This window comes from Bacillus sp. FSL R5-0416 (genome assembly GCF_037975425.1).
GTDB lineage: Bacteria > Bacillota > Bacilli > Bacillales > Bacillaceae > Bacillus > Bacillus subtilis.
Map to the genome: position 1 here is coordinate 3102317 of NZ_CP150252.1, position 50184 is coordinate 3152500.

The 50184-nt window shown below is 44.7% G+C and carries 49 protein-coding genes, 7 tRNA genes and 1 riboswitch (2 of these 57 only partly in view); of the genes, 16 read left to right on the forward strand and 40 right to left on the reverse strand.

The features are described 5' to 3' along the window. Both tbcS and ytpA read right to left on the reverse strand, forming a co-directional pair. A protein-coding gene (gene tbcS / locus NYE20_RS16555; protein ID WP_161621754.1) for a tetraprenyl-beta-curcumene synthase crosses the window boundary here: on the reverse strand, positions 1-314 show its start. Its footprint begins 790 nt before the window's first position; 314 of the gene's 1104 nt are visible here — the first part of the coding sequence; the start codon lies at positions 312-314; the stop codon falls past the left edge of the window. A gap of 20 nt (positions 315-334) precedes the next feature. Continuing rightward, positions 335-1114, reverse strand: coding sequence for a phospholipase YtpA (gene ytpA, locus NYE20_RS16560; protein WP_003229109.1), 780 nt, complete (start codon positions 1112-1114; stop codon positions 335-337). Positions 1115-1162: 48 nt separating this feature from the next. Between ytpA and NYE20_RS16565 the strand changes: the two genes are divergently transcribed. After that, positions 1163-1678 carry a gamma carbonic anhydrase family protein gene (locus NYE20_RS16565; RefSeq protein ID WP_161621755.1) on the forward strand — a complete coding sequence of 172 codons (516 nt, stop codon included), beginning with the start codon at positions 1163-1165 and terminating at the stop codon, positions 1676-1678. Between the two features lie 245 nt (positions 1679-1923). Here the strand turns inward: NYE20_RS16565 and alaP are convergent, their stop codons facing one another. From alaP to metK, 3 genes are all read right to left on the reverse strand, one after another. Then, positions 1924-3315 (reverse strand): alanine permease AlaP, encoded by a 1392-nt coding sequence (gene alaP / locus NYE20_RS16570; protein ID WP_003229105.1) that lies wholly within the window; start codon positions 3313-3315, stop codon positions 1924-1926. Between the two features lie 135 nt (positions 3316-3450). Then, a complete protein-coding gene (gene asnB, locus NYE20_RS16575; protein WP_120028507.1) occupies positions 3451-5349 on the reverse strand; it encodes an asparagine synthase (glutamine-hydrolyzing) in 1899 nt (632 codons plus the stop codon). Between the two features lie 149 nt (positions 5350-5498). Then, a complete protein-coding gene (gene metK, locus NYE20_RS16580; RefSeq protein WP_003229102.1) occupies positions 5499-6701 on the reverse strand; it encodes a methionine adenosyltransferase in 1203 nt (400 codons plus the stop codon). A gap of 167 nt (positions 6702-6868) precedes the next feature. After that, a riboswitch (SAM riboswitch) is annotated at positions 6869-7007 on the reverse strand. 196 nt (positions 7008-7203) lie between these two features. Between metK and pckA the strand changes: the two genes are divergently transcribed. Continuing rightward, the gene (gene pckA, locus NYE20_RS16585; RefSeq protein ID WP_014480627.1) at positions 7204-8787 is read left to right on the forward strand and encodes a phosphoenolpyruvate carboxykinase (ATP); all 1584 of its coding nucleotides are present in this window, start codon (positions 7204-7206) and stop codon (positions 8785-8787) included. A 38-nt stretch (positions 8788-8825) separates the two neighbouring features. On the opposite strand, the gene NYE20_RS16590 is transcribed toward pckA, so the two are convergent. Continuing rightward, positions 8826-9068 (reverse strand): DUF2584 domain-containing protein, encoded by a 243-nt coding sequence (locus NYE20_RS16590; RefSeq protein ID WP_004398611.1) that lies wholly within the window; start codon positions 9066-9068, stop codon positions 8826-8828. Positions 9069-9119: 51 nt separating this feature from the next. Further along, positions 9120-9893, reverse strand: coding sequence for a prolyl oligopeptidase family serine peptidase (locus NYE20_RS16595; protein ID WP_021480356.1), 774 nt, complete (start codon positions 9891-9893; stop codon positions 9120-9122). Positions 9894-10044: 151 nt separating this feature from the next. Between NYE20_RS16595 and NYE20_RS16600 the strand changes: the two genes are divergently transcribed. Genes NYE20_RS16600 through NYE20_RS16610 form a run of 3 tightly spaced genes read left to right on the forward strand, consistent with a single transcriptional unit; the run spans position 10045 to position 12631 of the window. Beyond that, positions 10045-11049: an ABC transporter substrate-binding protein gene (locus tag NYE20_RS16600; protein WP_015483593.1), complete on the forward strand. Its 1005-nt coding sequence runs from the start codon at positions 10045-10047 to the stop codon at positions 11047-11049. A 12-nt stretch (positions 11050-11061) separates the two neighbouring features. Beyond that, positions 11062-11844, forward strand: a complete 783-nt coding sequence (locus tag NYE20_RS16605) for an ABC transporter ATP-binding protein (protein WP_042977546.1) — start codon at positions 11062-11064, stop codon at positions 11842-11844. Next, the gene (locus NYE20_RS16610) at positions 11819-12631 is read left to right on the forward strand and encodes an ABC transporter permease (RefSeq protein WP_003229090.1); all 813 of its coding nucleotides are present in this window, start codon (positions 11819-11821) and stop codon (positions 12629-12631) included. The genes NYE20_RS16605 and NYE20_RS16610 overlap by 26 nt, the downstream gene beginning before the upstream one ends. A gap of 26 nt (positions 12632-12657) precedes the next feature. Here the strand turns inward: NYE20_RS16610 and ytkD are convergent, their stop codons facing one another. The 3 genes from ytkD to NYE20_RS16625 all read right to left on the reverse strand — a co-directional run bounded on the left by ytkD (position 12658) and on the right by NYE20_RS16625 (position 14350). Then, the gene (gene ytkD, locus NYE20_RS16615) at positions 12658-13134 is read right to left on the reverse strand and encodes an RNA deprotection pyrophosphohydrolase (protein ID WP_003229087.1); all 477 of its coding nucleotides are present in this window, start codon (positions 13132-13134) and stop codon (positions 12658-12660) included. Positions 13135-13342: 208 nt separating this feature from the next. Then, positions 13343-13747, reverse strand: a complete 405-nt coding sequence (locus NYE20_RS16620; RefSeq protein ID WP_021480358.1) for a holin family protein — start codon at positions 13745-13747, stop codon at positions 13343-13345. A gap of 165 nt (positions 13748-13912) precedes the next feature. Then, positions 13913-14350, reverse strand: coding sequence for a Dps family protein (locus NYE20_RS16625; protein ID WP_003229083.1), 438 nt, complete (start codon positions 14348-14350; stop codon positions 13913-13915). A 128-nt stretch (positions 14351-14478) separates the two neighbouring features. On the opposite strand from NYE20_RS16625, the gene ytzI reads away from it, so the two are divergent. Continuing rightward, positions 14479-14619, forward strand: a complete 141-nt coding sequence (gene ytzI, locus NYE20_RS16630; RefSeq protein WP_003229081.1) for a YtzI protein — start codon at positions 14479-14481, stop codon at positions 14617-14619. Here the strand turns inward: ytzI and NYE20_RS16635 are convergent. Together NYE20_RS16635 and NYE20_RS16640 are read right to left on the reverse strand one after the other, a co-directional pair. Further along, a complete protein-coding gene (locus NYE20_RS16635) occupies positions 14613-15050 on the reverse strand; it encodes a FixH family protein (RefSeq protein WP_014477743.1) in 438 nt (145 codons plus the stop codon). The two genes, ytzI and NYE20_RS16635, sit on opposite strands and share 7 nt — an antisense overlap. Before the next feature lie 119 nt (positions 15051-15169). After that, positions 15170-15643 carry an S-ribosylhomocysteine lyase gene (locus NYE20_RS16640; RefSeq protein WP_003219361.1) on the reverse strand — a complete coding sequence of 158 codons (474 nt, stop codon included), beginning with the start codon at positions 15641-15643 and terminating at the stop codon, positions 15170-15172. A 128-nt stretch (positions 15644-15771) separates the two neighbouring features. Between NYE20_RS16640 and yidD the strand changes: the two genes are divergently transcribed. Then, positions 15772-15999: a membrane protein insertion efficiency factor YidD gene (yidD, locus tag NYE20_RS16645; RefSeq protein WP_003229076.1), complete on the forward strand. Its 228-nt coding sequence runs from the start codon at positions 15772-15774 to the stop codon at positions 15997-15999. On the opposite strand, the gene NYE20_RS16650 is transcribed toward yidD, so the two are convergent. After that, positions 15996-16559, reverse strand: a complete 564-nt coding sequence (locus NYE20_RS16650; RefSeq protein WP_014477744.1) for a carbonic anhydrase — start codon at positions 16557-16559, stop codon at positions 15996-15998. The two genes, yidD and NYE20_RS16650, sit on opposite strands and share 4 nt — an antisense overlap. 93 nt (positions 16560-16652) lie before the next feature. After that, the gene (locus NYE20_RS16655; RefSeq protein ID WP_003219346.1) at positions 16653-16901 is read right to left on the reverse strand and encodes a type B 50S ribosomal protein L31; all 249 of its coding nucleotides are present in this window, start codon (positions 16899-16901) and stop codon (positions 16653-16655) included. Positions 16902-17106: 205 nt separating this feature from the next. On the opposite strand from NYE20_RS16655, the gene NYE20_RS16660 reads away from it, so the two are divergent. From NYE20_RS16660 to NYE20_RS16670, 3 genes are read left to right on the forward strand one after another with little or no spacing between them, the layout of a single operon-like run. Continuing rightward, entirely contained in the window at positions 17107-18438 is a 1332-nt protein-coding gene (locus tag NYE20_RS16660) for a cytochrome ubiquinol oxidase subunit I (RefSeq protein WP_032726463.1), read from the forward strand. A gap of 43 nt (positions 18439-18481) precedes the next feature. Then, complete coding sequence (locus NYE20_RS16665; protein ID WP_014477746.1) at positions 18482-19522, forward strand: cytochrome d ubiquinol oxidase subunit II; 1041 nt, start codon at positions 18482-18484, stop codon at positions 19520-19522. A gap of 53 nt (positions 19523-19575) precedes the next feature. After that, positions 19576-19734, forward strand: a complete 159-nt coding sequence (locus NYE20_RS16670) for a DUF1540 domain-containing protein (protein ID WP_003229069.1) — start codon at positions 19576-19578, stop codon at positions 19732-19734. A gap of 18 nt (positions 19735-19752) precedes the next feature. On the opposite strand, the gene mntD is transcribed toward NYE20_RS16670, so the two are convergent. The 10 genes from mntD to NYE20_RS16720 all read right to left on the reverse strand — a co-directional run bounded on the left by mntD (position 19753) and on the right by NYE20_RS16720 (position 31393). After that, positions 19753-20640: a manganese ABC transporter permease MntD gene (gene mntD / locus NYE20_RS16675; RefSeq protein WP_049140986.1), complete on the reverse strand. Its 888-nt coding sequence runs from the start codon at positions 20638-20640 to the stop codon at positions 19753-19755. Continuing rightward, on the reverse strand, positions 20630-21937 hold the full coding sequence (mntC, locus tag NYE20_RS16680) for a manganese ABC transporter permease MntC (protein ID WP_070547670.1): 1308 nt from the start codon (positions 21935-21937) through the stop codon (positions 20630-20632). The genes mntD and mntC overlap by 11 nt, the downstream gene beginning before the upstream one ends. Positions 21938-21942: 5 nt before the next feature. Then, the gene (mntB, locus tag NYE20_RS16685; RefSeq protein ID WP_046160761.1) at positions 21943-22695 is read right to left on the reverse strand and encodes a manganese ABC transporter ATP-binding protein MntB; all 753 of its coding nucleotides are present in this window, start codon (positions 22693-22695) and stop codon (positions 21943-21945) included. Between the two features lie 18 nt (positions 22696-22713). Further along, positions 22714-23634 (reverse strand): manganese ABC transporter substrate-binding protein/adhesin MntA, encoded by a 921-nt coding sequence (gene mntA / locus NYE20_RS16690; protein ID WP_161621756.1) that lies wholly within the window; start codon positions 23632-23634, stop codon positions 22714-22716. Positions 23635-23913: 279 nt separating this feature from the next. Beyond that, on the reverse strand, positions 23914-25029 hold the full coding sequence (menC, locus tag NYE20_RS16695) for an o-succinylbenzoate synthase (protein WP_163136116.1): 1116 nt from the start codon (positions 25027-25029) through the stop codon (positions 23914-23916). Further along, the gene (locus NYE20_RS16700) at positions 25026-26486 is read right to left on the reverse strand and encodes an o-succinylbenzoate--CoA ligase (RefSeq protein ID WP_163136114.1); all 1461 of its coding nucleotides are present in this window, start codon (positions 26484-26486) and stop codon (positions 25026-25028) included. Before NYE20_RS16700 ends, menC begins: the two co-directional genes overlap by 4 nt. 90 nt (positions 26487-26576) lie before the next feature. Then, positions 26577-27392, reverse strand: a complete 816-nt coding sequence (gene menB, locus NYE20_RS16705) for a 1,4-dihydroxy-2-naphthoyl-CoA synthase (RefSeq protein WP_003229054.1) — start codon at positions 27390-27392, stop codon at positions 26577-26579. Positions 27393-27426: 34 nt separating this feature from the next. Further along, on the reverse strand, positions 27427-28251 hold the full coding sequence (gene menH / locus NYE20_RS16710; protein WP_161621758.1) for a 2-succinyl-6-hydroxy-2,4-cyclohexadiene-1-carboxylate synthase: 825 nt from the start codon (positions 28249-28251) through the stop codon (positions 27427-27429). Next, on the reverse strand, positions 28239-29981 hold the full coding sequence (gene menD, locus NYE20_RS16715) for a 2-succinyl-5-enolpyruvyl-6-hydroxy-3-cyclohexene-1-carboxylic-acid synthase (protein WP_015251379.1): 1743 nt from the start codon (positions 29979-29981) through the stop codon (positions 28239-28241). Before menD ends, menH begins: the two co-directional genes overlap by 13 nt. Further along, entirely contained in the window at positions 29978-31393 is a 1416-nt protein-coding gene (locus NYE20_RS16720) for an isochorismate synthase MenF (protein WP_015483599.1), read from the reverse strand. Before NYE20_RS16720 ends, menD begins: the two co-directional genes overlap by 4 nt. A gap of 289 nt (positions 31394-31682) precedes the next feature. Here NYE20_RS16720 and NYE20_RS16725 point away from each other — a divergent pair, with 289 nt between their 5' ends. Continuing rightward, a complete protein-coding gene (locus tag NYE20_RS16725; RefSeq protein ID WP_003229046.1) occupies positions 31683-32402 on the forward strand; it encodes a yteA family sporulation protein in 720 nt (239 codons plus the stop codon). An 8-nt stretch (positions 32403-32410) separates the two neighbouring features. Here NYE20_RS16725 and NYE20_RS16730 read toward each other — a convergent pair whose 3' ends face one another. Beyond that, complete coding sequence (locus tag NYE20_RS16730; RefSeq protein ID WP_103803292.1) at positions 32411-33229, reverse strand: UTP--glucose-1-phosphate uridylyltransferase; 819 nt, start codon at positions 33227-33229, stop codon at positions 32411-32413. Between the two features lie 171 nt (positions 33230-33400). Here NYE20_RS16730 and NYE20_RS16735 point away from each other — a divergent pair, with 171 nt between their 5' ends. From NYE20_RS16735 to NYE20_RS16745, 3 genes are read left to right on the forward strand one after another with little or no spacing between them, the layout of a single operon-like run. Continuing rightward, entirely contained in the window at positions 33401-34687 is a 1287-nt protein-coding gene (locus tag NYE20_RS16735; protein ID WP_021480371.1) for a UDP-glucose/GDP-mannose dehydrogenase family protein, read from the forward strand. Continuing rightward, positions 34684-35634, forward strand: coding sequence for an NAD-dependent epimerase/dehydratase family protein (locus NYE20_RS16740; protein ID WP_339183504.1), 951 nt, complete (start codon positions 34684-34686; stop codon positions 35632-35634). The genes NYE20_RS16735 and NYE20_RS16740 overlap by 4 nt, the downstream gene beginning before the upstream one ends. A gap of 2 nt (positions 35635-35636) precedes the next feature. Then, the gene (locus NYE20_RS16745; RefSeq protein ID WP_161621759.1) at positions 35637-36860 is read left to right on the forward strand and encodes a glycosyltransferase family 4 protein; all 1224 of its coding nucleotides are present in this window, start codon (positions 35637-35639) and stop codon (positions 36858-36860) included. 73 nt (positions 36861-36933) lie between these two features. On the opposite strand, the gene NYE20_RS16750 is transcribed toward NYE20_RS16745, so the two are convergent. The 3 genes from NYE20_RS16750 to cotSA are packed head-to-tail and all read right to left on the reverse strand — an operon-like array spanning position 36934 to position 39573. Continuing rightward, the gene (locus NYE20_RS16750; protein WP_021480374.1) at positions 36934-37368 is read right to left on the reverse strand and encodes a hypothetical protein; all 435 of its coding nucleotides are present in this window, start codon (positions 37366-37368) and stop codon (positions 36934-36936) included. 1 nt (position 37369) lies between these two features. Continuing rightward, complete coding sequence (cotS, locus tag NYE20_RS16755; protein WP_015714583.1) at positions 37370-38425, reverse strand: spore coat putative kinase CotS; 1056 nt, start codon at positions 38423-38425, stop codon at positions 37370-37372. Positions 38426-38439: 14 nt separating this feature from the next. Beyond that, positions 38440-39573 carry a spore coat protein CotSA gene (cotSA, locus tag NYE20_RS16760; protein ID WP_161621760.1) on the reverse strand — a complete coding sequence of 378 codons (1134 nt, stop codon included), beginning with the start codon at positions 39571-39573 and terminating at the stop codon, positions 38440-38442. 189 nt (positions 39574-39762) lie between these two features. Here cotSA and cotI point away from each other — a divergent pair, with 189 nt between their 5' ends. Next, on the forward strand, positions 39763-40836 hold the full coding sequence (cotI, locus tag NYE20_RS16765) for a spore coat kinase CotI (protein WP_161621761.1): 1074 nt from the start codon (positions 39763-39765) through the stop codon (positions 40834-40836). A gap of 92 nt (positions 40837-40928) precedes the next feature. Beyond that, positions 40929-41396, forward strand: a complete 468-nt coding sequence (locus tag NYE20_RS16770; protein WP_161621762.1) for a TspO/MBR family protein — start codon at positions 40929-40931, stop codon at positions 41394-41396. Positions 41397-41426: 30 nt separating this feature from the next. Here NYE20_RS16770 and glgP read toward each other — a convergent pair whose 3' ends face one another. From glgP to NYE20_RS16830, 12 genes are all read right to left on the reverse strand, one after another. Then, a complete protein-coding gene (gene glgP / locus NYE20_RS16775) occupies positions 41427-43823 on the reverse strand; it encodes a glycogen phosphorylase GlgP (RefSeq protein ID WP_032722378.1) in 2397 nt (798 codons plus the stop codon). Further along, positions 43810-45264: a glycogen synthase GlgA gene (gene glgA, locus NYE20_RS16780; protein WP_021480379.1), complete on the reverse strand. Its 1455-nt coding sequence runs from the start codon at positions 45262-45264 to the stop codon at positions 43810-43812. Before glgA ends, glgP begins: the two co-directional genes overlap by 14 nt. Continuing rightward, positions 45261-46292 carry a glucose-1-phosphate adenylyltransferase subunit GlgD gene (gene glgD, locus NYE20_RS16785; RefSeq protein ID WP_021480380.1) on the reverse strand — a complete coding sequence of 344 codons (1032 nt, stop codon included), beginning with the start codon at positions 46290-46292 and terminating at the stop codon, positions 45261-45263. The genes glgA and glgD overlap by 4 nt, the downstream gene beginning before the upstream one ends. A gap of 23 nt (positions 46293-46315) precedes the next feature. Beyond that, positions 46316-47458, reverse strand: coding sequence for a glucose-1-phosphate adenylyltransferase (locus NYE20_RS16790; protein ID WP_003229018.1), 1143 nt, complete (start codon positions 47456-47458; stop codon positions 46316-46318). After that, positions 47455-49338: a 1,4-alpha-glucan branching enzyme gene (gene glgB / locus NYE20_RS16795; RefSeq protein ID WP_249852254.1), complete on the reverse strand. Its 1884-nt coding sequence runs from the start codon at positions 49336-49338 to the stop codon at positions 47455-47457. Before glgB ends, NYE20_RS16790 begins: the two co-directional genes overlap by 4 nt. A gap of 232 nt (positions 49339-49570) precedes the next feature. Then, positions 49571-49642: transfer RNA gene (locus NYE20_RS16800), tRNA-Glu, on the reverse strand. Positions 49643-49667: 25 nt separating this feature from the next. Then, positions 49668-49758 (reverse strand) — tRNA-Ser (locus NYE20_RS16805). 3 nt (positions 49759-49761) lie between these two features. Further along, positions 49762-49836: transfer RNA gene (locus tag NYE20_RS16810), tRNA-Asn, on the reverse strand. A 10-nt stretch (positions 49837-49846) separates the two neighbouring features. Beyond that, positions 49847-49923, reverse strand: a tRNA-Ile gene (locus tag NYE20_RS16815). 15 nt (positions 49924-49938) lie between these two features. After that, positions 49939-50012, reverse strand: a tRNA-Gly gene (locus NYE20_RS16820). Between the two features lie 10 nt (positions 50013-50022). Then, positions 50023-50098 (reverse strand) — tRNA-His (locus tag NYE20_RS16825). A gap of 17 nt (positions 50099-50115) precedes the next feature. After that, positions 50116-50184: transfer RNA gene (locus tag NYE20_RS16830), tRNA-Phe, on the reverse strand (it continues 7 nt past the right edge of the window).

The following is a 50184-nucleotide window of genomic DNA, read 5'->3' on the forward strand; positions in this document are numbered from 1 at the left end:
AGCATCCGAAAATCCTGCGGGTCCAGCGAGGTGCTGCGGTCACACAGATTGTCCAAATAATCACTAATCGTTTGATACGCGATGATAAACTCGACACACTTCTGCTTTTGGCTGCCTGACAATAAGGCCAGTATGCCGCCGCCTTCACAGTGAAACGTTTTGTCCCGAATACTTGCGGTTGCCTGTGCTTTCAATTCACTGTTACGAATCGATTCTGATTTTTGCTTCCATATGTCCAGCTCTTGATGAACGAGCGGAAAAATATCTCGATATACCTTTGCCATCAATCCAAAAGGATGTTCAGGTACTGTCAACACATGCACCCCCTACTAGTTCAAATATATTGATCAGTAAACGCTCTTGCTGCTTTAAAGACATCTTCTCTCTCGGGTTCATTGAAGATCTCATGGTAAAGCCCTTCCCACTCTCTGTATGCTTTATTATGAGAAGCAACACCATTAAACCACTTGATGACCATCGTTTTGTCAACAAGCTTGTCATCACCGGCTTGCATCACAAGAAGCGGAACTTTCAAAAATGCCTCTGTCGGCACCATTGCCGATTCAATTGTCTTTAAAAGCTCTCTGTACCATCTGACAGAAACTTTCCTGACGTATAACGAATCATTTTGGTCAGCCTCGATGACGTCCTCATTGCGCGTCGCCATATCAATTGATAATCCCGAATCAACCTTAAGTGACGGAGCGATGACATTCAGACCTTTTGATGCAAGATCAAGCGCTTTATTCACTTTAATTTGCAGTCCGAGACACGGTGATGATAAAATAATTCCCGTAATCTTGGGATTTCTTTGCTGTTTAATCCATTCAATCGCGACCAGACCGCCCATGCTGTGACCTAGAAGAAAAACCGGCAGATCAAAAGTTCGCGCTTTATCTATCCAAGCATCTACTTCATCAATGTATTCTTGAAACGAGCGAATATGCCCTCTCGCTCTTGTCGTTGTTCCCTGTCCAGGCAAATCGCCCATGACAACGTGATAACCCGAGGACCGCCACATTTCAATCAGCCATTTATATCGTCCGTGATATTCACTTGCCCCGTGAATAATTACAATCACGGCAACAGGTCTGTCTGCTTTCCAGGTCCACATGCTCTTCACCTCATACGAAATTTAAATAGAGAAAGAAGGATGAATCTTATGATCTACCCTTATAAGGAACACAAGCCAGATATCCACCCAACAGCCTTTATAGCTGATAATGCAACAATTACCGGTGATGTCGTGATCGGAGAACAGTCCAGCATTTGGTTTTCTGTTGTCATAAGGGGAGATGTTGCGCCGACCAGAATCGGAAACAGAGTCAATATCCAAGATTTAAGCTGCCTCCATCAAAGCCCGAACCAGACGCTGCTCATTGAAGATGACGCCACGATAGGCCATCAGGTTACACTTCATAGCGCTGTTATCCGCAAGAACGCCTTAATCGGCATGGGCTCAATCATTTTAGACGGAGCCGAAATTGGCGAAGGCGCTTTTATTGGTGCCGGCAGTCTTGTCCCGCCTGGAAAAACCATTCCGCCTGGCCATCTCGCCTTTGGCCGCCCTGCAAAAGTCATCCGCCCTTTGACGGAAGAAGACCGAAAAGATATGAAAAGAATACGGTCAGAATATGTAGAAAAGGGCCAATATTATAAATTTCTTCAACAAACATAAGACCTGCTTCGTCTTACTTTACCATTTTTCAAATTATATTTGAAAGCAATAACCATCGTTAACCCGGACGTCATCACAGTTCGGGTTTCGATTTTTCCATAAAACGTTCACATATAGCATGAAACGTATGACTTTTATCTTATCACAAAACTATAAACAGCCTCTGCAAACACACATACCTATTCTTTCCTGTTCTCTATTTTCTATGAGCACACACAAAAAGAGCCCACTGGGAGCTCTTTTTGTCAGCTGATATTTCGTTCGCTGGCAGCAGCCGCATTTTTTTTGTGAAACCCTTTTCCATAGTACACAGCCAGCAAGATGAGAAACCATATCGGCCCGATAATCACGGCTACTCTTGTATCAGGGCTGTAAGCCATAAGAATGACGACGAATGCTAGAAATGCCAATGACACATAAGATGTAAACGGAAATAAAGGCATTTTGTACTTTAATTGTTTCTTTTCTTCCGGCTTCAAACTTTTCCTGTATTTTATTTGAGAAAGCAAAATGATTGCCCACGTCCAAATCGCTCCGAACGTCGCAATACTTGTAACCCAAGTAAATACCTTCGCAGGGACAACATAGTTTAACAGCACTCCGACTAATAAAGCGCCCGCTGAAGCCAGAACAGCTTTACCCGGGATGCCGCCTTTCGTCAGCTGACCGTATGCTTGTGGCGCCTCTTTCTGTTCCGCCAAGTTAAACAGCATCCGTCCTGTGCTGAAAATACCGCTGTTGCATGAAGACAGCGCGGCTGTCAACACGACAAAGTTAATGATACCTGCGGCCGATGGAATTCCCACTTTTTGAAATGTGAGAACAAACGGACTTCCTTGAGAGCCAATTTCCTGCCACGGATAAATAGACATAATGACAAATAAAGCGCCTACATAAAAAATCAAAATCCTCCAAAATACTGTATCGATTGCTTTGGCTAACGATTTTTGCGGGTTTTTCACTTCGCCAGCCGTCACCCCGATCATTTCAATCCCTAAATAGGCGAACATGACCATTTGAAGAGACAATAGAACCCCTTTTAAACCATGAGGGAAAAATCCTCCGTTGTTCCACAAATTGCTGATTCCGGTTGCAATGCCCCCATTGCCGACTCCTGCAATAATCATCAATAAACCGACAGCAATCATGGATAAGATCGCAACAATTTTAATCAATGCGAACCAAAATTCCAACTCACCGTAAGCTTTGACAGCCAGGAAATTAACACCCGTCATAATGACCAGCGCCGATAATGCCCAAATCCAGTTTGGCACGTCAGGAAACCAGAACCCCATATAGATGCCGACAGCTGTGATTTCGGCCATACAGGTGACAACCCATAAAAACCAGTAGTTCCACCCTGTTAAATAGCCTGCAAGCGGTCCCAAATAATCACGCGCATACCTGCTGAAGGAGCCTGCGACCGGTTTTTGAATGGCCATTTCCCCAAGCGCTCTCATAATAAAAAACATGACCAGGCCGCTTGCGGCATACGCTACCAAAATACCAGGCCCTGCTAATTGAATAGCTGATGCGGAGCCGAGGAACAACCCTACTCCTATAGCAGCTCCTAAAGACATTAAAGAAATATGCCTTTCTTCGAGTCCGCGGTGCAGCTCTTGTTTTTGTTTTTGCATGCTTCTTCTCCCCTAGAAAAAAATATCATTATATCATTTTTCTGAATATTCCGTACGGATTGGGTAAATCAATGATGATGGAGAAATAAAAGGATAACAACAAGGCTTTCGACTACTCGAAAGCCTTGTTGTCTGTTACACAAAGATGACTTCTTTAGGCTGATGGCTCAGCTCTTCAGGCATATACCGTTTTTCAATATTGATGCTGTGCCAGATCATAAAGATCAGTACAGTCCAGATTTTACGGCTGTTATCAGCCTTGTCCGCACAATGGTCTTCAAGAAGCTGAAGGACATAATCCTTATGGATATAAGCATCCGTTTGGCTTTCCTGAATAATATTCCGCACCCATTCGTTCATTTCGTTTTTCAGCCAATGACGGATCGGTACAGGGAAACCGAGCTTTTTGCGGTTTAATACATGCTCAGGCACAATTCCTTCAGCGGCTTTGCGAAGAAGATACTTCGTCGTGCCGTTCTTCGTTTTCAGCTCATCAGGAATTTTTGAAGCGACGTCGAATACGACTTTATCCAAGAACGGCACACGCAGTTCCAAAGAATTCGCCATCGTCATTTTATCCGCCTTTAACAAAATGTCGCCGCGCATCCAAGTGTGGATATCGACATACTGCATTTTATTGATATCGCTGTACGAGCTGCTTTCCGTAAAGTAAGTCTTCGTCACATCGCGATATGAAAGGTTCGGATTATAATTCTTCAACAGCTGCTTTTTGACAGACTCTTCAAAGATTTTCGCGTTACCGATATAACGATCTTGAAGCGGAGTACAGCCGCGCTCAAGCAGGCTCTTTCCTCTCATACCTTCAGGCATAACGGCAGCAACGTGCAGAAGCATCTTTTTCAAGCCGGACGGAATCCGTTCAAACGGTTTAAGCGAAAGCGGTTCACGGTAAATGTTATATCCGCCGAAGAGCTCATCCGCTCCTTCACCTGATAAAGCAACCGTAACATGTTTTTTCGCTTCTTTTGCAACAAAGTACAACGGAATCGCTGCCGGGTCAGCTAGCGGGTCATCAAAATGCCATACGATCTTCGGAAGCTCATTCATGTATTCCTCAGGCGAAATGACTTTGCTGATATTTTCGATGCCCAGCGCCGCTGCCGTTTCTTTCGCTACATCAACCTCACTGAAGCCCTGCTGTTCAAAGCCGACAGAGAATGTTTTTAAGCTTGGATGAAATTCCTTCGCAACAGACACAATAAAGGAAGAATCAATCCCGCCAGACAGGAACGAACCGACAGGAACGTCACTTCTCATATGAACGTTTACAGAGTCATAGATCGCGTCTCGGACTTCTTTCACAAGCTTGTCTTCTTCAGTCTGAACCGGCTTGAAGTTCGCTTTGAAATACGTTTTGAATGTGATATCGCCGTCCGGGCGGATTGTGAATTGTGAACCCGGCTCTACTTTTTTCACATGGGCATCAAGCGTGCTTGGTTCAGGAACAAATTGGAAAGACATGTACTGCTGCAATGCCTCTTTATCTATTTCAATATCATTCTGAGCAACCATTAAACTTTTTCTCTCTGAGGCAAAATAAACCTGATCATTGATCGTTGTGTAGTACAACGGTTTAATGCCGAATGGATCTCTTGCCCCATAAAGCACATGATCGTTTTTATTCCAAATCAGAAAGGCAAACATACCGCGCAGTTTGGACGCCGCTTCTTCTTTATAGTGACGGTAAGTCGCAAGAAGAACCTCTGTGTCCGAATCCGTGTTGAATGTGTACCCCTTTGCTTCAAGCTCTTCTCTCAGTTCAATATAGTTATAGATTTCTCCGTTAAAGATAATCCAATATGTTTCATCTTCATATGATAAAGGCTGTCCGCCATTTTCTACATCAATAATGCTGAGCCGTCTGAATCCGAAGCCGACGTGCTCATCATGGAAATATCCATCACTGTCAGGACCGCGGTGAACGATCATTTGGTTCATTTGTTTGATTAGTTCTTCTTGATCAGCGGTTTGAGCTAACGGATGCTTGTTAAAAACCCCGACAAATCCACACATAGTATTGCCTCCATAATTAAAATTGTCATCATTGAACCCCTATTTATAGACGCTGTGAATAGTATTTGGTTTCACAGTTATGTAAAAAAATAAACATGAATACAACGATAAAAAAGGGAAAGCCGCTTAACCAGTAAGCGGCTATAAAATTATTCTCCTAACGCTTCTTTACGCAGCTGCTCCGCTTTGTCTGTGCGCTCCCATGGAAGGTCAACATCGTGACGTCCAAAGTGGCCGTACGCAGCAGTTTGTTTGTAGATCGGACGGCGCAAATCAAGCATTTTGATAATGCCGGCAGGTCGTAAATCAAAGTTATTGCGAACAACTTCAATCAGTTTTTCCTCAGAAGCTTTTCCTGAACCGAATGTGTTGATTGAGATTGACACAGGCTGTGCAACACCGATCGCGTAAGCAAGCTGTACTTCGCAAGAATCAGCAAGCTCAGCCGCAACGATGTTTTTCGCAACGTATCTTGCCGCATAAGCTGCAGAACGGTCTACCTTCGTCGCGTCCTTACCTGAGAACGCGCCTCCGCCGTGGCGTGCATAGCCGCCGTACGTATCAACGATGATTTTGCGTCCTGTAAGTCCCGCATCCCCTTGAGGGCCTCCGATTACGAAACGTCCTGTAGGGTTGATGAAATATTTTGTTTCTTCATCAATCAGCTCTTCAGGAACAACCGGATTGATGACATGTTCTTTAATGTTGCGCTGAATTTGCTCAAGTGTAATTTCAGGATGATGCTGAGTTGAAATAACAATCGCGTCAATGCGGACTGGTTTGTTATTTTCATCGTACTCAACCGTTACCTGTGTTTTGCCGTCAGGGCGAAGGTACGGAAGAATATCTTCTTTACGGACTTCACTTAGGCGGCGGGCTAATTTATGGGCAAGTGAAATTGGAAGAGGCATAAGCTCTTTCGTTTCGTTGCACGCATAACCGAACATTAATCCTTGGTCACCCGCACCAATCGCTTCAATTTCTTCGTCGCTCATTGTGCCTTCACGGGCTTCAAGCGCTTGGTCTACGCCCATCGCGATATCAGCAGACTGCTCATCAATTGATGTTAAAACCGCACAAGTTTCCGCATCAAATCCGTATTTTGCACGTGTGTATCCGATTTCTTTAATGGTTTGGCGAACCGTTTTCGGAATGTCAACATACGTAGAAGTTGTGATCTCTCCGCTTACAAGAACCAAACCTGTTGTCACAGATGTTTCACAAGCAACACGCGCGTTAGGGTCTTTCTTTAAAATTTCATCTAAAATGCTGTCAGAAATCTGGTCACAGATTTTATCCGGATGCCCCTCCGTAACAGATTCTGATGTAAATAAACGACGATTTTTACTCATGATTTGCTTCCTCCTGCACAAGGCCTCCCGAAAGACCTTGTATATATGATACGGAACTCGCTCCCTCTTATACAATGTACAGTTATATTAGAGAATGTTAATTGGCATATTTATGAAATAAAAAAACCTTTTCCATCGAGGAAAGGGTTTGGTCTTTGTGCCTTTCACTCTTATCGCTCAAGGAATCATACAACCTTGCAACAGGTTAGCACCTTGGTTGTCTCACTCAGTTGAACATAATAAATAACAGAGAAACCGGTTGCTGGGCTTCATAGGGCCTGTCCCTCCGCCAGCTCGGGATAAGAGTATCCGCTCAATGAAATATCTTATCGTAAAAGGGTTTGCAATGTCAATATGATTCAGAAGAAATAGGCACCTATATTGAGGGAAAACAATGGAAATGCACACACAAAAAATAATAAATAGTATAGACTATTTGAAAATATATGTTATACTAATTCACAATTAGCAAAACACAAAAAACGATAAAGGAAGGTTTCATATGAACTCAGTTGATTTGACCGCTGATTTACAAGCCTTATTAACATGTCCAAATGTGCGTCATAATTTATCAGCAGCACAGCTAACAGAAAAAGTCCTCTCCCGAAACGAAGGCATTTTAACATCCACAGGTGCTGTTCGTGCGACTACAGGCGCTTACACAGGACGCTCACCTAAAGATAAATTCATCGTGGAGGAAGAAAGCACGAAAAATAAGATCGATTGGGGCCCGGTGAATCAGCCGATTTCAGAAGAAGCGTTTGAGCGGCTGTACACGAAAGTTGTCAGCTATTTAAAGGAGCGAGATGAGCTGTTTGTTTTCGAAGGATTTGCCGGAGCAGACGAGAAATACAGACTGCCGATCACTGTCGTAAATGAGTTCGCATGGCACAATTTATTTGCACGGCAGCTGTTTATCCGTCCGGAAGGAAATGATAAGAAAACAGTTGAGCAGCCGTTCACCATTCTTTCTGCTCCGCATTTCAAAGCGGATCCAAAAACAGACGGCACTCATTCCGAAACGTTTATTATTGTCTCTTTCGAAAAGCGGACGATCTTAATCGGCGGAACTGAGTATGCCGGTGAAATGAAGAAGTCCATTTTCTCCATTATGAATTTCCTGCTGCCTGAAAGAGATATTTTATCTATGCACTGCTCCGCCAATGTCGGTGAAAAAGGCGACGTCGCCCTTTTCTTCGGACTGTCAGGAACAGGCAAGACCACCCTGTCGGCAGATGCTGACCGCAAGCTGATCGGTGACGATGAACATGGCTGGTCTGATACAGGCGTCTTTAATATTGAAGGCGGGTGCTACGCTAAGTGCATTCATTTAAGCGAGGAAAAGGAGCCGCAAATCTTTAACGCGATCCGTTTCGGGTCTGTTCTCGAAAATGTCGTTGTTGACGAAGATACACGCGAAGCCAATTATGATGATTCCTTCTATACTGAAAACACGCGGGCAGCTTACCCGATTCATATGATTGACAACATCGTGACTCCAAGCATGGCCGGCCATCCGTCAGCAATTGTATTTTTGACGGCTGATGCATTCGGAGTCCTGCCGCCGATCAGCAAACTAACGAAGGAGCAGGCCATGTACCATTTCTTGAGCGGTTACACGAGTAAGCTTGCCGGAACCGAACGTGGTGTAACGTCTCCTGAAACGACGTTCTCTACATGCTTCGGCTCACCGTTCCTGCCGCTTCCTGCTCACGTCTATGCTGAAATGCTCGGCAAAAAGATCGATGAACACGGCGCAGACGTTTTCTTAGTCAATACCGGCTGGACCGGGGGCGGCTACGGCACAGGCGAACGAATGAAGCTTTCTTACACTAGAGCAATGGTCAAAGCAGCGATTGAAGGTAAATTAGAGGATGCTGAAATGATAACTGACGATATTTTCGGCCTGCACATTCCAGCACATGTTCCTGGCGTTCCTGATCATATCCTTCAGCCTGAAAATACGTGGACCAACAAGGAAGAATACAAAGAAAAAGCAGTCTACCTTGCAAATGAATTCAAAGAGAACTTTAAAAAGTTCGCACATACCGATGCCATCGCCCAGGCAGGCGGCCCTCTCGTATAAAAAACAAAAGCCAAGAGCAATTATGCTCTTGGCTTGTTTTAATTGACGGAATGCAAAGAAGTCAGCTTGTATGTAATGATGGTCCGGCCTTCTTCCCATTGAAGCTTCTGCACTTCAGCTGTGCCTGACTTTTCGCCAAACTTTGTTTTGCGTACATCCATTGGAATCTCCATCGGATATACTCGGTATCCGTCCTTCTCTAACGTGAATATATTTTCATCTATGCGAACTTCTTTTCCTTTTGTCACAATCAGTGTATTAAATTCAACAGGCATTCCCAAAGTGAAATCCCCTTTCGTTCTCTTTTTTCTTTATCATAACATATTTCACTGTCAGCGGTTTTTCATCCATTGTGTGAGCTGCCGCACGATACGCCGGTTTTCTTTTGGCGGGAAATAATGTGTGAATGTACTGTAGTACCATGTCTCCACCGGCTTATGCAGTTGTTTTAGCTTCTCTTCAAATAAATAGGAATGCTGAATCGAAACATTTTGGTCTTTTTCTCCATGGATTAACAGCACGGGTGCCTGAATTTTGTTTACTTGGTCAAACGGTGTCCTCCATTGATATTCCTCAGGCACCTTTTTCGGTGTTCCGCCGATGACTCTTTTCATCATTCGCCGCAAATCCTGCCGCTCCTCATATGTAAGAATCATATCACTGACGCCTCCCCAGGAAACAAATGAAGCTGCCTGCCCGCCCATTTCGATCGCAGTGAGCATTCCCATAATTCCGCCGCGGGAAAAGCCGAAGATATGAATTCTGTCCTTCTTGACATTTGGGTGCTGCTGAAGCAGGCGAAAAGCAGAAAATGCATCCTCCCTGTCTTCTCCGGCAAAATCCTCATTGCCTTCTCCTCCTTGATTTCCTCTGTAAAAAGGAGCAAACACCACAAACCCTTGGGATGCAAACTGGATAATCCGGCCCGGCCGAACCATGCCCACGCTTTTAATCCCGCCGCGCAAATATAAAAATCCGTCATATTGTCCCGGTTCCGCCGGCTCAGCCAGAAGCCCCTTAACCCGTAATCCATTTGACAGATAGCAGATCGTATACAAACGCACATGCTGGCTTGGCGACGGAAATCTTCTTTTCTCTATAATCAAAACAGCCGCCTCCTTTTTTTCTATATGCTTTCCTTACTCCAAAATTACATCCGGAGAACCTGGTTAGGCATTCACACATTTTTATACCCATCATACGATATGTAAAGCAAAAAAGGATATTAACTTGATGCGAAATAAGGAGGTTGTCTATGTGAACAGATGGTTAAGGCTGGGCTTCGCCTGTGTCGGCAGTATCTTTCTGATGATCGCCCTGGCGGCTTGCAAGCAGGAAGAAACGCTCACCAAAGTCAAAGTAGCTGAAGTGACCCATTCAATTTTTTACGCACCTTTATATGTTGCTGAGTCTAAAGGTTTTTTTAAGGAAGAAGGGCTTGATGTCGATGTGAATACGACCTGGGGCGGAGATAAAACGATGACATCGCTTCTTTCCAACGGCTCCGACATCGCGCTTGTCGGGTCAGAAACATCTATTTATGTCGAAGCGCAAGGGGCTAAAGATCCCGTCATTAATTTCGCCCAGCTGACTCAGACAGACGGAACGTTTCTTGTCGCGAGAGAAGATGTTGAACACTTCGACTGGGATCAGCTGAAAGGAAAAACGTTTCTCGGTCAGCGAAAAGGCGGCATGCCGCAAATGGTCGGCGAGTATGTACTGAACAAACATAAGATTGACCCGCATAAGGATATAGACCTCATCCAGAACATAGACTTCGCCAATATTGCCAATGCGTTTGCTTCTGGAACCGGTGAGTATGTACAGCTCTTTGAACCGCAGGCTTCTCTCTTTGAGAAAAAAGGCATCGGCCATATCGTGGCTTCATTCGGAGAAGAATCAGGAGAGGTTCCTTATACGACTTTTATGGCGAAACAAAGCTATTTGAAGAAAAATGAAGACACAGCCGTCAAGTTTACAAAAGCCATTTATAAGGCGCAACAGTGGGTTGAAAACCATTCTGCGAAGGACATCACAGATGCCATTAAAGATGAATTTGATGATACCGACCCAGACGTCATCGAAACATCCATTGAACGCTATAAAAAACAGCATTCATATTCACCAGACCCTCTGCTTAACGAAAAAGAATGGGAGCTTCTCCAAACCATTATGGATCAATCGGGAGAACTGCCGAAGCACATTCCATACAATCAGCTTGTAAATAAAGAAATTGCTGAAAAAGTCACCTCGGAGAAATAGGAGGCGCCATCTATGTCTTTCTTACATGTCGACCATGTAACCCATACTTATTTTTCTATTAAAGAAAAAACAACGGCTGTGCAGGATATTCATTTCGATGCCGAAAAAGGCGATTTCATCTCATTTCTCGGCCCAAGCGGCTGCGGAAAAACAACACTGCTTTCCATTATTGCCGGTTTGATTGAGCCATCAGAAGGCAGAGTTCTGATTGAAGGCCGTGAGCCGAATCAAAAAGAACATAATATTGGCTATATGCTTCAGCAGGATTACTTATTTCCCTGGAAATCTATCGAGGAAAATGTGCTTCTCGGTTTAAAAATCGCCGACACGCTGACAGAAGAAAGCAAAGCCGCTGCACTCGGTCTATTGCCGGAGTTCGGCCTCATAGATGTGGAGAAAAAATATCCGAAAGAGCTGTCAGGCGGGATGCGCCAGCGGGCTGCGCTTGCAAGAACACTTGCGCCTAACCCTAGTCTGCTTTTGCTGGATGAGCCATTTTCCGCGCTTGATTTTCAGACAAAGCTGTCTTTGGAAAACCTGGTATTCCGCACATTAAAGGAATATCAAAAAACAGCAGTGCTTGTCACTCATGATATAGGGGAAGCGATAGCGATGAGCGATACGATCTTTTTATTTTCAAATCAGCCGGGCACCATCCATCAGATTTTTACCATTCCTAAGGAATTGGCCGCGATGTTGCCTTTTGACGCCCGTCAGGAACCTTCCTTCCAGACACTGTTTCAAACGATATGGAAGGAGCTGAATTCTCTTGAGAAACAGCAAAGAAACCATTGATCTGCTTCACGAGCAGTATCAATTCAAACAGAAAAAGGAAAAGTGGAAGGTCCATTCCTTTCAGCTTGCCATATTTATTCTCTTTTTCTCGGGCTGGGAAATCTCCAGCAGGCAGGGCTGGATCGATCCGCTGATCTTCAGCTCTCCATCAGCTGTGTGGCGATTATTGCTGGAGAAACTTGGTGACGGTTCTTTACTGTCACACATCGGCGTCACTTTATTTGAAACGGTGCTTGGCTTTTTGCTCGGGACGTTTATGGGCACGTGCCTAGCCGCTTTGTTATGGTGGTCTAACCGACTTGCCAGAATTTTAGATCCGTATCTTGTGATTTTGAACGCAATGCCGAAAGTGGCCCTGGGCCCGATCCTGATTGTCGCGCTCGGTCCCAGTTTTATCAGCATCATTGCGATGGGAGCCATCATCAGCGTCATTATCACAACCATCGTTGTCTACACCGCCTTCCAAGAGGTCGACGAAAACTATACGAAAGTCATGAAAACATTCGGCGCAAAAAAGTGGGTTATTTTTAAAGAAGTCATACTGCCTGCATCCTCCCCCGCGATTATTTCAACACTAAAAGTGAACGTCGGTTTATCATGGGTTGGCGTTATTGTAGGGGAATTCCTCGTTTCGAAGGTCGGATTAGGATATATGATTATTTACGGATTCCAAGTCTTCAATTTTACACTCGTCTTCTTAAGCCTGCTGATCATCGCCATCTTCGCCACTCTGATGTATCAGGGCGTCGAGCTGCTGGAAAAGAAATGGACGAAGGGGAGGACATAAAAAACCCGGCACATGTGCCGGGTTTTTTATTCAATCCATCCAGATTCTTTCAGTTTTTTCAAGCTGATCGGAAGAACGGAATCCTTCATAATAAAGCTGAATTTTTTATTGCGGGAAAGGTTCTCCGGCAGCTCGTGAAACAAAACCGGGCCTTTCGTTTCAAAGTAATCAGCCTGCTTTTCAAGCTTTTCTATATCTGCAAAATATATATTTTTTACAATCACTTTTTCTTTTCCGAGAACTTTATACTGTCCGAGATACTTGAGGCTTTTGACTCTCGCGCCCGTCTCTTCCTTTACTTCCCGGAGCGCAGCCTCTTCTGCGCACTCCATCGGCTCTACTTTCCCGCCTGGAAACTCATAGCCTCTGTCCTCATGTTCTGTTAAAAGCCATTTGCCGCCAAAACGGCAAATCACCCAGACATGCTTCGGGCTGTCCGAGAAAGGCTGATCGTCAAAGGAAAGCTGAACAGTATTCTGATAATAATCTTTAAACTCGTACATGTTTATCCCTCAAATCCGTTCCTAGCTATCTTCCATACATCATACCACAGTTACGTTTCTTCGGAAGCCTTTTATCAAAAAATAAGGGAAACCCAGCACGCCGTCAGGTTCTGCATGCAGACTAGCTCGTACAGTTTTTTGCGATAGCTTTTGCCGAAAAGTGCGACCGACGCTCTGGGCTTTATTATGACCCTCGAACAGGGAAAAGTTACGGTTTGCGCTTAAATTTATTTTTTAACGTTTCTAAAAGATCGACAAGCATCTGAGGAACCGGTATGCCAAGAGAGCTGGCTGTCACAACAATTTGCACAGATTCATAAAGAATATAAAACATAATAGCCAAGTCACGAATTGATCCCTGTGTATTCAGCAGCTGATCAAAAAAGTGGCATACAGAGATCAGAGCCAGCGTGACTAATTTTTTGACAAGCCGGGCAAATATCTTTTTAAATGACAGTTTGTGAATAATGGTTTCCTTCAAAGTCGTACTGATAAATTCAATTGCCATAAGAGAGAGCAAAATCAGAAATGAATACTGAAAACCTCCAAAGAAAAAACCCGCTGCTGAAACGCTGACTGCTAAAAACGAAAAGATGCCAAAGTCTCTATCCATTTATCCCAACATCCTTTCACAGAAACGGCCTTACGATATTCTATGGTAAACAAGCCGAACGGATTGGATTTTTCAGAAAAATGGACTGGTTGTCGCCTATTTTTAAGATACAAAAAGAAAAGCCGGACGTCTTTTTTAAGACATCCGGCCGTTCTATTTTTGAACTTAACCTAGGTAAGCTTTTAGCATCCAGTTATGTTTTTCAATATTTTGATGGATCGCAAGAAGCATGTCCCCTGTTGTTTCGTCACCGACTTCATCAGCTAAATCCATGCCGTTTTTCAGCTCTTCCGCGATGACTGTGAAATCATCATATACGCTTTGAACCATTTGTTCAGCTGTTTCATTTCCAGCAGCTTCTTTGACAGAAGCCGTTTCTAAGGATTCCTTCATTGTTGCAATCGGTTTTCCGTTCAGCGCCAAAAGACGTTCTGCTAAGTCATCAATATAAGTTGCCGTTTCATTGTACAGCTCCTCAAACTTTTCATGAAGAGTGAAGAAATCTTTTCCTTTCACATACCAGTGATAATTATGTAGTTTCACATACATGACTGTCCAGTTGGCTACTTGTTTGTTCACTGCTTGAATCAATTGTTCTGACATGGTATCTCCTCCTTGTTATATGACTATGTATACCCTTAATATCGTACGCTAAAACCTCTTTTTTACCCTTATCTGTCACGATTTCTTCTATTATGCTACAATTGTTAAAAAACGGGAGGTGGAATGTCATGACGCTTCTCATTACGATAAGTATTTTGATTGTGCTGGCTGTTTTGCTTGTAACCATTTGGACGACTGTAAAAGCCTATAATGTAAAGCATACCATTGATCCACCACAAGAAAATCACTCTGATTCACACAATCAATGATGATGTGAATGCTCCTCTTCTGACTGATTGCTGGCAGCATCGGCGTCTCCGACTTGGACTTTTAAGGTCGGCATGCTATGCTGTTTTTTTGCTGTGACATGGGATTGGACAGTGTATACACCATCTTCCTTAAACGTCGTTTCCAATCGGTATACGCCTTTTTCTTGTTTCGCCTTAAACATTTGGCTTGCGTCTTTTTCCCCTTCTTTCCATACTTCAAACTCTACTTCATCGGCATCCGTCACAGCTTCATCACCATATGATACGGCTGCTTCATAAGCAGCGCTTTCTCCGGGATTTACTTTTTCAGGCCCGGTCAGCTTGACATCCAAAACCTCCGGCGTCTCAGCTGTATTTGCTTTGCTTTCACCAGATCCGCATCCATTAAGCAATAAAGCAGAAAAAAGCAGAACAACCAACATCTTTTTCATGCCATCACCCTTTCATCGTTTACCTAAATAGTAGCAAACGCTTACAGCAAATGGTACATAAAATATGAGACGTCACAAAAAAGACCTTTTTGCTTATGCGCAAAAAGGTCCTTTCTATTTTAGCCAAATACTTTTAGCAATTCTTCTTTATCCTGTGAAAGCCAGAAACGCATTAAACGTTTAGCGCCTTCCAGATCATGAAGCTTCGCTTGGCCGCACTGCTTTTCATTCGCAGCTGGTATTTCTGTAATCTCTACCGCTTCCTTCATTGTGTCTTCAAGCAGATCAACGATTTCCGCTGATGTCGGCTCTCCGCTCACAACTAGATAATAGCCTGTCTGGCAGCCCATTGGAGAAATATCAATGATATCAAAATGATCGTATTTCTCAGCGTGAGAACGAATCGTAAACGCGAGCAAATGCTCGAGTGTGTGAATGGTGTCAGGCTTCATCGCCTGTTTATTTGGCTGGCAAAAACGAATGTCAAATTTATTTACAACGCCGTCTGTTCCCACTTTATGCACGCCGCAATGTCTTACATATGGAGCAACAACCGCATTATGATCAAGCTCAAAACTTTCTACTGAAGGCATAATGGCACTCTCCCCTTTTTTAAAAATGTAATTTCATTATAACATACTTTTCCGATAAGAATTATTGATTAACTTTTCAATCTGTGTTTTTTTTCTTATACTTGCATCAGAAAGGTTGCTGAAGAAATATGAAAACCCTATTCATCGCTCTGATCAGAGGATATCAAAAATTCATCTCGCCCCTGACACCGCCAACGTGCCGCTTTTATCCGACCTGTTCCCAATATGGAATCGAAGCGATTAAAACACATGGCGCTTTAAAAGGCGGATGGCTGACAATCAAACGGATTTTGAAATGCCACCCGTTCCATCCGGGAGGAGTCGATCCCGTTCCTGAAAAGAAACAAAAACATTAATTGTTATAACCGTTTACGATAAGATCCAGTTTTCCGGTTTTAGGATCAATGACTAAGCCATGGACCGGAACGTTTTCAGGGAACAGCGGGTGATGTTTAATAACGTCTACGCTGTCTTTCACACTCGCTTCCACTGAATCAAAGCTTTTAAACCATTGATCAAAGTCTACACCGGAGTACTTTATTGTTTCGATGCGTTCTTCCGGAATCCCTCTTGCTTTGATTTTTTCAAGCATGCTTTTGCTGCTGATTTTGCTCATGCCGCAATCGTGATGCCCGATCACACACACCTCATCTGCATTCAGCTCGTACACTGCGACGAGTAAACTTCTCATGATGCTTCCGAATGGGTGTGTCACAAGCGCACCGGCACTTTTAATGATTTTCACATCACCATTTCGCAAATTCATCGCATGCGGCAGCAGTTCAACCAGACGAGTGTCCATGCAAGAAAGAATCGCCATTTTTTTATCTGGAAATTTTGATGTTTGATACTTTTCATACTCTCTTTGTTCAGTAAATGTCTTGTTAAATTCAAGAATATCATTTAGAAGACTCATGTTCGTTGTCCCTTTCTATTCTTTTTACTCTTCAATATATCACAACCCTTGTTTATTCGTCATAATAAAAAAAGACAAACCCTCTGGTCTGCCTTATTTCCCCATGTTATAGCGTTTTTTGAACTGCTCAACTCGTCCGCCTTTTTCATTGAATTTCTGGCGGCCAGTATAAAACGGATGCGTGTCAGAGCTTACTTCTACTTTAATGACAGGATATGTGTTTCCGTCTTCCCACTCTGCTGTTTCATTAGATGTTTTCGTAGAGGTGCTGAGAAAACGGTAGCCGCTGTTGACATCCTGAAATATCACTTTGTGGTTCTTCGGATGAATTCCTTCTTTCATGTGAATCTCCTTTCAATAAATCGTAATAATTACGTTTTATTTTATAACCTTACAAACGTTTTGTCAATCTTCTTATATCCTTCCCTCTGTTTTCACATCGTAAACCTTATGGCATTTAAGAATAGGAAGAATAATCTAACCGAGGAAGCAAATAATAAACCCAAAATACATACAGAACGTCTTTTTAGAAAGGTGGTTTACGATTGTGGATGATTTAGTTTTGGCCAGAAGCCTCTTTGGCACGACAATGGGCTTTCATATCATTTTCGCAACGCTTGGAGTCGGTCTCCCGCTCATGATTTTAGTGGCGGAATTGATCTATCAAAAAACGAAAGATGACCATTATGCGATCATGGCGAAAAGGTGGACGAAAGCACAAGCCGTTTTGCTGGGGGTCGCCATACCGACCGGAACGATCGCGGGCACTCAGCTCGCGCTTTTATGGCCGGGATTTATGGAAGTCATCGGCCGGGTGATGTCCCTGCCATTTCAAATTGAAATCTATGCTTTTTTTGTTGAAGCCCTATTCATGTCGATTTATGTATACGCTGCAGACCGTTTGTCACCTGCAATGAGGATTGTTGCTGTTTTCTTTGTGTTAGTCGGGGCAGCAGCATCAGCTGTTCTGATTACGAATGTTCACGCTTTTGAAGGTACACCCGCCGGTTTTAAAATTTTAAACGGAAAAATTACAGATGTTGACCCGTGGGCTGCGTTTTTTAATCCTAGCTTTTTTATCACTGCCGGCCATGTCGTGCTGTCCGCGTTTATGACCGGTGCGTTTATCGTGGCTTCTGTGGCAGCATATAAAATGATCCGGACGAGGAAAAAGGAAAAGGTCTATCGCTTTCACCGGAAAGCCCTTTTGCTCGCACTGACGATCGGCGGTATTTTTTCATTGCTGACCGCTTTGAACGGACACGAATCTGCACAGATGCTGTACGAATACCAGCCCGAAAAATTAGCCGGTGCGGAAGGCCTGTTTGAAACAAGATCCCACGCCCCGCTCGCTATAGGCGGTTTTACCGACCCGAATGAAGAAAAAGTAAAATGGGCAATCGAGATTCCATGGGCTTTAAGCTTTTTGGCAGCGAACCGTTTTGACACTGTTGTAAAAGGATTAAATGCATTTCCGAGAGATGAATGGCCGCCGCTTTTCATTCACACGCTGTTTAATGCGATGGTCGGTGTAGGCATGCTGCTTATTCTTTATTCCATTATCGGAGTGATCTGGAGAAAGGTGCTCAAGAAAGACCGTTTCCCAACGTGGCTTTTGGTCATTTTCATGACAGCAGGCCCTTTTAGTCTCATCGGCATTGAATTCGGCTGGATTTTCGCATGTACGGGGAGGCAGCCTTGGGTCATCTATCATCTGCTGAAAACGTCAGATGTCGTAACAACGACTGGCTCGATCGGGGTGCTGTTCTTATTTTTCACATTTGTTTATGCCGTGTTAGGCGCAGCTGTTGTCTACGTGCTGCTGTATTATTTCCGCAAGCACCCGGTTGACGAAGATTTAAATACAGCGGAGTCGTAATGGCTCCGCAAACAGGAAACCAAATGGAAGGAAGATCGTACAAATGGAGATTTCAACTGACGCTCTGATCGCCATCTCAATTATCTGGGGCTTTGTGTTTATTTACGCCGTCATGGCGACAATGGATTTTGGAGCGGGATTTTGGTCTATGATCTATTTAAACAAGGAGCATATGAAGGCCACCGATATTGCGAATCGCTTTTTGTCCCCGACTTGGGAGGTCACAAACGTCTTTATAGTAGCCATCGTCGTGGCGCTTTTCAGTTTTTTCCCCGGCGCGACATTTGTGCTCGGAACCGTTTTATTAATTCCCGGAAGCATGATTTTGCTGCTTTTAGCGATTCGAAGCGGATTTCTCGTTTTTTCAAATACAGCAAAGGAGCGGAAAACGCTAAGATATATTTCCGGCATCTCCGGCTTTATCATTCCTGCTATTTTAATTTTGGTGCTTCCTGTGACACACGGAGGGTTTATAGAAAAAACGGATGGAATCTATAACTTAAATATGTCTAAAATCTTTTCAAGCCCCAACGCCTATTCATTTATCGGGTTTGCGATTTTAAGCACCTTATTTTTGTCCTCGCTGCTGCTTGCAGATGTTTCAAATGTGGCAGAGGAACAGGATGCGTACCGAGCCTACAGAAAAAGCGCCCTGATTACCGGCCCGATTTCACTGTTGTTTGCTGTATGCATCATGGTGACAATGCGGAATGAAGCTAACTGGCTGTACAGCGGAATGCTGAATGATTTTACTTGGATTATTGCATCGTTTATTACATTTGTCATTGCTGGAATCGCCCTTTTTCTGCCTAATAAGAGCTTTGGGCAAAACATTGGAAAACCGCGGCTTGCACTTGTCGCGATTGGGATACAGTATTTTCTCGCAAGCTACGCGTACGGGCGGGCGCATCTTCCGTATATGATTTATCCTGATGTGACAGTCATGTCAGGCTTCACAGAGCCAGCAACGTTCAGGGCGCTGTTTGCGACTTATATCGTTGCATTTATCATTCTATTTCCGGGCTTTTATTTCTTCTGGAAAATGTTTATGCGAGATAAACGCTATATCCGCCAGGAGGAATAGAGGGCAAGCCAGCCGGCTATACTAATCCAGAACCTTTATAAGGAGGGGATGGCATGGAGCAGAAAATTCTATGTGAGGTCAACAACTGTTCTTATTGGGGCAAAGGTAACAAATGCACCGCTGATGCCATTTATGTTGTCAGCCATACTGGTGAAACGGCTGAAAACAGCCGGGAAACAGACTGCAAAACGTTTAAGCCGCATGATTTGTAATTAAAAGAAAGAGCTGCGTCAGCCAGCTCTTTCTTTTTGCATGTTGAGTGTTCTTAACTTTTTAGTCATGACCCCGTTTGAAGGTGAAAACAAAAAGGCGCTTGCATAACATACACCTGTCATGGCCGCCATCGCTCCTGAAATCGAAACATTAAGCCACGTTGCGAAGAAATAGCCCATGACCGCCGACAGCCCGCCAATCAACGCGCTGAGAATCAGCATATAAAGAAGCCGGTCTGTCAGCAAATGTGCCGCAGCAGGCGGAACAATCAGCATGGCCACAACCAATACAGCACCCACCGAATCAAAGGAAGCAACAGTCGTCAGGGACAGCATGCCCATTTGCACGTAATGAATGAGCAAAACCGGTATTCCCAAGGCTAAGGCCATTTGAGGATCAAACGAAGCGATTTTAAACTCCTTATAGCACACACTGATCAACACTACGTTTAAAACCAAAACAGATGCCAGCATCCAAAACGCTTTCGGCCCAATATCAACCCCGAATACCGTCACCGTATTCCACGGCACAAAAGCGATTTCTCCCATTAACGAGTGCTCAATATCGAGATGGACATTCGCTCCATATACAGAAAGCAAAATAACCCCGATTGCAAATAAGGATGTAAACACAACTCCTATGGCAGCATCTGATTGAACCTCCTTGCTATGAAGAAGCTGAACCAAGAAAGCCGTTAACAGACCGGTTGCGGCTGCGCCAATAAACATAGAAATCCCATCGAGACTTCCCGTCACTAGAAAAGCGCCGACAATGCCAAGCAACACTGTATGACTGATTGCGTCGGCCAGCATCGCCATGCTTCTCAGCACAAGAAATGTGCCGATCAATCCGCAGCTTACACCGACTAATACACCGGTAGCTATAATCCATGCTTCAAAACTCATTTGCGATCTGTCCCTTCTCGGCATCATGAGACGCTTTTCGACGCTCAGGCATCCGTCCATACAGCTTTAAGAGTGAATAAAGCCGCTCTCTCGTTTCTCTCGGTAAACGGTCCGGATCAAAGCAGTCCTGATCGGATTCTATATTGGCAAGTTCCATTTCATGCATGAGATACACTTCATACATCCGCTGCTTCAAAGCTGTGTGATAGCCTTTTTCTATCCCTTTGCTTGTGATTTGCCAAATTCCATTTTCGATACGCTCAATGCACCTCTCTTGTTCCAAGTCATTTAATGCCTTAAGGCATAATGAAGGGGATAGGCGTCTTTTCTTTCTTACACTTTCAACAGTTACACAAAGATTATTCTTTTCATACTGTTCATAAATCTCCAAAAGCACTTGCTCCCTGCTTGTTCTGCGCCGCAGCCTCATCAGCCTTATGGCTTTAGCAGCCAATCCCCGCTTAGGCGCGCAAATCATTGAAAATAGAAAGAGCAGCGTTGCAGATAAGATCATTAATGGCCCTGTCGCCATTCCCTTCATCGTGGTGCTAAGCAGGGTTCCGGCCACGCCGCTGACCCCGCCTGTAATCCCGGCAATGACGATCATCCCGGTTAATCGTTCGGTCCAATATCTCGCAGCTATGGCAGGTGTAATCAGCATAGCCGCCATTAATATCACACCAACAGTCTGAAGCCCAATGACGACAGCACAGACAATCAGACAAGCCAAAAGCCCGTTTAAAAAACGCACCGGGATTCCTAATCCCTTTGCAAACGCGAGATCAAAAGTAATCAATGTAAATTCCTTAAAGAAAACAATACATAGGAGCAGTAGAACAGCGGATATTCCTGCAATAAGGATGATATCCTGCCTGACCAATGAAGCAGCCTGGCCGAATAAAAAAGAATCAAGCCCGCTTTGGCTTCCCGCCCCCTGTTGCTGAATATATGTCAGCAGAATGATCCCGACGCCAAAAAACACAGAAAGAACAATCCCGATCGCCGAGTCCTCCTTTGTTTTTGAAAGCCGCGGAATCAGCTGAATACAAAACGTTCCGAGCAGCCCGGCGAGCGCCGCACCCAGCAAAAAGAAAGGCAGTGATTTTTGCCCGGTGAACAGAAAAGCGAGACACACTCCCGGCAGAGCTGAATGGGCCATCGCATCGCCAATTAAACTTTGCTTTCTCAGCAGCACAAAGCTGCCCAAAACACCGCTTGCCATCCCGAGCAAAAGCGTACCGGCCAGCACCCACTGTGTATTCGGATGCTGGAGCTGCAGCCACAAACTTTCAAACATCGCGCTCACTCCTTATGTCCTTCTGCCAGCACTTTATCTTTTAAAAACGTAAGCCTTCCTCCATATGTTTTTTGCAGGTTTTCGATCGTAAACACGTTTTCCGCCGGTCCGAAAGCGATTTTTCTTAAATGAAGCAGTAAGATCCAATCGAAATAATCCTCGGCGGTCTGCAGGTCATGATGGACGACAAGCACGGTTTTTCCTTTTTCTTTGAGTTCTGCCAACAGTGTCATAATCGCCCGCTCCGTCGCTGCATCGACACCTGCAAACGGTTCATCCATAAAATAAATGTCAGCGTTCTGGCAGAGTGCCCGGGCAAGAAACACCCGCTGCTGCTGGCCGCCTGACAGCTGGCTGATCTGCCTCTTCGCATAATCAAGCATCCCGACTTTTGCTAATGCGGCCTTCGCCATCTCCACATCCGCTTTCTTTGGCCTCTTTAATAAACCGATTCTCCCGTATCTTCCCATTAGGACGACATCGAGCGCGCTTGTGGGGAAATCCCAGTCAACCGAGCCGCGCTGCGGAACATATCCGATTCTGGTCCGCTGATCCTTATAGTCTTTGCCGTAAATAGAGATGTCTCCGGAAGCACGGGGCACAAGACCGAGAATCGTTTTGATCAAGGTTGATTTTCCTGCGCCGTTTGGGCCGATAATGCCAATAAGTTTTCCTTCCGGCATCTGCAGCGAAATGTCCTGCAGTACAGGCTTTTTATGATAAGCAACCGTCACATTATCAAGCTCAACAGGGAACATATCCTTCACCTCTTTTCTTTATTTAAGCGCTTTACTAATCGTGTTGATATTGTGGCGGAACATTCCTTCGTATGTGCCTTCTTTTGTGCCCTTTTCACCCATGGCATCCGAATAAAGCTGACCGCCGATTGTGACTGTATGGCCTTTTTCTTTAGCGCCTTCCACCACTGCATTGATTGATTTTTCAGATACACTGCTTTCTACGAACACAGCTTTTATTTGTTTTTCTGTCAGAAGATCAACCAGCTCCTGAACATCCCTTAATCCATAGTCCGAATCTGTGCTGAGTCCCTGCAGGCCTTTTACCTTAAATCCATACTCATTCCCAAAGTACGCAAACGCATCATGAGCAGTCACAAGCACACGGCTTTTCTCCGGAATATGTGCGATCTCTTTACGCGACCACTTATCTAAATATTGCAAATCTTCTTTGTACTCTTTGGCATTTTTCCGAAAGGCATCTGCGTGCTGAGGCATTGCTTTGCTGAATTGCGCTTCAATTTCATCCACCGCATAGATCCATAACGGAATGCTGAACCAGACGTGGGGATCAAACGTCTTGCCTTCCCCCGCGGGAATAAGCTTATTTTTCGGAATGGCCTCAGCTACTGCCGCCGATTGTTTTTGTTCGCCGATTTTTTGGAGGACATCCTCCATTTTCCCTTCCAAATGCAACCCGCTGTACAGAACAACATCGGCAGACATTAATTTTTTCGTGTCACCTTGGGAAGCTTTGTAGAGGTGCGGATCAACCCCCGGTCCCATTAAAGAGGTGACTTTTACATGTTCACCTCCGATGTTTTCTGCTGCATCGGCAATTTGAGATGTTGTCGCTGTCACTTGTAATTGCTGATCAGCGCTTTTTCCGGCTGAATCCGTTCCGCATCCCGTTAAAGCAAAGGTCGCAAAAAGCACTGCTGCCATCAGCCCTCGTCTCATATTTCTCCTCCTCTTTGCCATCAATGTCCGATTGTTTTATCTTATGTTGTCAGTTCTTAGACATGTGACATTAAATTAGCCAAAAGCATGTTTTATTTACACAGGACAAAAAGTTTCCTTTGTGCAAAATTATCGCGTTTGACCATTTTTGTCAAGCTGATTTACATAAAAAAACCGGCTGGGTCAGCAGCCGGTCCAAACGAGAAGGGATGTATTCAACGAACACTTTTACTGTAACAGCACAGTGTCATTTATTCAAAATAGCAAAATTCTTTTTTCTTACCCATGCTGTGTGAAAACATCCATTTTGGTCACATATTTTCGCATAATGTCTTGATTCACCTCAACCCCTAAACCAGGCTGTTTTGACACAGAAATAAATCCATTATCAATACGAATATCAGGGGTTACAATATCTTCATCCCAATATCGTGAGGATGAAGATATATCGCCAGGTATTGTGAATTGAGGCAGTGAAGCAAGCGCCACGTTCTGCGCTCTTGATATGCCTGTTTCCAGCATTCCGCCGCACCAAACCTGCATATGTTGCTCTTTGCATAAATCATGAATTTTTAAGGCTTCTGTTAAGCCGCCGACACGAGAAGGTTTTATATTAATAATTTTGCAGCTTCCTAGCTCAATCGCCCGTCTCGCATCATCAACTGAACAAATGCTCTCATCAAGGCAAATGGCCGTTTTCAAATGTTTCTGCAGGTGGCGGTGGTCAACGATATCGTCGGATTGAAGGGGCTGCTCAATCATCATTAAATGGTACTCATCAAGCTCCTTTAAGCGGCTGATATCCTTCAGTTCGTAAGAGGAATTGGCATCGGCCATAAGCGGGATGTTTGGGAATCGGCTGCGGATGGCCTTGACCAATTCCACATCCTGCCCAGGCTGAATCTTAATTTTTATTCTTTGATAACCTTCTTTTTGATAGCTCTCAATTTCCTTCAGCATATCATCAAGAGGCGCCAGGCCGACTACCACCCCGGCAGGGACTTTATCTCTTGTTCCGCCCAATGCCTCAGCAAGGGATACGCCCTTCTTTTTGGCATAGATATCCCAGACAGCCGATTCAAGTCCCGCTTTTGCCATCCGGTTTCCTTTATAACGCGCCAGGCTGTCCGGCACTTCTGAAGGGTGATTGAATTCACGGCCGACCACATTTGGGATAAAAAAATCTTTTAGCATATGCAAGCATGTTCCAATGGTTTCCTCGGTGTACCAAGGCGAAGAGAAAGCGGAAACTTCTCCCCAGCCTGTGACACCTGTTGTATCAATGGCTTCCACGATCAGAAATTTACGCTCTTGAAGCGTTTCGATACTGTTTTTAAACGGTTTCTTTAAGTTCATGCTCAAATGGTAAAGCGTGATTTTTTCTATTTCGATCATAGCAGTTCTCCTTTACGCGCATCCTTCAGCTGATTTCGCAAGAGCTTATTAGACGCATTGCGCGGCAGGCGGTCAAGCACATAGAATTTTGCCGGAATTTTATACTTCGCCAAGCGTTCTTTACAGTAGTCAGTCAATTCTTCTGCGCTCACAGGCGTGTGAAGGACAAGATAGGCGTGAGGCACTTTCCCCCATTTTTTGTCCTCAGCCCCTGAAACCCCGGCTTCGGCCACAGCGGGGTGTGAAAGCAGCACTGACTCCACTTCGGCCGGATAAATGTTTTCTCCGCCGGATATGATCAGATCTGAGCGTCTGTCTAATACATATAAAAAGCCTTCATTGTCCAAATAACCAAGATCACCTGTTTTCAGCCAGCCATTTTGAAAAGAGGCTTCGTTTGCGCTCTCCCGGTTAAAATAGCTTTTCATGACATTCGGGCCTTTGACCATGATTTCACCGTGTTCAAACGGTTCACATACCTGTCCGTCCCGCTCTATTTTGATTTCACACGAAAACAGCGGTTTCCCCGCAGATCCGAGCTTTTCCATACTGAATTCCGGCGACAGGGTAACAATTTGCGAGCATGTTTCTGTCATTCCATATGACTGAAAGACAGGGAATCCTTTCTCACGGCATTCCTCAAGCAATGGCAGCGGTGCAGGACCGCCGCCGAGAAGAATGCATCTGATGGATTCAGGGCAGCGGTTTGTTTCTTCCAAAAGACTGGCCAGCATAGTCTGCACCGCAGATATCATTGTCACTTCATGCCTGTTGATAGAATCCAGCACATCGCTTACGGAAAAACGCTGGTGAAGCACGACAGTCATTCCATAGATCACAGATTTAAATAATGCGGACAATCCGCTGATATGAAAGAGCGGCAATGCGATAAGCCAGCGGTCTTGTTCTGTTATACCCAAATTAAGAGCGGACGACACCGCACTGAAATAGTGGTTTCCGAACGTTTGCTGAACTCCCTTGGGCTTTCCTGTCGTACCCGACGTATACATCAGCGTTGCCGTTGCATCCATTTGCATATAAGCTTGGATCTCAATTTCCTGTGCTGCTTCTTTCATCAATTCATCCACATCAATCGTTTGAACGATGTGTTCATACTCTTTCTTGTTAAAGCTTGAATCTGTCAGTAAAAAGCCGGATCCGGAATCCTCCAGCTGAAACAGCCTTTCATGTGTTGACAGCTTCGTATTCAAAAGCACCGCCTTAACACCAAGCAAAAAACAAGCGTGAACGGCGTATACCATTTCCGCACGGTTTTGGAGCAAAATAGCCGCAGTATCCCCTTTCCGAACCGAATGAGCGTCAAGCTGTGCCGCCATTCGCTTAGACGCGGCAAATAATTCTGCAAATGTCACGGTTTGGTCTCTAAAAATGAGAGCGATTCTCTCAGGTGTCAGCTGTGCCCGCTGCATGAGCCAGTTGGGCTGTTCTGTCAGCATGTCATCATCTCCGAGGTAAAATGTCTGTATTGAAAAGAAAACAGCTTGGACCTCAAAGTCTCAAGCTGTTGGTTTACTAAGTATTGCTGATCACGGGAAACGAGGGAACTGTCCGAAATCAGGTTTGCGTTTTTCCTTAAAGGAATCACGGCCTTCTTTTGCTTCATCTGTTGTGTAGTAAAGAAGGGTAGCATCCCCTGCAAACTGCTGAATTCCAGCAAGTCCGTCTGTGTCCGCGTTAAACGCAGCTTTAAGAAAGCGCAGTGCGGTCGGGCTTTTTTCAAGCATTTCTTCACACCATTTAATCGTTTCTTCTTCAAGCTGTTCCAAAGGAACGACTGTGTTGACAAGACCCATGTCCAGTGCTTCCTGTGCGTTGTACTGACGGCATAGGTACCAGATTTCACGTGCTTTTTTATGTCCTACAATTCGAGCCAGGTAGCCAGAACCGTAACCTGCATCGAAGCTTCCCACTTTAGGGCCTGTTTGTCCGAAAATTGCGTTGTCCGCAGCAATTGTCAAGTCACATACGATGTGAAGCACATGGCCTCCGCCGATCGCATATCCGGACACCATCGCAACAACCGGTTTCGGGATGACGCGGATTAAACGCTGAAGATCCAATACGTTAAGACGCGGGATCTGGTCGTCTCCTACATATCCACCGTGGCCGCGCACTTTTTGGTCTCCGCCAGAACAAAATGCTTTGTCCCCTGCACCGGCAAGCACGATAACCCCAACGTTTTGGTCGTCTCTTGCGTCAGCAAACGCATCAATCATTTCAGCAACCGTTTTAGGGGTAAACGCATTATGTACCTCAGGTCGGTTGATTGTTATTTTTGCAATGCCATTATACGTTTCATACAATATCTCATCGTATGTCCGTTTTGTTTTCCATTCAGCCATATGATGACCTCCTTTTATTCTCTATGTGAATGAGTCAGATGCTTGTCAAAAACTCAATCACTATTTTACCAAACAATCGCGGCTGTTCCACATGGACCGTATGTCCTGCTTTTGGAACAATCTCTATTCTACTAGAAGGAAGCATCTTATGCACCTCTTGATTGATGGCGCAAAATTTTTCGTCCCACTCCCCGCAGATCAGAAGCACAGGAACATCTATTTCCTTTACACGGCTCCACAAGGAAGGCTGTGAACCGGTGCCCATGCCGGTTAAACTGTTCGCAAGCCCAATCTTATTGTTCCGCAGACGGCCCGATCGTATCCTGTGCCGAATATCTTCAGCCAGCCTCTGCTGAGATGAAAACAAAGGGATATTCTCCCAATACGCAACAAACGCTTTGAGCCCGTCTCGTAAAATAAAATCAGCAAGCTTCCGATCCCGCATGATTCGTTCCCGCCGTTCCCCAAGTGTTTTGAGCCCCGGCGTCGTGCTTTCAAGCACAAGTGCCGATACCCGCTCGGGATATGTCATCGCAAAAGAGTAAGCAAGCCTTCCTCCCATAGAATACCCAATCAATTTCACTTTGTGAAGTTTTAATTGATCAAAAATCTCGGCAAGGTCAGAAACTTGCCGGCTTGTGCTGTATCTTTTCCCATTCAGCGGGGCATCGGTTTCCCCATGCCCTAAACAATCAATTTTGATCAAGCGGGAATCAGGCAGCATCTCATCAAGAAAAGTCCATGATTGTTTGCTGCCGGTAAACCCGTGCAGACAGACGACGGCTTCGGAAGCATTCGGCCCCTCGTCTGCCACTGCATATCGGACACCATCTGATACCGTTATGTTTACAGTTCCCATTGTTTTTTCACTTCCCGCACAGCCTCATTCAGCATATCGCGATGAAGCTGGACTCTTGATTGGCGATCCGTTTTGATTTCAATCAAATGGAGTCCGGGCTTGTCTGCCTGCGGCGCGTAAGCTGTTTTGAATTCATCCCAAGAAGCTGGGCATGAATACGTTCCGCCGTAAAGTGCAGCCGCATGCTTGAAATCGAGCCCTGTCGGTGTGCCGAACAAATCTTCAAAGTGTGTCTTCTCAGAAGCCTGCGGCAAAAAGGAGAAAATCCCTCCTCCGTCATTATTGACAAGAATCACAGTAAGAGGAATACCCAGCTTTTTGGCAGCCAGCAGGCCGTTTAAATCGTGATAAAAAGATAAATCTCCAATCACAAGGGTAACAGGCGCTTTTGTTCCTTCACATACCCCCATGGCAGAGGAGACGACACCGTCTATCCCGTTTGCTCCCCGGTTTGAATAAATCCGGAAAGGGCGGTCCTGCTTTTCAAAAAACGTATCAACATCCCTGATCGGCATGCTGTTTCCCACAAACAGCGAGCTGTTTTCAGGCACAAGATGCTGAAGGATTCGATAGAGATTACCTTCAAACGAAACATCTTCACTGCTGATTGTTTGCAGATGCTCGCGAAACCGCCCATTGACAAACTGCCACTTTTCCAGCCACTCTGAGGATCTGGCAGCAGCAGTAAGGCCTGCCATGATCTCCTCAGCAAAAACAGACGCATTACAATGAATCATATGCGCGCTTGCCTGTGTCGGGTCTCTCCACCCTCCATCCTCGTCAATCACGATTTGCTGAATCGCCGGATCATCCTTAAGCCATAAGAAAACCGGTTTTGAAACAGGCATCGGCCCAAACCGAATGACAACATCAGGACGAAGTTTCCGCTTCAGCTCATCATCTTTTAAAAACGAATCATACGCATCAATAACAGTGCTTTTATCATGAACACCATTCCGCAGATTAGACAGCGGATCCGCTAAAATTGGATACTGAAGCGCTTTTGAAAGCGCAATAATGTTTTCCTTGTCCGCATCACTATGGAGCTCTCCGCAGACGATCATTCCTTTTTCAGCCTCTGCGAGCATCTCAGCCACATCAGACAGGGACTCGCGGTCAACAGACTGCGTACCCGTTTTCACAGACACATGACGCCCTGTTCTCATTCTTCCAAACGGCTCATCTGAAAGATCCGGCATCAGCGGTTCGCGCAGCGGCACATTCACATGGACAGGCCCCATTGGGCGCTTTTGTGCTTCTCCGGCAGCGCGGCTTGCCAGCGTTCGGATGTATCTCAGCATTTGCGGAGACTCTTCAGGAAGAGCAGAGTCTGTGAAAAACTTAACAAAGTTACCGAATAAGAAGTGCTGATTAATAGCCTGCGGTGCGCCTACTTCGCGCAGCTCATGAGGCCGATCAGCAGTTAACACAATAATAGGCACCCTTGAATAATGGGCTTCAACCACAGCCGGATAAAAGTTGGCCGCGGCTGTTCCAGATGTACAGATCAATAGTACGGGACGCTGCTTCGCTTTTGCCAAACCTAAGGCAAAAAATCCGGCAGACCTTTCATCAATTTGGACATGGACGCTGATATCGGGATGCGCAGCACAAAGAACAGCCAGCGGTGTAGATCTTGAGCCCGGACAAACGACGGCGTCCGTAATTCCGGAAAGGGCGAATTCATCAATAAAACTTCCGATGTAATGAGTAATCGGGTTGACTGTCAACGCCTCTCACCTCCTAATGCAGAGATCATCGGCTTTAATTTAATCTGTGTTTCTTCATATTCCGAGATTGGTTCCGAGTCTTCCACAATACCGCACCCGGCAAACAGCCTTGCTGTGCTTCCTTCGATGAGCCCTGAACGAATGGCTACCGCGAATTCCCCGTTATCCTGGCTGTCAATCCAGCCGATAGGGGCCGCATACCAGCCGCGAGACATCGGTTCAATCTCTCTGATCACGTCAACAGCTTTTTCCTGAGGTGATCCCCCAAGTGCCGGAGTGGGGTGCAGCTTCTCAATTAAGTCAAAAATCGAAGCAGACTCGCGCAGCTGTCCAACAATCGGCGTAAACAGGTGCTGAACGCTTTTTGTTTTGTACAAAACAGGTCCATCAGGCTTTTCAACCTCTGAACAGCTTGATACAAAAGCGTTATGAATCATACCTACCACAATATCATGCTCAAGCAGGTTTTTCTCATCGTTTAATAATTCAAGGCCTATCCGGCGGTCGTCTTCTTCATTCACGCCTCGTTTAATGGAGCCTGCCAGACAGGAAGACATGACAGTGCCGCCGTCTCTTTTGATCAGTCTTTCCGGAGACGCGCCGACAAAAGTTTTGCCTTCTTGTTCAATTGCAAAAACATAGCTTGTCTGCTGATCGTCCAGAAGCGTTTTAAGCACCGGTTCAATTTGGATTGGACCGTCAAACGTGAGCAGCAGCTCTCGGGCAAGAACAACCTTATCATATTGTTTCCCTTTAATTTGGCTTGTGGCTGTTTCGATTGCTTTCAGCCAATCATCCTTATCCAGCTCTTCGGCTGCTGCAATCACAGCCTGATCTTCTTGCTTGAAATCGGGAACCATAAATTCCGCCGCAAAAGCTTTTAAGCCTTCTAAAACAGCTTCTGCGTCTTCTCCTCCGCTTACCCATCTGTTAACTGTTAAGAACGGGCCTTCAGCAGTCATCGTCAGCATAAGCGCAGGCACAAAGAAATCCCCTTCCGAGAAATGGTCCCATTGTGAACCTCTTTCTTCGCAAGGGTCAAAAGAAAATCCTCCGAATAACACAGGTCCCACTGCAGAATGCTGCAGCTTTTCTTCTTCATAAATATGAAAAGCCGTCTTTTTAAAGCGCTCCCATTGTTCAAAAACCTCACGATACCGCTCGCTGTTTTTTTGATTTGTCTGGAAAACCGCTTCTTTGCCAAGACCGACTATTGTCAATTCACTTTCAGGATCTGACCAAAAAAATCGATTGCCTGTATATTTTTTTGCTCCGTAATTGAAAAATGATAGAGGGTCAAGAGACTCGATTTGTCTCGAATAGCTTATTAAGACAGCATGGTTGACTTCTTTGGCTTTATGTAATGCATGTAGAACTTCCTTTCGGAACGTACGCTGCACCGTTGTCACCATGAGACATTCCTCCATAATCCTTAAAATGCTTTTAATACCATACACCTGTGTCTCCTTTGTGTCAAACACAGATCATGCAGTCCAAATGGCCTGCCTTACCTATTATAAACCTAATTTCAGAAATGAAAAAGAAACAAAGCTCAAATTTCTTTCTCCACTGATAGCAAAGGTTGTATCCGCTTACCATAAAAGGAAAACCTCCTATATTCCTCCACCCGCCATTTATGAAAGTTCTCAGGCGATCTGTTCATACTAAAGGTATGCATCACAGAGAAACGAGGCGATCACATTGCTTACGAAAGAACAGCTTCAGCATTTAAAAAATGAACTGGAACAAACGAAAAAAGATATCTTAAACCGTTTCAAAGACAATGATCATTTTCAGCTTAATTCAGCCTTTCCTTATGATTCGTGGGGTGAGCTTTCGGCATACGACAACCATCCCGGCGATCAGGCGACAGAACTTTACGAGCGTGAGAAAGACATCGCTCTAGACTTGCATGAGAGAGAACACCTTCGGGACATTGAGCATTCATTGAAGGCGATAGAAAACGGTACGTATGGCATTTGTGAAGTCAGCGGAAAGGAAATCCCTTTCGAACGACTTGAAGCGCTTCCGACTGCCACAACCCTCGCGGAGTATTCTTCACAGGACGTGGTTTCCAAAGACCGTCCGATTGAAGAAGAAACACCATTCGGGCAATTTGAATTTGATGATGATGAAGAAATCAGAGCGCCATATGACAGTGAGGATTCCTATCAGGATGTCGAAAAATATGGTAACTCACAAACGCCGCAGGATATGGAAAACCCTCCGCTCAGCTATGATGATATGACGATGAATGCCGAAGAGAATATCGGCAATACGGAGTCTTACGAAAATTTCATCGCTACAGATATCACTGGAAAAGAAATTACCGTTTATCAAAGCAGAGCCCATGAGCGCTATGAAGAAGAACTTGACGAAGAGGGAATCATGACCACATTCGGCGATCTCCACGCTGATTGAACCCCCGATTATTGGGGGTTCTTTTCCGTTTTCAGCATATCGTAAATCAGCTTCAGATAATCCTTTTGCAGGCCGATGTCATACCGCTCGCCCTCTAGCAATTTCCCGTATACGGTACATGCCCCGAGCGAAGCTTTTATCGCATCCGTTACCTGCACTTCTCCTCCGCTATCAGCTTCTAATGCCTCCAGCTCATTAAAAATATCCGGTGTGAAAATATAACGCCCTGCTGCGGCAAAATGAGACGGAGGGTTTTGTTTAGGCTTTTCCACAATATCCTGTATGCGATAAAGCCCTTTTTCAACAGACTCCCCTTTTATCACCCCGTAATGATGTAAATCCTCCGTTTTTGTTTCTTTTAAGCCGATCACACTGGACTGATATTTCGTATACACTTCAATCAGCTGCCCCAAAGCCGGCTGATTGGCGGAAAAAATCAGATCATCAGGCAAAACGACGGCAAAAGGCTCTTTGCCTGCAAATTGCTTTCCGAAAGAAATGGCGTCGCCAAGACCCTTTGCATAAGGCTGGCGCACATAGTGAATCCGTATATCCGGAATGGGATGCTCACTAAGCAAATGCAGTTTATTCTTAGAGGCCAAAAAAGCCTCAAGTGCCAAAGAGGAATCAAAATAGTCGACAATTAGATTTTTATAGCTCGATACAACCATCAAAATGTCCTCAATGCCTGACTCCTTTAATTCTTCAACAAGATAATGAATCACAGGCTTAGATCCTACCGGAAACATTTCTTTCGGAATCACCTTCGTCACCGGCAGATTTCTCGTGCCGAATCCGCCTGCAGGAATGATCGCTTTTTTTATCATGTTATTTTCCCCTCAGCTCATGTTTATTACATGATATTCCAAGAGCGCATCCCGATGTTTGTACATCTGAAATTAGGCGGAAGCAACTGGGCAGAAAGCGGAATCACGAACCAGCCCTTTTTTAATAGGATATTGATATATGACCAGTAATCTTGTAAAGGAGCTCAGGTGATGAAAATTTGTGTGGTTGGCGCCGGGTATGTCGGTTTAACCCTATCAGCGGCACTGGCATCCATCGGACATGACATGATATGCACAGACAAAGACGTCAAAAAAATCGGGCAGCTGAAAAAAGGAGTCATTCCCTTTTACGAGCCTGGGCTTTCAGATGCAATACTTCGTTGCGGCAATCTCTCGTTTTCTTCTGAAGTGAAATCGAGCATGGAGGAATGTCCCGTTATTTTTATCGCAGTCGGAACCCCGCCGCGTTCGGACGGATCAGCTGATACGAAAGCCCTGCAGTCCGTCATCGGTGATTTAAGAGAGGCAATCCGATCGTATAAAACCATCATTACGAAAAGCACTGTTCCGCCCGGGACAAATGAAAACATAGCAAAACAGCTGATTGCCTCCGGAGTGTCTAAAAACCTCTTTAATATCGTATCCAATCCGGAGTTTCTGCGGGAAGGCAATGCCTTATATGACATGCTGCATCCTGACAAAACAGTCATCGGTGTTCAGGAAGAAGATCACGTATCGGCAGCCATCGTCAAATCCATTTACAAACACATTGATACCCCTTTTATCGTTACAAGCTTAGCGGGAGCAGAGCTGATCAAATATGCCAACAATTTCTTTTTAGCTGCCAAAATTTCGTTCATTAACGAAATGGCCCGCATATGTGAAGCCTATCAATCAGATATCTCAGATATTTCCCGCGCTATCGGTCTAGACCCAAGGATCGGGAAGCACTTTTTGCAGGCAGGCATCGGATACGGAGGCTCTTGTTTTCCAAAGGATCTGCAGGCGCTGCAATTTGCTGCCCAGGAAAAAAACACGGAGACCTTCCTGCTCCAAGCCGTGCAGCACATTAATGACACCCAGCTCGGCCTGTATATCAAAAAAATACAGTCATTCTTCGAAACACTTCAAGGCAAGAAAGCGGCTGTACTCGGCATTTCCTTCAAACCGAATACCGATGACATTAGGAATTCTCAGGCTGTCAGACTGATGGAAAGGCTGGCGGAGCTGGGATGTGATGTTCATGCATATGATCCTGAAGCTGTACTTCCAGAACATTTGCGGCAGCATGTAACTCAGCATTCTCAAGCTTTTGATGCGATCGAAGAAAGCGACTTTTTATTTTTGGCGACAGAATGGCCCGAGTTTTTAGCGTTTGATTGGAAAAAGGCTGCAGGCATCATGAAAGGGCGTCTTGTGATTGACGGACGCAACGTATTAAAAAAAGAACTGATCGAGGCTTGCGGCCTGATCTGTACGGGAGTTGGCCGTCCATGAAAATACTCGTCACAGGAGCAGCGGGCTTTATCGGCTCCCACCTCTGCGAAGAATTACTAAAAGATAAGAAACATAACGTTATCGGAATCGATGACTTTATCGGTCCTACTCCATTTTCCTTGAAATTAAAAAACCTTAAAAACCTGCTGCCGGAAAAGCGATTTACGTTCATAAAGGAAAATCTGCTGACAGCGGATCTTGCTCCCTTACTGGAAGGAGTGAACGTCATCTTTCATTTGGCGGCCATACCGGGTGTCCGCTCAAGCTGGGGCAGTCATTTTCACCCATATGCCGCACATAATATCCAAGCGCTCCAAAGGCTCCTCGAGGCGTGCCGGGAACATTCTATTCAAACGTTCGTCTTTGCATCCACCTCTTCCGTCTATGGTGAAAAACAAGGAAAAGTCAGCGAAAACACGTCGCTTTCTCCTTTATCTCCGTACGGGGTAACAAAGCTTACGGGAGAAAAGCTTTGCCATGTGTATCAACAAAGCTTTGACATTCCAATTGTGATTCTCCGTTTTTTTACCGTATACGGGCCAAGACAGCGGCCGGATATGGCTTTTCACCGGCTCATTAAGCAGCACCTTCAGCAAAAGCCGCTTACCATCTTCGGTGATGGGCAGCAGTCAAGAGATTTCACTTATATCAGCGACTGTGTCAAAGGCATCACCGCTGTTCTTGAGAAACCCCACCTTATTGGTGAAACAGTAAATATCGGCGGTGCTGAGCGTGCCTCAGTCTTAAAGGTTGTCTCCCTCATTGAGGATATTTCCGGTAGAAAAGCAACACTGCACTTTTCGGACAAAATAGCAGGGGAACCGCGCAACACGTGGGCGGATATTTCAAAAGCAAAGCAGCTCTTGCATTATGATCCCGCCACATCCTTAAAGGATGGCTTGACCAACGAAATCGCCTATTTATCGTCGCTGTATCAGGGGGAATAAAAATGAAGCTTGCCTTTATCTGTACAGAAAAGCTGCCGGCGCCCGCAGTACGCGGCGGCGCTATTCAAATGATGATTGACGGTGTCACGCCCTATTTCAGCAGCAGGTACGACCTGACTATTTTTTCAATAGAAGATCCAGCGCTTCCAAAAAGAGAAACAAAAGACGGCGTACATTATATCCATCTGCCAAAAGAACATTACCGCGAGGCGGTAGCCGAAGAGCTGCGAGCCTCTTCCTTTGACCTCATTCATGTGTTCAACAGGCCTTTAAATGTCTCTTTATATAAAAAAGCCTCACCAAACAGCAAGATCGTTCTGAGCCTGCATAACGAAATGTTTTCTGAAAAAAAAATGACCTTCGCGCAAGGAAAAGAAGTACTCGACAATGTCTCCATAATCACAACTGTGAGCGAATTTATTAAACAAACCGTCATTGAACGTTTCCCTGAAGCCGAGGACATCACAAAAGTTGTGTATTCCGGCGTTGATTTAAACTCTTATCCGCCCGTCTGGACGATGAAAGGCTCGGCTGTCAGAAAAACATACCGGAAAAAATACGGTATTGAAGATAAAAAAGTTATTTTATTCGCCGGCCGTTTAAGCCCGACAAAAGGACCTCACCTTCTCATTCACAGCATGAGACGGATTTTGCAGCAGCACCCTGATGCTGTACTGGTCATAGCAGGCGGGAAGTGGTTCAGCGATGACAGCGAAAACCAATATGTAACCTATCTGCGCACGCTGGCGCTGCCATACAGAGACCACATAATCTTTACAAAATTCATTCCCGCTGACGACATCCCAAACCTTTTTCTGATGGCAGATGTATTTGTGTGCAGCTCTCAGTGGAACGAACCCCTCGCCCGTGTGAATTATGAAGCAATGGCGGCCGGCACGCCCTTAATTACCACAAACCGGGGCGGAAACGGAGAAGTCGTAAAAGACGAAGTCACCGGCCTTGTCATCGACAGATACAACAAACCTTCTTCATTTGCAAAAGCAATTGACAGAGCCTTTACAGATCAAGAATTAATGAGCAAAATGACAAAAAACGCCCGACAGCATGTAGAAGCTTTATTTACCTTTACCCATGCGGCCAAAAGGCTCAATACTGTTTACCAATCCGTTCTCACTCCGGAAAACAAACAATTTCCGCCGCCTTTTCTGACGCAAAATTTTGATTTATCATCTATCAATCAGCTTTTTGTGAAAGCAAAAACATAAAACCTACAGCTCGTGTTGCAAAACGGGCTGTTTTTTTGCTGCAGAGAACATGAAAAAAGGCATAAATATGACTTTATGCCTTGCGCTTTACGGTTTGAGAAAACCATGGAGCTGGTTTAGATTCACTTGGAAGAATGATGATTTCCACTCTAGCTTCCTCCGCTAAGTCTGGTTCTTCATCTTCCTCCTCTTCTTCTACATATGGGGGCGCTGAGCGTTTCGAATCACGTTCCTCCTCAGGCTCTAGAATGGTTTCGAATTTCGTTTCTTCTTCATCATCGACGATTTTGTGATCTGTTTCCTTTTCCTTCGTTTCTTCTTGATATTCTTTCGGTGCATTGATGTGAGGGAGCTCTCGAATGCTGCCCACATCTAAATGCTTCTCCTCTTCTTCCTTCTCAGCTGAGGTTGAGTCATGAGCCTGCCATCCCATCGGTCCAGGCGGTGTAAATACGAATTGGTCGAGATCCAGTTTAGAAATAGAGGCTTTTTGTCTCGATGACCTCATGTCAATTCGCCTCCCGATACGCTTTTATCTTTTTATACAGTTCCGGCAGTTTATCCAAAAACGAATCTTTAGATTCTTCAACAGAAATCATGTTTTGCAACGCCCAGTTATACTTCTCATCTGACCACGTTTTCTTTTGCTTCAAATAATATTTGTGCCCGATTGCACAGAACAAATGCGGAAACGCGAGATCAATCCAAAGTACCTCGTACTGTTTTTCTGTGAGTGGATACACTGCGTCGTAGGACGCAAGCAGTGCAACCATGAAATCAGTATCCCATACAGAAAGCTTAACCATCACTTTATTCAGCAGAATACGAAGGTCTCTTGACGGCAAATCGTAGGTAATCGAGTGAAGCTCCTTTAAAAAAGGCTCCCCTTCGATCTCTGTCAAACGTGCCAATGTAAAATCCTGAAAACAGAATCCGCCATGCTCGAGCGTTTCTTTTGTCCAGGTTTCGTATTCTGAGTCATCAAGCGCCTGAAGAGCTTCTTTTCCTCTTGCCAGCATTTTATCAGCATGTTTTAAGAAAGTTTGCGAAAATACGTCATCAGGATAGGATGCCGCGATCTGCATATTCCCTTCAAGTTCCTGCAGCTTCCATCGGTACAATTTGTGCCATTTTCCCAGCCTGCTTCTCTTCTTGCTTTCATCTGTGCAAACATATCCTTTTGAGGCATGATGAAAATGGCCGGCAAATGACATGACTTTTTTCATTTGCTCTGCATCATAGTAAATCATTTCTTTTCCTGTCACTTTGTCATATAAGCTGTAAGAAACCTGATCCGTGCCCAAGCAGCTCCCGCCATTTTTTGTTTGATGAATCGGCGCTATCGGCAGCCCTTTCTCTTGTAAATGGGCGTGTGCCTGAGTGATAAAAAGCATCCGCTCCGGTTTCATTTGCGCTTCTTTTAGCAGCTTTGGGCCATGATCAGTTTCGACTTCCCAGATTTTGCGTCCGCTTTTGTTCGATTTCAGCGCCACATTGTCAATATGAAAAGGATAATAGCTGAGAATTTCGGACACAATCTGTTCTTCATGCTCTTTTTGGTACACTCTGTTCACCCCTTCTATCTGTTCTTTTCATAGACGCTGAGCAGATTTCCAGCCACCCTCTGCCAGCCGAAATTGCTTTCTGCCTCACGGCGGCTGTATTTCCCAAGCCGTTCCCGCTTTTCCGAGCTGCTCAGCAAATCATTGATGTGTTCGGCATATTGTTTAGGATTTTCAAAGTCATGAATGATGTAGCCGTTTTTCCCTTCCTCTATGACCTCTGGATTGCCTCCCCGATTGCTTGTAATAATAGGAAGTCCCGCAGCCATCGCTTCATAATGCACCCTTGCTAAAGGCTCCTGCCATTGCGAAGAGCATACAAATACATCTGACATGGTATAAAGGCGCGGAATGTCCTTTGGCTTCACAAATTGAATAAATGTGACATGATCCTTTTGCATCGCACCAAGGGTATGAAGATGTTTGACATAGTTATTTAATTCATTATCTCCGAACCATTTTGACCCGATAAACACCATCATGACATCGGGGTGCTCCTCAATGATGTCCGGCAAAGCCTGCAATAATATGTGCGGGCCTTTGACTTTGCTAAGCCGGCCGACAAACAAGACGATTTTTTTGCCGTGAAGCCCCAGCTCGCTTCGCATCTCTTCGCGAGCTCGCTGCCCTTCATTCGTCCAGCGAGGGTGGTACGTTTTTAAATCCACACCGGAATACACCGTTTTTGTTTTTGATCGTGCTGACGGAAAACGGCTTGTGATCGTCTGTCCGATATAATCGCTGACCGTAACAATCTGCGCTACGGAGTCGATGCAAATCTCGCCTTCCGCCTGGCTGATTTTATCGTAAGCGAACATTTCATTGTGAACGCTTAAAATAAAAACAGCATCCGGCGCCTGTTTCTTCAATTTCGGAACCCAGCTTGGGCGATTACAAACATGCACAAGATCAAAACGGCTCTTTTTCAGCTCTGCTCCAACGGCTTCTTCATAACGGTCTTCATCCAAATGCACATAATGGACACCGTCTACCTTCTCTCTATCAGCGAGATTCGGATCTTTAATAGAAAACACAGTCACTTCATGTTTTTTTGCAATTAAAGGGGCAACCGCTTCGAGGTAGATTTGAATGGCGCCTCCTCGAACCGATGGGACAGGAAGCTTCTCTGTGGCGATCAGTGCTATTTTCATACATAGCCTCCATTCCTGCATGATTTTTAACTAGTTAGAATCATGATACGGCTGAACAACCAACTTGTGCGGAATGGGACTGCCCTAAAAACAAAACGGGTAAACAACCAGATTCATCTATTAAATATAGTCAAATAACTCAATCATTTTTTCCTTTTGATTCATAAGGTAGGAGTAAAACAGGTAAGGATGTGTCCTTTAATGGCAGAAAACCATGAAGTCATTGAGGAGGGGAATTCATCAGAGCTTCCTTTATCAGCAGAAGATGCAAAAAAATTAACGGAGCTGGCTGAAAATGTGCTTCAAGGATGGGATGTGCAGGCTGAAAAAATAGACGTCATTCAGGGAAACCAGATGGCGCTTGTCTGGAAGGTCCACACAGACTCCGGCGCGGTTTGTCTAAAACGAATACACAGGCCAGAAAAGAAAGCGTTGTTTTCCATTTTCGCGCAGGACTATTTAGCAAAAAAAGGCATGAATGTCCCTGGCATACTCCCAAACAAAAAAGGTAGCCTATATTCTAGGCACGGCTCATTTCTATTTGTCGTATATGACTGGATCGAAGGTAGACCGTTTGAGCTGACTGTAAAGCAGGACTTGGAGTTTATCATGAAAGGCCTTGCTGATTTTCATACAGCTTCCGTCGGATATCAGCCGCCAAATGGCGTTCCCATATTTACCAAATTAGGTCGCTGGCCGAATCACTACACGAAACGATGCAAACAGATGGAAACGTGGAAGCTGATGGCGAGAGCGGAAAAAGAAGACCCTTTCTCACAGCTTTATCTTCAGGAGATAGACAGCTTCATTGAAGACGGCCTGCGCATCAAAGACCGGCTTTTGCAATCGACCTATGTTCCATGGACTGAACAGCTGAAAAAAAGCCCTAACCTTTGCCACCAGGATTACGGAACCGGGAATACACTCTTAGGAGAAAATGAACAGATTTGGGTCATCGACTTAGATACCGTATCATTTGATCTGCCTATTCGCGATTTGCGCAAAATGATTATTCCGCTTTTGGATACGACGGGTGTTTGGGATGACGAGACATTTCATGTCATGCTGAACGCATACGAATCCAGAGCCCCATTAACTGAAGAACAAAAACAAGTCATGTTTATAGATATGCTGTTTCCTTATGAGCTTTACGATGTCATTCGCGAAAAATACGTCCGCAAGTCTGCTTTACCGAAGGAAGAATTAGAATCAGCTTTTGAATATGAACGCATTAAATCAAACGCATTGCAGCAGCTGATTTAACCCCATCATTTCCCCCGTATATCGGGGGTTTGATCTTTATAAGCTAAAGGGTAAGTGTAAATGTAAAATAAATACATACGGAGGGTACAAACATGAAAAAGATTTTCGGCGCCATAGCGGTTTTTGTGATTACATATGCGCTGTTTTCAGCCGCAGGCTACCTGTTTCCTGTGGACCAAGAATGGTACAATTCATTGAAAAAACCGGACTGGACGCCAAGCGGAAATGCGATCGGCATCATTTGGGCCATCCTGTTTGCCCTGATCTCCCTTTCAGCAGCCATTGTATATGCTGCGTTTTCATTTAAAGGTGCGAAAAGCTTTTGGTTTACACTTTTGATAAATTACGTGCTCAATCAAGCCTTCAGCTATTTCCAGTTTACGCAAAAAAATCTGCTGGCTGCATCGCTTGACTGCCTGCTTGTCGCCATCACAGCAATCGTATTACTGATCATTGCCAAAAAATACAGCAGAACCGCAAGCTATCTTCTTTTGCCTTATTTTTTATGGAGTGCATTTGCGACGTTCTTATCCTTTACAATCAATTCAATGAATCTGTGAACAAAAAAAGCCGCTTATACAGCGGCTTTTTCACATCATCGGCTTGATGCCCCAAATGTCCTTCGCATATTCCCGGATCGTGCGGTCGCTGGAGAAATATCCTGAATGAGCAATGTTTACAATCGAACGCTCAGACCATTTCCTTCGCTCTCGATAATCAGCTTGAATTCGCTCCTGCGCATCTGCATATGAGCTGAAATCCTTCAGCACAAAATACTCATCATTATGCGGAAGCAGCGAGTCAAAGATCGATTCAAATTCATCTGCTTCTCCTTCAAAAAAACCATTGATCAGCTGATCCGCTACCTGCCTGATTCTTCTGTCATGCTGATAATATTCCCTCGATCTATAGCCGCCGTTTTCCTGATACGATAGAACCTCATCCGCCTTTAAGCCGAACGTGTAAATACAGTCAGGGCCCACCCGCTCAAGGATCTCGATATTTGCTCCGTCATGCGTGCCGATCGTCAAAGCCCCGTTCATCATAAACTTCATATTCCCTGTACCAGACGCTTCCTTGCTTGCGGTTGAAATTTGCTCACTTACGTCTGATGCCGGAAAAATTCGCTCAGCCATAGAAACTCTATAATTTTCTAAAAAAACAACTTTGATCAGCTGTTTGACCGCCGGATCATAATTGACTTTTTCTGCGACAGAATGGATCAGCTTAATGATTTTCTTGGCATAATAATAGCTTGGTGAAGCCTTTGCCCCGAAAATAAAGGTTTGCGGGTAGATTGAAAACCCCGAATCCTCCTTGAGGCGGTTATACAAATACATAATGTGAAGAACATTCAGCAGCTGCCGTTTATATGCATGAAGCCGTTTCACCTGTACGTCGAATATGCTCTCAGGGTTCACAACCACCCCGGCCGTGCAAAAAATCAAATCGGCAAGCTCTTGTTTTTTCTTGCTTTTGTTGTTTTGAAACTGTTCAATAAATGCAGGATCAGTGGCGTACGGTTCTAAACGGATCAGTGATTCCGGCTGTTTGACCCATTCATCGCCGATCGCCTCTGTAATGATGGCAGACAAGCCTGGATTCGCTTTTAACAGCCAGCGCCTGTGGGCAATTCCATTCGTCTTATTGTTAAAACGATTCGGAAACAGCAAGTGAAAGTCGCGCATCTCCCTTTCCTTTAATATATCGGAATGTATTTTTGCAACGCCATTTACACTGTAGCTGCCTACTATGGCCAGATGAGCCATTTTGACAACACCATGCGCTGTAATCGCCATGTTCTCTATCCTTTTCCAGTCTCCCGGATACTTTTCCCAAACTGCGCGGCAAAACCTCTCATTGATCTCTTCAATAATCATGTACATTCGCGGGAGCAGCGGCTTAAACAAATGAATCGGCCATTTCTCGAGCGCTTCTGACAATGTTGTATGATTTGTATAAGAAATCGTATGTACAGTGATATGCCAAGCTTCTTCCCAGCCCATGTTCTCTTCATCGAGCAAAATCCGCATCAGCTCAGGCACCGCAAGCGCAGGGTGAGTGTCATTAATATGAATGCTCACTTTTTTATGCAGGCCGGATAAAGATTTATGTGTTTTACGGTAATTGTTCACAATGCTTTTTAAGCTTGCGCATACTAAAAAATACTGCTGCTTCAGCCGTAAAATTTTCCCCTCATCATGGGTGTCATCGGGATATAAGAATTCAGAAACCGCTTCTGTTTCCCGCTTATAAGACAAAATATTACCGCCGTGATAATGCGCATAGGGCTCGGCGTTCCAAAGCCTTAACGTGTTGACAGTGCCCGTTTCATAGCCGATGATCGGTATATCATAAGGAACAGCGGTAACAATTGTCGCTTGTTCGTGGCGAAAATGCAGGCGCCCGCTTTTTTCTGTCATATGGACTTCGCCCCAAAACGGCACGTCCACTGCTTGATCCGCATTCCTTACTTCCCATACGTTCCCGTTTTTCAGCCATTGCTCAGGCAGCTCCACCTGATGCCCGTCTACAATTTTTTGCTCAAACAAACCATGCTTATAACGTATGCCCATGCCGTGCCCAGGCAGGTTCAACGAAGCAAGCGAATCTAAAAAGCAAGCGGCCAAGCGGCCAAGTCCGCCATTGCCGAGACCTGCATCGTTCTCTATCTGAAGGATCTCCTCTAAATTGATGCCGATTTCCTTTAAACCAGCTTCTACAACATCACGAACACCAAGATTCATTAAGTTTTGCTCAAGGAGCTGACCGAGCAGAAATTCGATTGATAAATAATATGTCTGCTTCCCGGAATTTGATCTGCTTTTTTCATTCGTTTCGATCCAATCAGCGCTGATATACTCTCTGACCATATTGCCCAACGTTTTATATTGATCCAGCTTGGCAGAATCTTTAAAGCTTTTTCCGCACGTCATTTCCAGACGCTTTAAAAATAAGTCTGCAAAGCGTTCTTTACTCGAGAACATCCCGTCCACTCCTTGTCACCTGCTCGAAAATACGCTGATACTCTTTAGCCGACTTCCCCCAGCTGTAATCTGCATTCATAGCGGTCTTCACGATGCTCTTCCATACATCCTGTTGGCGATAAAACGACAGTGCCCTTTCTATCGTAAATTTCAGATCATGCGCATTAAAGGCGGAAAACGTAAAGCCATTGCCCGTTCCCTCTTCCTCCTGATAGGCACGGACAGTGTCGTAAAGACCGCCCGTTTCCCTGACAATCGGAATGGCGCCATATTGAAGAGCAATGAGCTGCCCCAAACCGCACGGCTCAAATTTCGACGGCATCAAAAACATATCAGAGCCCGCATAAATTTGATGGGCTAGCGGCTCATCAAACCCGATATAAGCCCGGCACTTCTCATGAAAAGCAAATTCTGCATACCGGAAATAATCTTCAAATTCACGTTCTCCTGTGCCCAGCACAACCAGCTGTATGTCTTGCTCCTCAAGAAGTTCGTGCATAATTCTGCGGACAAGATCAAGCCCCTTTTGTTTAGTGAGCCTTGTCACCATACTGATCAGCGGAATATCGTTTTTCTCTGGAAGCCCCATCCGCCGCTGAAGCTTCGTTTTGTTTTCCAACTTGCATGCAAGATCCCCTGAATCGTATTGCGCCTCTATATAAGGATCGCTTTTCGGCTGATAGAACGTATCATCAATGCCATTTAATATGCCGGTTACATCATCTTCCCTATATTGCAAAACCTGTTCCAACTGCTCACCATAATACGGCGTCATGATTTCATTTCTGTAAGTGGGGCTCACAGTTGTCACATGATCAGCCGCAATGATGCCCGCCTTCATAAAATTAACAAATCCGTTGCATTCTAACCTTTCATAATGAAAATGATCCATCTCAAGACCCAGCAAGTCATGTGTGACATCAGGAGGGAATATGCCTTGAAACTGCAGGTTGTGGATCGTGAGCACGCTTTTCATCCGTTCATAAAAAGGATGTTTTCTGTACTCCTCTTTCAGCAAATAATTGACCATCGCTGTATGCCAATCGTGAGTATGAACAATATCGGCTTGAACATTCACAACTTTGGCAGCCTCCAGCACAGCTCTTGAAAAAAAGGCAAACCGCTCACCGTCATCATAATGCCCGTACAACGAATCCCTGTTGAAATAGTACTCATTGTCGATGAAGTAATAATTCACATCATCTTCGTCCATATGTTCAATTCCGCAATATTGCTGACGCCAGCCGACAGCTACGGTGCACTCAGCCTTTTTCTTCATACGCTTTTTCCACGGCTCAGGTATTTGGCTGTACTTCGGCAGCATCACATATACTTCATTGCCTAATCGCGCAAGCGCCTTCGGAAGAGCGCCTGCTACATCGGCAAGACCTCCTGATTTAACAAATGGGGTGCATTCAGACACAGCAAATAATATCTTCAAGAATTCATCAGCTCTCCTTGCACCAAACCTTTTCTTAATACAAGCGGCTGGTCAGCTGTTCCAGCAGCTTCCGTCGCCTTGCCGATTTTAACGTCCTTATCCGAAATGACCTGCTCAAGAAGACAATCCTCGCCAATCTGCGTTTTTTGCATAATAATACAGTTTTTCAGCTTCGTACCCTTTCCGACATGGACCGCCCTGAACAAAATGCAGTTTTCAACCTCTCCTTCAAGCACACAGCCGTTTGCCACCAAAGAATTTTTGACAGTGCTGTGTTTTCCGTATTTCGTCGGCGGTTCATCCTTCACTTTTGTGTAGATAGGCTGCTGCGGCAAAAACACCTGCTGCCAAAAACGGGGCTGAATGAGTTCCATACTGTGGGTATAATATTTTTCCACCGAATCAATAACTGCGGCATAACCTGAATATTCATAAGGGCAAATGGTCAGAGCGGAAGCTTCCTTTTCAACAGCCTCCTGAATGGTTTTATAGCCTTTTTCACTATGTCCGTAGATCAAATCTTTTAAAAGTGTTGTAGACATGATATAAATTTGCAGCGACTGGCCGTCCTGAAATACCTCGGTGACATCGCAGCCAACCTCCTGATGGCGTTTCAGCACATATTGAAATTGAATGTTGCATACGGTATGGCTGTTGGAGATTACAGCATATTGCTGAGTGCTTCTGTGGAAGTAATCTAGATGGTCCGAAAACTGGCGAAAGGAACCGAATTCATCGTATTCGTGATGAAGATGGGGAGACGGGAAAAAAAAGAGGCCGTCCTTTTTCCGGTGCAAATCCCATTCCTTACCCGCCCCAAGGTGATCCATGAGCGAACGGTAACGATACTTCGGAAAAATTGCAACACTCCTAATATCCGCATTCACCATGTTGGAAAGCATAAAATCAATCAGTCGGTACCTGCCGGCAAAAGGGATCGCCCCGAGCGACCGCTGTGCTGTTAAATCCTGAAGAGAATGCTTATATGTGGTTTCATCTATAACACCTAACATTTGATTATTGAACACTGACTCTGCCCCCTCTTCAGTAATTAAATCAATTCTTTTTCTACAAATTCCTCTGAAACGAGCAGCACCTCTTCAATGTCTTTTTCGGAGCGAATCACTGCGCCATCCGGCAGCACCATCCCATTAGGAACAATGGCATTTTCAATGACTACATGCTCCCCAATCGTCACATCCGGCATTATGACGGATGATGTAACAGTCGTATGCTTACCGACAGTCACACCTTGAAAAAGAACTGAGTGAGACACATTTCCATATACAACACAACCTTCGTTCACAAGCGAATCTTGAACCTGCGCATCAGATGAAATAAATTGCGGAGGCTGATTTGGATTGACGGAGTAAATTTTCCATTTGCGTTCAAACAGCTTCAGCTCCGAGTCCTCTTTTAACAAATCCATATTAGCTTCCCACAAGCTCTGCACCGTTCCGACATCCTTCCAATATCCCTTGAACGGATAAGCAGAAAGCTTCTTTTTCTCTTCCAAAAGCAGAGGAATAATGTCTTTGCCGAAGTCGTGGCTAGAATAAGGGTTTTGATCGTCCATCTCAAGATACTGTTTCAAAAGCGGCCAATTGAATATATAAATTCCCATTGAGGCAAGATTGCTCTTAGGGAATTTGGGCTTTTCATCAAAATGTGTGATCGTCCCATCTGGATTGGCCTTCATGATGCCGAATCGGCTTGCTTCCTCCCAGCCCACTTCGATGACAGAGATGGTCACATCTGCTTTCTTTTCAATGTGATAATCAAGCATTTTGCCGTAGTCCATCTTGTATATGTGATCTCCTGATAAAATCAGTACATACTCAGGATCATACTGATTCAAATAATTGAGATTTTCATAAATGGCGCTTGCCGTCCCTTTATACCATTTGACTTCTGATGACTCGGCATAAGGGGGTAAAACCGTCACGCCGCCATTATATCTATCCAGGTCCCATGCACTGCCGATCCCAATATAGGAATTCAGCTCAAGCGGCTGATATTGCGTTAAAATCCCGACTGTGTCTATGCCTGAATTAGAACAGTTGCTTAGGGTAAAATCAATAATCCTGTATTTTCCCCCGAAAGATACAGCCGGTTTGGCCATATTTTTTGTTAATCCGCTGAGACGGCTGCCCTTCCCGCCGGCAAGGAGCATGGCTACACATTGTTTTTTCATCTTTTTATCTCTCCTCTTTTTTTAACCGCCCGTAAAATCGAGATGCCGTAAGGGGGGATGGTCATCGTGATATAACACGGTTTATGATGAAGTGCTCCCTTTTTAGCCGATAACGGCTTTTTGTTGATTTGCCCTGAGCCTCCATATGTTTCACTGTCACTGTTAAGCACTTCAATGTATTGAGTAAAAAAAGGAACTCCAACATCATATTGATGATAGACCACGGGTGTAAAATTACAAATGATGACAAGCGCCTCACCGTGCTTTTTGCCATAACGAATAAAAGAAAAGATTGATTGTTCGTCATTATGGACATCAATCCATTCAAACGATTGTGCACGATGGTCATGCTCATAAAGGATTTTGCTTTTTTGGTAAAAGCGGAGAAGATCTTGCGTAAAAACGCTGGCTTTCTGATGCATGGGGAAGGAGTCCAAAAACCAATCAAGCTGTTCTGTATCTTTCCATTCATCAAATTGGGCAAACTCTGATCCCATAAAGATCAATTTCTTTCCGGGATGCACTGTCATGTAGCCCAGCAAAAGCCGATACTGGGCAAATTTCTGCCAGTAGTCGCCAGGCATTTTATTAAGAAGTGATTTTTTTCCGTATACGACTTCATCATGAGAAAACGGCAATACAAAATGTTCACTAAACGCATATAGTAATGAAAAAGAGATAAGCTGATGACAATGCCGCCTTTCTTCGGGCGGCGTCTCCATGTATTTCAGTACGTCATTCATCCATCCCATATTCCATTTATAATGAAAACCAAGCCCCCCTTCCTCAACGGCACCTGTCACTTGAGGCCATTCTGTAGAATCTTCTGCAATCATCATCACATGGGGATATGTCTCTCTCATGGTTTGATTGAGTTTTTTTAAAAAATCAACAGCATATGGATTCGTGTGGCGTTCATCCTGATTTGGCCAATACAGGATATTAGCCACTGCATCAACCCTAAATCCATCTATATGATAGAATTCCGCCCAGTACAACGCATTCGAAATTAAAAAACTATGAACTTCCGGTTTCCCCAGGTCAAAGTTTGCCGTGCCCCATAACCAGTTCTCCCGATCACGTTCTTCTTTGTATTCATAAAGCGGCTCTCCATCAAACATATAGAGTCCATGTGCATCTTTACAAAAATGTCCGGGGACCCAATCCAAAATGACTCCGATATTTTGTTGATGACATTCATCAACAAACTTCATCAGATCATGCGGCGTGCCAAACCTGCTTGTCGGGCTGTAATACCCCGTTCCTTGGTACCCCCATGAACGATCATATGGATGCTCATACACCGGAAGCAGTTCAATATGGGTAAACCCATGCTCCTTGATATAAGGGATAAGCGTCTGACTTAATTCTTTATAGGAATAATGCCTGCCATCAGAATGCTTCTTCCAAGACCCAAGATGCAGTTCATAAATGAAAACAGGTTTTTCATACAGCGTCTTAGCCTTCTGTTTCTTTTGCCATTTTTGATCTTGCCAGCTGTACCCTTCCAAATCGTAAGTAAGTGACGCTGTGTTTGGTCTGACTTCTGAATAAATAGCGTATGGATCTGCCTTCAGCCTGATCTCACCGTTATTCGTCACGATTTCATATTTATATCGTTCCTTTTCTCCTATACTTGGAATAAATAACGTCCAAATGCCATTATCATTCACTCTGTGCATCACATGCTCTTCTCCAGACCAGCTGTTAAAATCTCCAGCCACTCGTACTTCCGACGCATGAGGCGCCCACACACAGAATTCATATCCGCTTTTGCCATTCAGCTCGCGGTAATGCGAGCCAAACAGCTGATAGCTTTTAAACAGACTGCCTTCGTGAAAAAGATAAACATCATGTGCTGTCGGGCTGGCAGCGGCCATGTAATCATCCTTTCTGACATCATAGTTTTCATTTATAGTATTTATTCGAAGAAATAAAAAAAAGCCCTTTCCTGAAAGCGCTTATACTTATAGACAATTAACTTCATTTTCTGAAGAAAAACGAAATATATGGAGATTTTTGTAGTCTGTTTTTAAAATAAAGAACAAAATCTAAGACATATCATGATTTATAAAAACAAAAAAACCTTGCAGGATATGCAAGGCTTCTGAATGACCCGTACGGGATTCGAACCCGTGTTACCGCCGTGAAAGGGCGGTGTCTTAACCGCTTGACCAACGGGCCGATAATTATGATATCTGTAATCATATGGCGGAGAAGGAGGGATTTGAACCCTCGCGCCGCTTACACGACCTACACCCTTAGCAGGGGCGCCTCTTCAGCCACTTGAGTACTTCTCCATTTGGCTCCACAGGCAGGATTCGAACCTGCGACCGATCGGTTAACAGCCGATAGCTCTACCACTGAGCTACTGTGGAACAAAAGTCATGGTGGGCCTGAATGGACTCGAACCATCGACCTCACGCTTATCAGGCGTGCGCTCTAACCAGCTGAGCTACAGGCCCATGACGACATAGAAATGGAGCGGGTGATGGGAATCGAACCCACGACATCAGCTTGGAAGGCTGAGGTTTTACCACTAAACTACACCCGCAATTTTTATTTGGGGCGATTGATGGGAATCGAACCCACGAATGCCAGAGCCACAATCTGGTGCGTTAACCACTTCGCCACAACCGCCAAAATATATTGATAAATGGTGGCTCGGGACGGAATCGAACCGCCGACACACGGATTTTCAGTCCGTTGCTCTACCAACTGAGCTA

What these genes read in the sequence shown, in the direction of transcription:
- cotSA (WP_161621760.1), bottom strand. Translation starts at nt 39,573, where the DNA reads ATGAAAATAGCACTGATCGCCACAGAGAAGCTTCCTGTCCCATCGGTT.
- NYE20_RS16625 (WP_003229083.1), bottom strand. Translation starts at nt 14,350, where the DNA reads ATGTCAGAACAATTGATTCAAGCAGTGAACAAACAAGTAGCCAACTGG.
- menB (WP_003229054.1), bottom strand. Translation starts at nt 27,392, where the DNA reads ATGGCTGAATGGAAAACAAAACGGACATACGATGAGATATTGTATGAA.
- glgP (WP_032722378.1), bottom strand. Translation starts at nt 43,823, where the DNA reads ATGTTCTCGAGTAAAGAACGCTTTGCAGACTTATTTTTAAAGCGTCTG.
- ytkD (WP_003229087.1), bottom strand. Translation starts at nt 13,134, where the DNA reads ATGTACGAGTTTAAAGATTATTATCAGAATACTGTTCAGCTTTCCTTT.
- NYE20_RS16740 (WP_339183504.1), top strand. Translation starts at nt 34,684, where the DNA reads ATGAAAATACTCGTCACAGGAGCAGCGGGCTTTATCGGCTCCCACCTC.
- mntD (WP_049140986.1), bottom strand. Translation starts at nt 20,640, where the DNA reads ATGAGTTTTGAAGCATGGATTATAGCTACCGGTGTATTAGTCGGTGTA.
- asnB (WP_120028507.1), bottom strand. Translation starts at nt 5,349, where the DNA reads ATGTGTGGATTTGTCGGGGTTTTTAACAAGCATCCGTTAGCTCAAACC.
- NYE20_RS16565 (WP_161621755.1), top strand. Translation starts at nt 1,163, where the DNA reads ATGATCTACCCTTATAAGGAACACAAGCCAGATATCCACCCAACAGCC.
- glgB (WP_249852254.1), bottom strand. Translation starts at nt 49,338, where the DNA reads ATGGCCGCTGCCAGCCCGACAGCACATGATGTTTATCTTTTTCACGAA.
- metK (WP_003229102.1), bottom strand. Translation starts at nt 6,701, where the DNA reads ATGAGTAAAAATCGTCGTTTATTTACATCAGAATCTGTTACGGAGGGG.
- ytzI (WP_003229081.1), top strand. Translation starts at nt 14,479, where the DNA reads ATGACGCTTCTCATTACGATAAGTATTTTGATTGTGCTGGCTGTTTTG.
- alaP (WP_003229105.1), bottom strand. Translation starts at nt 3,315, where the DNA reads ATGCAAAAACAAAAACAAGAGCTGCACCGCGGACTCGAAGAAAGGCAT.
- NYE20_RS16670 (WP_003229069.1), top strand. Translation starts at nt 19,576, where the DNA reads ATGGAGCAGAAAATTCTATGTGAGGTCAACAACTGTTCTTATTGGGGC.
- mntC (WP_070547670.1), bottom strand. Translation starts at nt 21,937, where the DNA reads ATGTTTGAAAGTTTGTGGCTGCAGCTCCAGCATCCGAATACACAGTGG.
- NYE20_RS16655 (WP_003219346.1), bottom strand. Translation starts at nt 16,901, where the DNA reads ATGAAAGAAGGAATTCATCCGAAGAACCACAAAGTGATATTTCAGGAT.
- NYE20_RS16620 (WP_021480358.1), bottom strand. Translation starts at nt 13,747, where the DNA reads ATGGATAGAGACTTTGGCATCTTTTCGTTTTTAGCAGTCAGCGTTTCA.
- NYE20_RS16640 (WP_003219361.1), bottom strand. Translation starts at nt 15,643, where the DNA reads ATGCCTTCAGTAGAAAGTTTTGAGCTTGATCATAATGCGGTTGTTGCT.
- NYE20_RS16750 (WP_021480374.1), bottom strand. Translation starts at nt 37,368, where the DNA reads ATGAGGTCATCGAGACAAAAAGCCTCTATTTCTAAACTGGATCTCGAC.
- menH (WP_161621758.1), bottom strand. Translation starts at nt 28,251, where the DNA reads ATGGGAACTGTAAACATAACGGTATCAGATGGTGTCCGATATGCAGTG.
- NYE20_RS16720 (WP_015483599.1), bottom strand. Translation starts at nt 31,393, where the DNA reads ATGGTGACAACGGTGCAGCGTACGTTCCGAAAGGAAGTTCTACATGCA.
- NYE20_RS16635 (WP_014477743.1), bottom strand. Translation starts at nt 15,050, where the DNA reads ATGAAAAAGATGTTGGTTGTTCTGCTTTTTTCTGCTTTATTGCTTAAT.
- NYE20_RS16700 (WP_163136114.1), bottom strand. Translation starts at nt 26,486, where the DNA reads ATGCTGACAGAACAGCCCAACTGGCTCATGCAGCGGGCACAGCTGACA.
- cotI (WP_161621761.1), top strand. Translation starts at nt 39,763, where the DNA reads ATGTGTCCTTTAATGGCAGAAAACCATGAAGTCATTGAGGAGGGGAAT.
- NYE20_RS16745 (WP_161621759.1), top strand. Translation starts at nt 35,637, where the DNA reads ATGAAGCTTGCCTTTATCTGTACAGAAAAGCTGCCGGCGCCCGCAGTA.
- NYE20_RS16735 (WP_021480371.1), top strand. Translation starts at nt 33,401, where the DNA reads ATGAAAATTTGTGTGGTTGGCGCCGGGTATGTCGGTTTAACCCTATCA.
- NYE20_RS16790 (WP_003229018.1), bottom strand. Translation starts at nt 47,458, where the DNA reads ATGAAAAAACAATGTGTAGCCATGCTCCTTGCCGGCGGGAAGGGCAGC.
- NYE20_RS16650 (WP_014477744.1), bottom strand. Translation starts at nt 16,559, where the DNA reads ATGAGTCTTCTAAATGATATTCTTGAATTTAACAAGACATTTACTGAA.
- ytpA (WP_003229109.1), bottom strand. Translation starts at nt 1,114, where the DNA reads ATGTGGACCTGGAAAGCAGACAGACCTGTTGCCGTGATTGTAATTATT.
- pckA (WP_014480627.1), top strand. Translation starts at nt 7,204, where the DNA reads ATGAACTCAGTTGATTTGACCGCTGATTTACAAGCCTTATTAACATGT.
- NYE20_RS16665 (WP_014477746.1), top strand. Translation starts at nt 18,482, where the DNA reads ATGGAGATTTCAACTGACGCTCTGATCGCCATCTCAATTATCTGGGGC.
- menC (WP_163136116.1), bottom strand. Translation starts at nt 25,029, where the DNA reads ATGATCGAAATAGAAAAAATCACGCTTTACCATTTGAGCATGAACTTA.
- mntB (WP_046160761.1), bottom strand. Translation starts at nt 22,695, where the DNA reads ATGTTCCCTGTTGAGCTTGATAATGTGACGGTTGCTTATCATAAAAAG.
- NYE20_RS16770 (WP_161621762.1), top strand. Translation starts at nt 40,929, where the DNA reads ATGAAAAAGATTTTCGGCGCCATAGCGGTTTTTGTGATTACATATGCG.
- yidD (WP_003229076.1), top strand. Translation starts at nt 15,772, where the DNA reads ATGAAAACCCTATTCATCGCTCTGATCAGAGGATATCAAAAATTCATC.
- NYE20_RS16605 (WP_042977546.1), top strand. Translation starts at nt 11,062, where the DNA reads ATGTCTTTCTTACATGTCGACCATGTAACCCATACTTATTTTTCTATT.
- mntA (WP_161621756.1), bottom strand. Translation starts at nt 23,634, where the DNA reads ATGAGACGAGGGCTGATGGCAGCAGTGCTTTTTGCGACCTTTGCTTTA.
- NYE20_RS16730 (WP_103803292.1), bottom strand. Translation starts at nt 33,229, where the DNA reads ATGATAAAAAAAGCGATCATTCCTGCAGGCGGATTCGGCACGAGAAAT.